Consider the following 57671-nt stretch of genomic DNA (forward strand, 5'->3'; position numbering starts at 1 on the left):
CTTGGGGCGTATAAACGACATCCTTGCTCCGCCATTCGGGCAACTCCATATTTTGTAGCGTAAACACTGAATCAAATAGCGGATTCCGCCCGTATTCCCGTTTCACATTTGCTAGCTCGGCTATTTCTTCATAAGGCACATCCCCGTTGCCGATAGCCGCCAGCGCCTCCCCATTGACCTGCTTCAACCATTGATCGAAGGGCAAATCGTTTTGTCCGCGCAGGCGGATCGGAACCATGTTGACAAACATCCCGACTATATTTTGCAGCTCCGGCCGCACACGTCGCGCGGCTGCCGTCCCGACTACGATGTCGGATTCGCCCGTATATTTCGCAAGCAGCGCATAATAAATCGAAAGCAGGACGGTGTATAATGTTACGCCCTCGCGTCTAGCCAATGCCCGCAGCGATCCGGCAAGCTCCGGCTCCAGCTCGAAGCGTTCAATTGCCCCGCGATAACTTGGCGTCTGCGGCCTTGGACGGGGGGACGGAAGCGCCGGAGACGGCACGCCATCCCGAAAGATTTCGCACCAATAAAGCTTCTGTCGCTCCAGCCAGCCGCCGCTTCGGCTCGCTTCCTCCCACAGCGCCAGATCCCCGCCATGAATGGACAACGGCTCCGGCTCGTTCCCCTCGTAAAACCTCGAAAGATCGGACATCAAAATGCCCATCGACGTTCCGTCCGTAATGATATGATGCATATCCAGCAGTAGCACACTTGACTCACGCTCCAGCAGCACAAGCTCCATGCGCAACAGCGGCGCTTGCTCCAGACGAAACGGCTGCAGGAAGCTACGCTGTCGCAACGTCAGCTCAGTCGCCGGCCAGCCGCTTCCGTCAACGACGGCAAGCGGCGGCTCGACCGCTTGTTCGATGCGCTGCATCACATTGCCTTCTTCCATATAAAAGGACGTCCGTAGCACCGGATGCCGCTCTATCAGCGCCCGCCACGCTGCGCGGAATCGTTCGATATCGAGCGGGCCCTTCACCTGGACCACAAACGGTAGATGATAGTTGAGCAGCCCCGGATTCAGCTCTTCCAAAATGAACAGCCGCTTTTGCGCCGAGGTCGCCGGATAAACCGTCCGCTCCTCCGCTTTGGCCACCGACGGCGCAACGGCAGCAGTTTCATCTCCCTCCTGCGCCTTTTGCTCCAGCAAAGCGGCCAGCAAACTCACCGTATCATGCAAAAATAGCTCGGTAAGCGTTAGCTCGACGCCAAACACCTCTTGCAGCCTGGCTGCGGCATAAGCCGCCTTGAGCGAATTGCCTCCTTGCTCAAGAAAGCCGTCCTTCCGGCCTATATAATCCTTTTTCAACACCTCGCACCAGATAGACATGATCCGTTGCTCCGTATCCGAGGCCGTCTCCAAGTCGATATCCCCGAGCAAGGCATCGCCGCCTTCCACATCACGTTGCTTAAGCGTGGCCGCCGCTTCTAGCTCCGCCAGCTCGGCAAGCGCTTCGGCAAACTCACCTTCGTGCAGCGCTTCTGCCAATACGTAGCGTTGAATTTTACCAGAGGTTGTTTTCGGAATTCGCCGAACGGGGACAACAAAAGCAACGTCCAGACCGGCCGATCCGTTCAGCAGCTTTTTCACCTCGGCCATCAGCGGTATAAATCCGTCGATCTTGCCGCGATGCTGAATAAAAACTGCGATCGCATCCCGTTTGGTCGTTGCATCCTGAACGGCGGCAACCGCCGTTTTCCCGATTTCGGCTCCTTTCAGGCCGCTGATCAACGTCTCCAGGTCATGTGGATACACATTTTGCCCGTTGACGAAAATGACGTCCTTCATGCGGCCGGTCACATATAAACGCCCTTCCAGTAAGAAACCTAAATCTCCCGTATCTAACCAGCCGTCCGGGGAAATCGTTTGCTTGTTTACATCGGGCCGCTTATAGTAGCCGCTTGTAACATTGCGGCCTTTAATATGAATCAAGCCTATGCTGCCTGCTGCCGAAGGGTTACCCGCTTCGTCGCAAATGCGCACCTCGCACTCTTGTACCGGAAAACCTAGCTCGACGATCTCGATCGCGGCATGATCCCCGAGCTCGGCCATTCGTACAGGCTGTCCGACAGCAAGCGATTGGCGCTCAAGCTTAATGGTATTCAGATGATCTTCCGTCCCCGGGAACGTCACGGCCAGACTCGCTTCCGCAAGCCCGTATACCGGGAAAATGCAATTTCCCTTTAACCCGTACGGCTTCATCGCCTCCAGAAAATCGCGGCAATGGGCGGCTGATATGGGTTCGGCCCCGTTAAAAATCAACCTGACGCAAGACAAATCCCATGCCGCCGCTCCTTCCGGTTTCCAATGCTGCAGAAAATGCACATAACCGAAATTCGGCGAAGAGAGGCATGTCACCCGATGCTTATGCGTAAGTTCCAGCCATTTCATCGGATGAAGCACAAACGTCGAGGTCGGCAAGTGCAACTGATTCATGCCGCAAAACAGCGGCGAAAGATGAAAACCGATGAGCCCCATATCATGCGTCAGCGGAAGCCAGCTTAGCGAAGAATCCCGCTCCGTCGACTGCGCCCCATGGATAATGGCGCATATGTTCGACAGAAGATTGCCATGCGTCAGCACAACCCCCTTCGGGTCTCCGGTAGAGCCAGATGTGAACTGGATGAATGCGATGTCTGTTTCGGCAGCGTCATACGGCTCAGCCTCGGGCCGGCCGGCATTCGCAGCCGCCGCAAGTACTTCCACAATCGGCACGCTACCGGACTCAAGCTGGGCCAGCGCCTCCGCCTCCCCGTGCTTTAAAGCGTAGCCTTGAATTCCTGGCAAAAGTTCTTCATCACAGAGCAATCTCGGCGCTTCCAACTGCTTGCATATCTGGATCAGCTTTTTGCGCCCTTCGTCCGTACGCGCCGCCGTCACAGGTACGGGAACAATGCCGCCGAGCACGCAGGCCCAGAACAGAAGGATGAACTGTTCGTTATCTTCCGTCTGCATGACGGCAAAGTCACCAGGCCCAAGCCCCCGCTCGCGTAGCAGATGGAGCGCCCTTCCGGCCAATGCAAGTAATTGGCCGTACGACAAGTAACGCTCCTGACCGCTTTCGCAAAATAAAATTCCCGCATCGTTTTCCTTGCGCGCCAGCAATACGCCAGACAAATTACGAATGGTTCTCATAATCGGCAGGCCTCCGTTCTGTTCTTTATCACAGCGTTGTGGAATGCAGTTCTTGATAATCCTCCGTTACGATGCGATTATGCTCGTCCATAATGACGACATGCGGACGATACGTGCGGGCTACCGATTCCTCCATCATCGCGTAAGAAATAATAATGACGCGGTCACCTGGCTGCACCAGCCTGGCAGCAGCGCCGTTCAGGCAAACCATACCCGAGCCTCTTGGACCGGTAATGACATACGTCTCCAGCCTTGCTCCGTTATTTATATTGACAACTTGCACTTTTTCGTTCTCCAGAATGTTTGATGCATCCAAAATATCCTGATCGATGGTTATGCTTCCTACGTAATTCAAATTGGCCTCCGTCACGACTGCACGGTGAATTTTGGACTTATGCATCTCTCTAAACATGAATACACTCACTCTCCTTGTGGGGTGATCTTTGGAAAAATAAAACTCAGCTAATTTCTTTTAACAAACGTTATTTCCCAAATATTCTTTTTAAGGAACATTCAGAGTGCAAACAAACCTACATTGTTTCTCAGTCTTAACGAAAAAGAACAAGTAGGAGCAATCAAGACGTTCAAAAAGGAATTCTGCGGCAAATTCGTGCCAATGTGGCTGTTCATACGGAATAAGCAAGTTCATGCTTATGTGTGGGATCAAGCTGAATGGAAATTTCATGCGATTGTGAGGAGGGCATGTTGACTGGCAAGCTAATGCTTTTTTTGTGGAATCTTGCTGGTTGGGCAAGCTCATGCTATTGGACGAGGTCATGCTAATTAGGCAGGTTTATGCTATTGTGCGGGTTTCAGTTAATTGAAATTGTGACAGTAGAAACAAAAAACATGGCTTGTACACCGTTGCAGTTCATCATACATGCGATTCAGTAATGCGCAGGGGGAAAACAACACCGTATAAGCCAGGTGTAGCGGTAACGAATTAAAGTATTGTAGCGCAATAAACACTTTTCTCATGAATAGGAAATTTCTTGCAACCTACCCTTATAGTAGTGCTAAACCTTCACTTGCGGTAGGGAGATAATCTTACAATAAAGGGGGAAATTCTTTTACTTTTTTGAGCAGTCCTACCAGAAATTAAGAGCCCTATGCAAAAAAGCATTTCCGCTCTTGCTTGAAAACAGCAGTTTGATAAACAAAAACAGATTAAAAATCGAAACTTTGTAACGAAGGGATTGGCGGCAATAGTGGAGCGCTTTTTTACGGTCGTAACGGTTCAAATAGCTGAGGGTATAATATTTGCTTGCAATGCCGTTATCAATGTAGGAGAACTGTTTCGCTTTATTACTGACGGAATCGGACTGCGCCACCAAATCCCGGACATGCTCGCGCACTTTGATAGATTTGAAGCTAAGCCCCTCAATTTTTTTATAGATTTCCTCGTTGAGATGAATCGTATCGGGATCAAGCTGCCAGCGGTCGCAGAAAAAGTAGAGGCTGTCGGGAGACTCCCGGTAGACGGAATGAGGTTTGGTTTGCAGCGCAATTCTGTAATTGTCGAAAAAACGGATTAGATAGGTTGTATCTTCCCCTAGATAAAAATGTTCGTTGATCAAGCCGACTTCGTCCAGCAGCTCCCGGCGGAATACCATCGTGTTCAGTTGAAAAAAATTGCGCGTATGCGACAAAAACGCCTCGAACAATCCCTTTTCGAATACAATCGTTTCTCCATCATTCCATGTTTCGAACCTTTTTCGCATCGAATGCAGCAAATACTGCTCAACTTTATTCTCGAAGTTGTAGGAGGTAATATCCCAGTGCCGTTCCATCCATAATGCAAAGCTGATATCCGCTTTCGTCAACGCATGCGTTCTCATGCTGTCGGTCAAATGGCAAGGATACCATTCGTCATCGGAATCAAGAAATGCCAAATATTCGCCTTGCGCCGCCAGCATCCCCGTGTTTCGCGCGCCACCCGGTCCTTTTTCCCGTTCATTGCGCACATAGCGGATTCGCGCATCTTTGCGCGTCCACTCGCGGATCGCCTCTTCCGTATGATCCGTGCTTCGGTCATCAACAACGATCAGCTCCCAGTTGGCGTAAGACTGCCGCAAGATGGACTCGATTGCGCCGGAAATGATCTGTGCCCGATTGTACGTTGGCATCACAATGCTTATCAGCTGCTCCATTCGCTTCACTCCAATCGTTACAAAATAAATGGCCTAAACCATCGTCAGTGTAAATGTGGAAGCGGGAAGCCGTCAAGTCCAAAACTCACGCGACGGATTAAGTGCACCCTGCTTATTAGTTAAAAAGTCCCTGATTATCTTAAAGACATGCAGCCAGCTAGCTTACCTCAACCTTCCCAACGCAAAAGCAAAAGACCTCAGCTTCACTTAAGCAGAGCGCCACAGTTCGCATTGGAAGCCATTTTGTTGTTAATTTCCCAGGCTCCCATTCATGATCTCCTTTAGTCTGGATAACTCGTTAATTCCATGGGTCCAAAAAATAATACCTTTTGAATCGAATACGACGTATAGACGTATATAGGCAACTTCTAAACTTCCAACGAATAGCTCACGCTTGTTCCCAAGACAAAAACACCTCCAAAGTTGTCCTCCACATCTTACGACATGGAAGCTTTCTCACGAAGGTGTTTTTATTTATCTCAGGCTATAGAGTCAGTTCCTATTCCTGTCTTTCATCTATTTACTTGTTCTCACAAGCTGCCGATCCATAAGAGCAGCAATAGTCGGTTACACTATGAATTTTCACCTTGAACGAGGAATGGGCAGGAACAGAAAACGTTCCCCGGCCGCTAATTTCTCGCCACAAAGTCTCTCCAGAGAGAAGGAACTCCATCTCACCGGAAATGACATCGATGACCTCCATAGAATTCGTATGGAATTCATATTCCCCGGGAAGCATGATGCCAAGCGTGATTTTACTGCCGTCATGAAGCCATGCGGTACGACTCGTTACCCGGCCGTCAAAGTAAATGTTGGCTGCCTTCTCAACTGTTACATTTCTCCACTCCTGCGTCACACTTCCCGCTCCTCTCACAGAACCTGCTGCTTGCTCTTTATTTCAATTGTTCCTTCACATGCTTCACTACGTTCTCTACCGTGTAGCCATACTCAGCCATAACCTTGTCGCCAGGCGCAGATGCACCAAAGGTATCAATGCCGATGATCGAGCCTTGCTCGCCTACATAACGTTCCCAACCGAATGGATGCGCCATTTCCACAGCGACGCGAGCCTTGACATCAGGCAGGATAACCGAGTCTTTATAAGCCTTGTCTTGCTTATCGAACAGATCCCAGCTTGGCAAGCTGATGACACGTACATGAATGCCTTCTTCCGCAAGTGCGGCTTGAGCTTTCACAGCCAGCTGTACTTCCGATCCTGTCGCGATAATTTGTGCTACTGGTTTGCCGTCCTTCGCATCGGATACGACATAACCACCGCGTTTGATGCCTTCACGAGCAAGCTCAGCACTCTTCTCCAGAATAGGCAGGTTCTGACGAGTCAGGACAAGTGCCACAGGGTTTTCTTTGTTCTCCAAAGCGTATGCCCAAGCAGCGGAGGTCTCATTACCGTCAGCCGGACGGATCACAGTTAGACCTGGAATGATACGCAAGGAAGCCAGTTGTTCAATCGGTTCATGCGTTGGTCCGTCTTCCCCAACCGCGATACTGTCATGAGTCAGTACGTATGTTACTGGCAATTTCATCAAGGCTGCTAGACGCACAGCTGGACGGAGATAATCCGTAAATACGAAGAAAGTACCGCCAAATACTTTCAATCCGCTATGCAGCATAATTCCGTTCATCGCTGCTGCCATACCGAACTCGCGTACGCCGAAATACAAATTGCGCCCGGCACGAGTGTCCGGTGTATACATATCAATGCCGTCCAAGTGAGTCATCGTCGAGCTCTCAAGGTCAGCAGAACCGCCAAGCAGTTGCGGTACACGATTTACAAGTCCATTCAGGGCTTTACCGGAAGCAACACGTGTAGAAATCGCTTTGTCCTCAGCACTATATTTAGGAAGGTCAGCATCCCAGTCCTCAGGCAAGTCTCCAGCTACAGCCTTTTCAAATTGGGCCGCCAATTCAGGATATTGCGCCTTGTATTTAGCAAAAGCTGCATCCCATGCTTTATTAACTTCAATTCCGTGCTCCTTCACTTTAGCGAAATGCTCGCGCACCTCTTCAGGAACATAGAAGTCCTCTTCATATACCCATTTATAGAATTCCTTAGTCAGTTTTGCTTCTTCAGTACCAAGCGGGGAACCATGTGTACCGCCGTGGCCGCCTTTACCTTGCTTGTTCGGGCTGCCGTAGCCGATGACCGTCTTCACTTCGATCAGGGTAGGACGCTCGGTATCTGCCTTTGCTTCTTCGATAGCTGCCGCCAGCGCATCAAGATCGTTGCCGTCTTTAACGAGCAGCGTCTGCCAGCCATAAGCTTCAAAGCGCTGTCTTACATTCTCAGAGAAGCTAAGGTTCAATTTGCCGTCCAGCGAAATATCGTTGGAATCGTACAGGAAGATCAGTTTGCCCAGCTTCAAATGACCTGCCAGGGAAGCAGCCTCACTAGCTACGCCTTCCATTAAGTCTCCATCGCCGCAGATGCCGTAAGTATAGTGATCGATAACTTTGAAGTCATCCTTGTTGTAGGTTCCAGCCAATTGAGTCTCAGCCATTGCCATGCCGACAGCCATCGAGATCCCTTGACCAAGCGGACCAGTTGTAGCATCAACACCAGCTGTATGTCCCCATTCCGGGTGACCAGGCGTCTTACTTCCCCATTGACGGAATTGCTTAAGATCCTCAAGTGAAAGATCGTATCCACTCAAATGAAGCAAGCTATAAAGCAGCATGGAGCCGTGACCTGCGGACAGCACAAAGCGGTCGCGGTTCACCCAAGTCGGGTTCTCCGGGTTATGATTCATCGTCTTCGCGAACAATTGATACCCCATTGGCGCGGAGCCCATTGGCATCCCCGGATGACCGGATTTTGCTTTTTCGATCGAATCGATCGCAAGCGTACGGATCGTCGTAATTGACAGATTTTCAATCGTATTGTTGTTGTCTGACACTGGCATTTTGTTTCCTCCTTAGTTAATGAAGAGATATAACTGACAGTTGGATGTACCTTTTCTCACAAAACATTCAATTTGAAAAAATCATTTTGACTTTATTCATTATATCACTTCCAGCACACCTTTTCCATACCATTATTGCCATTCCTTGTCCTAGGAATTACGCAAATTGCACAAGTACAAAAACCTGTGTTTTGCAAAACTTCCCGTGCACAAATCAAACTTTGCTTCGTATGTACTCAGCTATTATTAAGCAAGCTCCCACTAATCATGTCACTTCAAAGAAAAATAGCATCCGTATCAATACGAGGGGTAACTGCAACACAACGACACGGGTCAACGCTTCCTCGAGTTCCCGGATGTTTGTATCGATCTGGTTGGCGATATATACTTCATCTTGAAATAGTGGATATCCCTCTCTGCTCAATGAAACTGCTTCGGCATTCAGTAGCTAACGAAACTGCCAATCGTTATTTTAGGCAAAAAGCGTCCCTGCTAATTTTAACGAAACTGGGTATCGCTATTCGATCAGAAATAAGGCCAAACCGTTGATTTTTGCTCCAATAGCGATATGATGTTTCGTTAGAGTTATATTGCCCCCATTTTAAGCAATATAACGTTCCACAGTTTCGTTAGCGGACTTGGTCAGACAATACAAATTGTACCCAGTACTTCTTACCCAACATTACTTTCGTATTGTCTTGCTGTTTCTTAGTAGACTCTGAACAGTAGGGACCAGGATCTCTATTTGCTCCTATTTTTGCAGCAATAATCCCTCGCAACTTCTTTTTCAGAGGCTTTATGTACTTACGGTGACTAAAGATTGGTTCAATTAATCCTGCAAGGTTGTCCATGCGATAGTTTAATGGTTACGAATGATGTGCAACGGTATCTAAGGGTAATGGTAATCTCGGCGGTATGAAGCTAACGTTGTGTTAGTGTCCTATGAAGGAACGCAAAGGGTGTTCAAAAAAGGCAAACCGTAGGATTACAGAAACTGAAATAGGCATTTTTGTGATACCAGAACCAGTGGAGCTCGCAAAGCGCACGAGAAAAAACGGTCAGGATTGACCCCTAGCATAAGAATTTCAGCAAATGGGGGCGCAGACATCTGAAACTATTGTGATCGGACTTATCAAGCGGTCAAGAATGACCGTTAGAGCAAGAAAGAGGACAACTTCGCTCTTCCAACGGACACTTTTGACCATTAGAAGCAAAATTGCGGGTTTCCGCAACATATTCTCCTTGTAATGGACATCCTTGTCCGTTACAGGGGCAGAGTAACAAACAATCAACGCTAACGGTCAATAATGTCCGAGTGATTAGTCCAAACGCAAGTCAAACGCAAAAAGGGGCCTCTCCAAGTCGGAACATCGACTATTGAGACGGCCCCTTCTGTTGCCTGCTACGACTGTATACTCGCCGCAGCGCTAGCGCTTGCCGCGCTGCTTGGCTGCAAGCAGCCGGCCAAGCGCGTCCCCCGCTGGCGCGGCTTCGCCTGCGCCAGCCTGCGGCCTCCCGGCCTCCTCCTGCGGAGGAGAGGCCGGGACCTCCGCCCGCGGCGCCGGGCGCGCGGGCTCTTGCCCGCCCCGCTTCGCTTGGGGCGGGGCCGCGGGCGCGGCGGCGGGGCGATCCTGGCGATCGCCGCCGTCCGCGCCATAAAAGGCGGCTGCGCGCGACTTGCGCGCCGCCAGCCGGGCAAGCCCGGCATCCGGCACCGCCGCAGGCGGGCCGGACTGTGCCGCAGCCGCACTCGTTCCAGTGCGGCGCCTCCATGGCCGCAGGCGCTCCGCGATGCGGCCCCAGGGCAGCGACATCCGCCGCACGGCGATGTCGGCCAGCCAGAGCAGGAGCGCCGCAATCAGCAGCGGGCGCTCCCAATCATGCGGCTCGGCGTAGCCCGCCGCACGATAGTTCAGCGCTTCGCCAGGCTTATCCCAGCTCAGCACCCGCCCGCCGGACAACTCGGCCAGAGCGGCGAGCTTGTCCGGCGGGTTCCCTGATGCAAGCGAATATTCGGGAGAATACGGGACAACGAAGCCGCTCCCTGAACCATAGTTTGGCCGGAGCCCGTCCCCGTCCTCTTCCCCCTGTAGCTGCACTAGAAAAGAACCCGGATCGCTCACCTCTAACGAGCCTGTGTAAATCCCTGGAGAAGTCTGAAGGAGCGGCACCCGCTGTTCCGGTACGGTTTCCGAACTGATTACTGCATCGAGCTTCCCAGGCAGAGCTTCGTCGTCTGCATGAACTTCGAAACGGACCTCATTGCCTTCAACCGTTGTCTGCACAGCATAATCCGAAGCCGTGAACTGCGGTAACGTCCACTTCACCATCTCCGCAAAAATCTCGGCAAACCTCGACCAACCTACCCAATCTCGCGACCATTTGCCGGTCATATCGCTAGTCCAGGCTACAGTACGCCCTGAACCGTACTGCCAGCGCGCTAGCAATGGATCAGGTTCAGGGCTGGACAGAACCGTCTGCGCTGTTATTTTTGGTGTAGCGGCCACATAACCATAAATCTGCGGAAGCCCGTCAGCGAACAAAGACTGCCAATCACCAGGCTGTACTAACGCAGGAACGAACGGTTTGTTCACCACATACGTTCTGGATATCATCGCTGCCTCACGGCTAAAGATGGCCGGCAGTGTCGTTGCATCCTGAACATAATAGTAGCGCCCCTTGGCCCCCTCTGCCAGCGACTCCAGCAGCCGCACATCCGCGTCTTCGCCGACAGCCACGGTGGACATCGTAATTTTCTCCTCTAGCATCGTGTTCAGCAGATCGTTGTAACCGGAACTACCTGCCGATTGGCCGTCTGTTAGAAGAATAATATGCTTACGCTGTGCCTCGACATCAAGCATCTTCTTCGTCGCATCAGCAACCGCAGGATAAATATCCGTACCACCAGCGCTCGGAATGCTATTGATCTGAGACAGAACATATTCTTTATCGCTGAGAACCTGTGGCTCAACTACCCACCAGGGATGATCATCAAATGCCACTACGCCCACGGTATCCTTCGCCCTGAGCAGCTCAACCGTGCGCATCGCCGATTCCTTGGCCAGCTTGAGCTTATCTCCTTCCATGCTTCCGGAACGGTCAATCACCAGAATCAGACCGAGCGATGGAACCTCCCGCTTGCCCTCCAGCTCCATCGATACTGGCAGCAGCTTCTCAATCGGCGTCTTAAAATAACCGCCCATTCCAAAACTGTCTTCTCCGCCGATCATCACGAATCCGATGCCGTAAGAACGTACCGCTTGTTCAATCAGCTCCATCTGCTTGCCACCAACCTGCTCACCGGATACATTATTGAAAATTATACTGTCATATCCAGCATACTTCGCTAGCTCCAGCGGCAGCATCCCGGGGGCAGTGACCTCATAGTTGATCAAGCTGGATTTCAGCGAATTTTCCAAATTGGTGCTCGTACTCGCTTCTCCTTCTACGATCAGCACCTTAGGGCTCCCTGTTACTCTCGTAAAAGCGTAGGACACATTGTTCGCCGCCTGCTCGTCACCAGAGGCGAACACCTCGGCCCGATAGCGATGCATCCCGGTTTTTCGAGCCAGGCCCTGCAAAGCCACACGGTTCTCTCCGCGCTCCAGCGTCAGCTTAGTACGGCCAATCTCCTCATTATCTTCATAGAGCCTCAGCTCCCCTTCTCCGGCAAAAGTGCTCTGCACTGTAACCTCGAAGCTGAACGACTCAGCCTGATACAGCTTGTCCGGCATCTTGAGGGACTCTATCGCCACATCCTGAACCGGCTTACGCTCACTCGGCAGTACATCAAGCGTAACTCCACGTTCCCGCAACAACAGAGCAGCGGAGTGTACATCGCCTACATTCTCTTCCCCATCTGAAATGAGAACGATCCGTCCGCCCCCATGCCCACTGAACAAGCTGCCTGCTAATTGAAGCCCCTTTTCGAGATTTGTAAATTGCGGGTTTATCGCCGCTTTCGAGCCAGGATTTGCCGACCAGGAAGTATCAAGACTCTTCTCCACGACGGCATCAAGCCCCGACCCGACGATGCCCAGGTTGTCACGGGGATTTTTGTCCTGAACCGCTTCATTCATCCACCCCAATGCTGGCTCACCCTCCGGCATACTTGCCGAACGGTCGACGACAAACACCATTTCCTTGTCGTACACCATTCTGAATGTATGGAAGCCTGACATCACTAGGACAAGCAGTATCGCTATCGTGATTCTGAGGCCGATCGCCCACTTTCTCCTCGCTCCGCTTAAGCGGAAGTCACTGCGGAAGGCATAAACAGCAAAGACAGCAACCGCGATTAATAACAATAAGAACAAGGGATGCTCAAATTGAACGCCCACGCTGATACACCCCCCATTCGGCAAAAATAACGATAAAAGCGAGCAGCGCGATCAGGAAAGCAAGCGAGTGCCTGCTCGAAAAATCTCCGTGCCCTTCTCCCGCCCTAGCTGTCTGCCCGGACTCGCTTTCCTGTACTGCTGTGCTATTCCCTGCACCGTCAGCTACTTCAGTTCCAGACTGTTCCATCTGCTCGCCGCCCTGCGCTGCAGCAGCCGGCTGCAATGGCCACACTATTTGAGTGGACGATTCCAGCGGACTGGCCGTCGTCTGTAAATAGTAACTGGCCAACTCATTCCCATCCACATCTCGCTGCATGAACCGCCACAACCCAGGAATCGCCGGTGCTGTCTGCTCAGCCAATATGCTTCCGTCCTGTACTTCTGCTAGAATATCAGCAGCTTTGCTTAACAGCGCATACCCGCTGACCGGAGTCCATCCCCCCTGCTTGGCATCGGCACTCACTGGAATGGCGACCTTAGCTTCAACCATAGCCCTACCAAGGCCAGTCGCCCTTCCAGATTGCAGCCACTCCACCGCATTATGCACCAGTATCGGAAATTCGGGACGCAAAGGTAGATCACTATCCTCAAGTGCAAACAGAAATCCGAGTCTAGCCGTACCAGCTTCGCTTCCTGCATAGATCGCCGGCAATCCGTCGATTTTCATAATTGTCTTGGCCCATTCAGGTACCTGCGCTTGATGAAGGAAGCCTGTTGGTGAATCCTTTAACGAAAAATAACGGGTCAGAGGATGATCCTCTAATTTCAGTTCTCCGCTTGATAATTGGAGCTTGTCGCCCGTTCCTCCGATGGTCCAAAGCGGAGTACGGGATACCAGTTCCGCCCAAGCTCCTTGCTGCATGTAATTCGGCATAATGCCATCAGCAACAATGATATCCGGCGTTTGCTCCGGAAGCTTGGGCTCTGTCACCGCTCCATCTCCGTCCTCTTCAGCAGGAGTCATACGGATTACGCTCGCTCCGGCGAGCTGCAGCGCTTTTTCCAGGAATAGATTGCCACGAGAGACTAACAGCACATTAGGAGCGGCATGCTGTTCCTGAAATGCATAGGCCTCATTATCCAATAGATAAGGATCTCCTGGACTCAGCGCAAGCCGATAAACCTGCGCCGCAGGTAGCTCGGCAAATGATTCCGTGACAGCTTGTCCCGCGCTAATCACAACTTGTCGTGAAGCCAATAGCCTGTCGTCCCCGTATAGATCCAATTTGGCCTCAAGGTCATCGCTTCCATCATTGCGAACGATGCCAACCCCATCTACCGTCCCTGAAGTCTCCTTACTTCGTACCCCGAACTGTTCAATGGCAGCATTACCGGACTTCGCATCTCCAATCGTCATAATACTGACAGGAACATCGAATAGAATATCGTCAGACCGCTCCATCCAACGCCCATCGGTAAAAATAACGACCTGCGCCTCCGGATCATCCTTCGTCATGGCCGCAGCCAGGGACAGCGTCTCACGATACGCGGATACCCCATAGTCCACAGCTAACGCCGATATCGCTTGCTTCCATTTGCCGCGATCACTCTCCCGCGACAGAAGCACCTCCGGCTTACTGCCTAATTTAAGCAGCGTCAACTCGCTCTTCTTGCTCAGAGAAGCGGTAAACTCGCTTAGCTCACCTTTTAGCCGCTCCATTCGGCTAATCGTTCCGATCTGCCTTACGTCTTTTCCAGCCAAGCCGGTCGTCATGGTCTTTCCAGCTTGCTGTTGAACGAGTTCACTCCCGGTCTGCGTGCCCGGACTCCCTGCTTCCCGACCAAGCTTACCACTCTCGGCACCCGTATCGCCGGCCCGATCGGCCCCCTGCTCCGCATGCTCGTCCCAGATCGTACTCATGCTCGCCGAGGCATCAATAATCACTATCGTATGTTTACTGCCGCCCTGGACCCATAAATATGGTGCCATAAGCGCAAATACGAGCAGTGCAGCCGCAAGCAACTGCAGCCACAGCAGCAGACGGTTCTGCAGCTTCTGCCAAGGACGGTTCGCCTCAATGTTGCGGAGAACATGATTCCATAGCAGGTGGCTCGATACCGTCGTATCTATGTATTTTCGCTTGAACAGATACATGAGCAGAATGACCGGAATGGCCAAACCGAACCATAGGCCGGACCACAGCGCTATCCCCATGCTTCTCCCCTCCTTAAGGTAGTTCAACAAGTCCGCTTTTTTCACCCACAAAGCTAACTTGACGGATTAAAAAAACTGCAAATCTGCATCTTTTCATCCGCCAAATCCACTCTTTTTAAGAAAAAGAGGCAAAACTGCAAGCTTTTGTCCTCGTTTTCCGAGAATCAGGTCAAATCGTAAAGAAAAGCTGCACTTTTGCAGGTATTTTTCTCTTCAAGGGGATCTCACCGCAAAAAAGATGTATTTTTGCATGTATTTCCGCTCCACAGCAAACGAACACTCCTAGACCCCAATAGCCCCCGTCTTGCGCAGCGTTTCAAAAATTCCCGTCTCCAAAGGCTCGTCGCATGGGGCCATGACATAACGGATTCCACGTTCATAGCAGTAACGGGAGATTCCTTCTGTATACCGCTCCAGGGCCGCCATATATTTCTCGAGTACCTTGCCGGTGATAGCAACTTCTTTGCCTGTCCCTAGCTCAATATCGATCAGGCGCAGGTCCCCGCTGAGTCGTGGATTAAGTTCTTCTCTGGAAAGGATATGAACCAGTATGATCTCTTGTCTTGCCGCCTGCAACATTTCCAAGCTCTGCCTCAGCTCCTCAAGTCCACCCTCCAGCCATAGATCCGAGAAAATCCAGGCCATTCCTGGCTGCCGGGGCATGAACTGCGCGCTGCCCAGCGCCGAAGCCATATTTCCCGCCCCGCCTGCATTCACCGACTGTATAAATGAAAACAACTTCACCGCTGCTGCCTTGCTGCGCAACGGAGGAAGCGAGGCTTCCACCTTGGAGTTGAATAGATAGGCCTGCACCCGGTCTGAGCCAGCCAAGGCAATATAACCGACAGCGGCTGCCAACTGCTTGGCATAGTACAGCTTCGAATCTCCACTAACGCCTCGTTCTTGCGAGACGATCCCGCCGAGCGAACTCCCATTCGTCGAACCCTCAGCTGTCGACGTTTCACGATGCAATCCCGCAGCCTGTCCAGATGTCGTAGCTCCTCCTGCTCCGCGGTAATCCATTGAGGCGGACACGTCTAGATACAGGCTGATGGGAAGCTCCTGCTCATCCCAATATTGCCTTACGAATGGACGTCCCGTCCGGGAGTAGACGCTCCAATCGAAGCGGCGGATATCGTCGCCGGGAGAATATTGCCTATAATCGGCGAACTCCAGCGACGCCCCGAAGCTGCCGGAACGGCGTTTGCCCTGTGCTGTCCCCCGGACTCGTCTACCGGACATCAGCGACAGCCTTTCCAGTCGCGGCAATAGAGCCGGAGGTAGTAAAGGGGCTGTCATCGTGAACTCTCCAGCTTCGCGATAATCTCTTCAATCAGTGTATCGGTCGATATGCCCATCGCCTGGCCTTCGAAATTCAAGAATAAGCGATGGCGCAGGGTTGGAACAGCAACTGCAGCCAGATCTCCCGTCGAGACATGCCAGCGTCCCTTGCAGAGCGCTCTTACCTTAGCGATCGCGACCATGGACTGAATTCCGCGTGGACCCGAACCGAAGCTAACGTATTTACGGACCGACTCCGGAGCTGATGCTTCCTGGGGATGGGTCATCATCAATAGAGAGATTCCATAGTCCAGCACTTCATCGGCTAACAGAATTTCTTTGGTGGCCTGCCGGATCTCCAGCAATTGCTCCGCGGTCGCCTGACGAACCACATGCGGCTGCTCCGCCGCTGTCGTTCTGTGCACAATCTGCTTCAACTCATCCGGCGTAGGATAATTGACATTGATCTTCAACATGAAGCGATCAAGCTGAGCCTCAGGCAACGGATACGTCCCTTCGTTCTCCAACGGATTTTGCGTTGCCAGCACGAAGAAGGGCTGCGGCAGACGCCGGGTCTCTCCGCTGACGGTAACCGTCTGCTCCTGCATCGCCTCAAGCATGGCGCTCTGCGTCTTTGGAGTAGCCCGGTTAATCTCATCCGCGAGCACAATCTGGCTGAACACCGGCCCCGACTGGAACACCATCTCATTCGTCCCCTGCGGGCCGAAGCGAATGACATTCGTTCCGGTAATATCGCTCGGCATTAAATCCGGCGTAAATTGGATTCGTGAGAAGGACAATTCTAGCGTATCCGCGATCGTACGGACGAGCATCGTCTTTCCAAGCCCAGGAATCCCCTCCAGCAGGGCATGTCCCCCGGCAAAAATACACCACAGCAGTTGTTCGACGACCTCCTCCTGACCGACAATCACCTTGCCGATTTCCTCCCTTATAGTAGAGATCGTCTCTCTCCAGACCGTAGCCTGCTCCTTCGTATCCGGCATGATTTATTCCTCCCTCTCACTCATTTAACTGCCCGGATCTATCTCCATGAAATAACGCTCTACAAGTCCCTGCATGCTCTGCGGCAATTCACTCCGCTCCAGCGAGCGCTTGGCCTCAGAGGCGTAATCACTATATACCTCATCATATGGGCGGCTAGTTCCGTCAAAAACGGGCGATTTCCCACCTTTTTGCACCTGACCGCCTGTAGTCGGACCTCCATCGTTCTGAACATTTCCACTGCCTTTATAATCGCGGGGCACGGTGATCAGATTGCGACCTCCACTACCTAGCCCTGCTCCAGAGCCTCCACTACCAGCTCCGTTTCCACCGCTGCCAGTCCCGCTTCCGCTTCCTGCACCATTGCCATTCCCGCTCCCAGTCCCCGCACCGCTTGAACCACTGCCTGCGGAGGAACCATTCCCTTGAGCGGGGCCAGTTCCGCCAGATCCACTTCCCGATTGGGAACCGGAGGAGCCAGCCGAAGCTGAATCACTGCCAGCAGAACCGTCTGAACCAGTCTCTCCACCAGCACTGCCAGTTCCTGCAGAAGCTAACTGCTCAGCAAGGCCACCCATACTCCAGCTATCAGCGACCGCCATCCCAGAGGCAGACATATCCTGAGCCAGACCGAGTCCTTGCTGGGCCAAGGCCGAAGCTAGCTCGGAGGCCTCCGCAAGCTGCTGGGCACGGGATGCAGCAGCCCCAGCATTCTCTTGAACTAGCTGCTTTAATTGCTCCATCGCCAGCTCCACCTCTTGCGCATTGCCCTCGCCTAGCGCCGCAGCCGCTTTGCTTAGTGCTTCAGCCAGCCGTTTCGCTTCCTCATCATGCTGCGGTGCTTCCGCGGATAGCCCCCGCAACTCGTCCGCCAGCTTCTTCTGCTCCGCTGGTGACAGCTTAGGCAGATCTGACTTTAGCTTGTCCATCTCTTTCCCTGCTTGCTCTTGGTCATTCTGCTGCAATCCGTTAGCAAGCTCTCCTGTAGATGGATTTGCCTTCCATTTATCTAACCATATGCTTCTCTCCTGCTGTTGAAGCTCGAGCCGATCAGACATCTCCTGCAATTTCTTCATCGTATTCTCAAGTGCTTCAAGAGACTGCTCCCCAGCACGGCTCTCCTTCAGTGACTGCCGCAATGTCTGCAACTCTTCATCAAGGGCCTGCTTGACCAATGGGTCCAATGACTTACTCTCAAGCTGCTCGATCATTTGATCCGCCTCTTTCACCTGCGCTTTGACCCATTGCCGCTCCTGTTTATGCTTATCGATCACGTCATTCATCGGATTCGGCATTATAATAAACGCAGCAGCTACGGCAAACCCTAACCCTACAAATATCCACCATTTTGGTTTACGTGTGAGAGGAAGATTGCTCTTCAGCCTGGAAATAAACGCTGCGCCATATTCCTCGGCCTGCAATCGCTGCTGCCTAGCCAGCTGGCTATCTGATTCCGCAAACGCTAGTGCTGTAACCATTAAGTCCTCGGCTTCACCGCGTTGGTTCAAGCGATCCATCGTCTTGGCAGACAATTTGTTGGGTACATGAGCAAACCAGCCCCAGAGTCCACCTACAATTGGTACAAGCAGCAGGCAGGCCGCAGCATACGCCCATATCGCTTCAATCGGCCACAGCCGCCCGGCAATGAGACAGACCAAGGCACAGGCAATGCCGATCAATAGACCCATCCTTGCTTGATCTAATGCGCGCAGCCATTTCAGGCGCTGGCGTACGATCTCCAGCTGGTGGTATATCGTCTCCAAGCCAATCCCCCTCTCCATTTGAGGTAATTCAAAAAGTCCCCCTTTGATCACGAAGGAACATTGAAAGTCGATTCGACATCGAATCTTGAATTCACCCGGGCCCTCCGGTGCTCACGTACAAACTACGTACGCTCCGCTCCTCAGGCCCTAGCTTCATCCAACCTTCTCGGTGCTGAAATTTGAACTTTTTGAATACGCAATATTATGAATCTGAACAATGCTATTTTTTTATCCAATACTCTTCAAGACTTCTCCTATTGTTGAGGCTCTATTTTCCCTTCATTGCCACTATCTTCACTCGGGAAGTTTTGTTCCATCATATCGAAGTCCTTGCTGCGCCGTCTAACTGGACGGATATAGCGGATGGCTAGCCACAACATCAACACGATAACTACGCTGTAGACGATTATAAATTCCAGCCACAGCTCAATCGGTGCACTCGTCCCCATATTACCTCCGCGGGAAATGAAGGCTGTCTTGGAGAAAGAGGGTTCAAAAATACTGATCAGCGCTCCACCTGGATTTAATCCAAGAATATAACCGATCCAGGAAAACTCCGGTGGGTTTATAGAATTATAATTCACTTGCGTCATGGCCATGGCGAACAGATAGATGAGTCCGGTACCCAGAAAAATCACTAAGCCAACACCGTAGGTCACAATGACTGCAATGATTGTCCGTTTGAACAAGGTAGAGAAGAAAATACCGATGGAGCCTAGCAGCAGCATAATGAACAAATAGAATAGAAAAACAACTACAAGCTGCTTTGGCGATACTCCACCATATATGAAAACAATGCAATATACCGGCATAGTCGCCACAATTAACAGGGTCATGAAGCTGAGCGATGACAGCAATTTGCTCAGTATAATCGTTGCTGAGCTCTGCTGTGTCGTTAGCAGCATACTAAGCGTCTGCTTCTCACGCTCTCCACTAATTACGCCTGCCGTTAACGCCGGTGTCATGAACGCAATCATGATCAACTGAGCGAAGCTCAGCGCATAGAAGATGATCCGGCTAACCATAGGATCAAAGCTGCCTGACCTGCCCATTCCGCCGGATGTTGACACATAGATGATGCCCATCGCAATCAGCCCCATCACCAGCACATAAGCAAGCAATGAAATCGCCGAGCGAGGAGTCCTCATTCTGAGCCGAAATTCTTTGTCCAGCACGGGATTAATCAATATGCTTCGCCAATTCATTCGCCGCTTCCCCCTTTCGTAATCTCCAAGAATACATCTTCAAGATTCGTCTGCGCCTCATTGAAGGAGATAAGCTTGAAGCCGGCTGAGACCATTCTGGCTAGCAGCTCGGACTGCTCCAGATCACCGCCATTGAAATGGATATGAACACCAGTCGCATCAACGAACACCTGACTGACATAAGCCTCATCCCGCAGCCAACTGCCTAGATTGTCCGCTTGACCCAGCGTGCGGATATGAAGAACTCTTTTGACTCTTAAGCGATTCTGGATCTCGGCGACCTTCCCTTGGGCAACCATCCTGCCATGCTCGATCACACCAATCTCATCGACCATCTCCGCCAGTTCCGGCAAAATATGTGAAGAAATGATGATCGTCTTGCCCATCAGCTTCAATTCCTTAATGATCTCCCGCATCTCGATGCGCGCCCGAGGATCAAGCCCAGAGGCCGGTTCATCGAGAATCAGCACCTCGGGATCATGCACGAGACAGCGTGCCAGGCAGAGGCGTTGCTTCATCCCCCGGGACAAGCTGTCCACATAGCTATCCTTCTTATCGCTCAGATTCACCAGTTCCAGAAGCTGCGGAATGAGCTTATCCCGCTCCCCTCTCGGAATACCATAACTGGCACCATAAAAATGCAGATACTCTGTCGTTTTAAACTGGTCATATACACCGAAGAAATCTGGCATATACCCAATTCTTTTACGTACTTCATGCGGATGCTGGACAACGTCATAGCCGCCTACCTTGGCTGTCCCTGAAGTGGGGAGCAGCAGCGTAGCCAGAATGGACATCGTGGTCGTCTTGCCAGCCCCGTTAGGGCCAACAAAACCGAATACAGTCCCCTTATCAATATTTATATTGACAGATTCCAAAGCATGGAAGCTTCCATATTCCTTCGTCAAATTATTAATTTCGATCATGGGCTCACCTGGCCTTTCAACGAGATCTTCGGAATGTCAAAGCTGGCCCACTCATCAGCATTCACAGCGATCCTAACCACTGCGCCGTTCAGTACATAATTGGAGACGGGCTCGGATACTTGTGCTTCTCCATTGTTCCAAGTCAGATCTTCCCACTTGGCTTCAGTGAAATTCCAGATCATTGTCTTCGTTCGCTGGCCAGGATCATTTTGCTGCAGCTTCAGTGAAGTGTAATCGATCTTGTCCGACATCGGCAGAGCAAATTCGAACTGCATTTCACCCTTATCCATATTCACTCTGTCTGAGCCGTAGTCCGTCCCCCAGCCCGTCGTGGATACACTTGTGATTTGAGCAGGGATATAGCCATATGGCACATCGATTTCATTCGCCTTGGATGGCTTGAACTGCACTGTCACAGGCTGCACCCACATGTTAAGCTGGTCTGCAGCGGGGTTTTTCCCATTCACGGTATATCCGCCAAATGAATCCTTGCTCCACGCGATCAAAATATTGCTCATTAAGCCGATGTTCTGCTCAAATAAGCTGTTCATCATGCCACGTTCTCTATTCTTCTCATCCGATGGACCGCTAGGGTAAGGGAACAATATCGAACTGTAGCTGCCATATGTGCTAGAGGTATAATTCGCCGGAATCTGCACCGTTTGATCCTTTGCAAGCTCCCCTAAGACGAAAATATTTCCGCCCAAAATTAACGCCGCATCACTAAGATTACGATTCAAGCGGTTGGTTACAGTCCCTTGCGGGACTCCTTTTGCATCCAGTGCAACCTCAATCTCCAGCGAGCCAAAGCTTCCTGTCTGCTGCTCAATCCACAGCTTTGCCATCGAGCGGTGGGTCATATCCTTGAGATGGACTGACGTGTTGCCATCCTGTTCACGGATCATTTGACGGCTGATTCCTTCCTCTCCTCCTCCAGAAATATAACCGTCCTCTCTTTTACTCGTTACGTGAGTTGCCCCTGGAATTTCAAACTCGTAATTCCCGCCGCGGGGAACGAACAAAGCCGAGGCTGTCAATTGCGTGCCTTGCCCTTGACCATCCAGCTCCACGACATTCAGCGTATGAGCCTGCAGAGAGGATTTCCCAGAAGTACCTGTCACATAGATGCTTATGCTAGTAATAATAGCAATCAGTGGAATCAGGAACCAAGCCCACTCGCGCCGATCAAATCTTTTAAGTACATAATAGAGCACCGGGGCAACGAGCACAGCATAACCGATCAACAACCAGAAGAAGAGAGAGAAAGGCGGTAGAGCAAGCGATGGAAAATAGTTCAGATAATTATCCAGACTAATTTTCATTCCTTGGGTACCGTTGTTCCTATCCATAATTGAACCGGACACTTTGCTCTGGAGCAGACTATTCCAAAAATCAGCATGACCGCTCCAGCTGTGAACTGGCTCAGCTGCCAGATCATAAGCGGCATAGATCACCTTTCCTTTGCCCAGCGGCCAGGAAGCAATTAACGGCTGGTCCTGAACGTTAACGACACTGTCCGCTCCATCCTTCAACTGCGCCGTTGATATAGAAATTGCGTGATCCAGCTTCAACTCCTTGTTCGCAAGCTTCTCCATCCCAGGCAGTGAGCTGGCTTCCTTGGTTCCTGTATATTCAACTGGCGACAAAGCTTCTAGACCTTTGACCGTCTTCGGATAGCTTGGCCCGCCCGCTAATACAAGGGTTCCGCCCTGATGCACCCAGGTTGAAATAGCCTGCTTCTTCCCTTCCTCCATCGTATCGGAGGCAAAATTGTTAAGAAACAGAACATCAAAAGAAGACAGCATAGCTGCATCCTCAGATATTTGCTCCGAAGCTAATACGAGAACGTTAATCGGGCTATTTTGATTGTTCAACAATTTCATGAAATTCAGGCTGTCCGGATCGGTAGCAAGTTGCCCAATAAATGCTCCGTTTCTCTGATTCGATTGCAGATAGGCTTGTCCAGAGGTAAAAGCTATATTTTTTCCTGATTCTGCCGAATCCTTATAGAAGCGAATAGAACTGTTATTCTTGTTAAATGTGTTGCCTATAATGCCAAAAGTGATCTGCTTGGCAGTTCCTGCTGGTAGATCAACCTTCTTCACATAAGACTGGCTGCTGCCTGAATAGGGAACCTCGACCTGGACGACAACTTCCCCGCTAATATCTTCATCACTTTTTAAAGTAATCGTCAAAGGCGCCCATTTGTTCATTTTATAGCTTCCGTGATAGCCAACTTCACTCTCTACGCTAATACTCGGACCTGCTGCATAAACTGGCTGCGTACTCCCCCCGACAACAGCGGCAATGACGAGCAGACATATGATTAGCGCGTACATTCCACGCTTCACCGAAATATACAAATGATTCTCCCCTCTCAACCTTCAAATCATCTTTCTATCCATGACCATTCAATATATTAACGCGATGCCAAAACATAAAGTTACTTAACAACCTTAGCAGGAAATATAAACCTCTCTTCTTCTCAAAAAAACAACCGCCATGCAAGTCGATAAGGTTGCCATGGCGATTGTTATAGAAAAAAATTAATTGAATACAACTGTTTTGTTCTGATGAACCAGAATACGATCCTCGATATGCCATTTTACAGCTCTAGCCAGTACGACACGTTCGATGGTGCGTCCGATTCGCTTCAGTTCCGCCACATCATCGCGGTGGCTGACGCGCTGTACGTCCTGCTCAATGATAGGTCCACCGTCCAATTCTTCGGTCACATAGTGAGCCGTCGCCCCGATGATCTTAACGCCACGATCATAAGCCTGGGCATAAGGCTTCCCACCCACGAAGGCTGGAAGGAAGGAGTGATGGATATTGATAATCCGGTTACGGTAAGGCTGAATCAGGGCCGGCGATACGATCTGCATATATCTGGCCAAGACGATTAAGTCCACCTTCCCGTTCACAATCTCTAACTGCTTCTGCTCCGCTTCGCGCTTCGTATCCGGGGTAACCGGAATGTGATAATAAGGGATTCCGAAGGATTCCACATATTCTTTCATATCCGGATGGTTGCTAACGACCATAGAGATATCCGCATCCAGATCACCGGCTTGCCACTGCCACAGCAATTCCACAAGGCAATGATCTTCCTTGGATACGAAGATAGCCAGCTTCTTCTTATGGCTCAGTTGGAAAATATTCCACTCCATCTGGAACTTATCAGCAATCTCGGCAAAATCCCGCTTCAAGCTGTCTATGCGGTCCTCAAGCTGATCCAGATCGAACTCGATCCGCATGAAGAACATTCCGCCTTCTGGATCCATCGTATACTGGTCTGATTGCACGATATTCGCTCCATGCTCATACAGAAAGCGGGATACTGTTGCCACAATCCCAGGGCCATCCGGGCAAGAGATCAGCATTCGAGCCCGATGGTGCTCATACGGTTTGACTTGTCCACTTATTTTTGCATGTTTATCCATTGATTTCTCATATCCCCCTGGCGCACTAGTATTCTATGTTGAAACCTAATAGAGGTCGTTCAAAAATATCCGCTTTTGATCGCGTTTAGTTTCTTCCCGCGAGCCAAGCGATCAAGCGATGATTGATTTGCTCTTCCGAATAATCCGGGAACACATTCGCGGCAATCACCATATCGTACAAACGCTCCAGCGGTTCGCGAGGATCCGCCTTCTTCGCCTTCGCATCATTCTTCAACAAATTCCAAGTGTCGAGAACGAAGGAACGATAATGAACATCCTGCTTGTTGAAGAAGTCATGCAGCCCTGCCACATCGGCAAGGAAATCCGCACCGAAGCGCTGCTCCACGTCCCCGCGCAGCAAGGCGATTTCCACTTCATACATTGGACGCTGAGTCTTGGCATCCTTACCTACCCAAGGCGTCTCCAGAATGAAAGGCCTGCCCTGCAGTGCCTCATGATGAACAACACGATGGATCGCTTCAAAGCCGATCCAGCCTGTACCGATAGGCGTATGACGGTCCTTGCCGGCGCCAACCGGATTTTTGCTATCGTTAATGTGTACAATTGCGATACGATCAAGACCAATTGTCTGATCGAATTTCTGTAGTACACCATCAAGGTCATTGACAATGTCATAGCCTGCATCGTGAATATGGCAAGTATCGAGGCAGATGGTCAGCCGTTCATTATGCTCGACCTTATCGATAATCGCTGCAATCTCTTCGAAGCTGCGTCCAACCTCGGTTCCCTTGCCAGCCATGGTCTCCAGAGCGATATTCACTTCAGTCTCGTCCGTTCCATTTAACACTTCATTCAAGCCTTCCGCGATCCGCGCTACACCGTATTCGGCATCCTTGTCCGTAAACGCGCCGGGATGAAGTACGATATTACGCACCCCGATCGCATGAGTACGGCGAATTTCTTCCTGTAAGAAATCGACAGCCAACTGATACGTATTGGATTTATAGGAACCTAGATTAATAATGTATGGCGCATGTACGACGATCTCCTCAATCCCTGCCGCCTTCATCGCTTCTTTGCCTTCCGGCAAATACATCGCATCCATCGGTTTGCGCCGCGTATTCTGTGGAGCACCGGTATATATCATGAATGAGCTTGAGCCATAGGACACAGCTTCCCCTGTTGCACTTAATAGACCTTTATCTGAGAACGACACATGTGAACCTATTTTCAGCATTAAAATTCCCCCTTTTAGGCAGTAAACCGCTAAACTTCCCTTATTTTAGCTTGATTGCGCAAATAAATAAAGTCGTACGGACAAAATACAGAAATAATCACTATAATGTCACCTTCTTCGACAACGTCAATTCGAATCGGGTGATCCCCTCCCCCTCGCCCGTCTCCAACGTGAGCCGTCCATCGTGTATTTCTGTAATATGCCTGGCAATCGTCAGACCAAGTCCTGATAGCCGTCGAGCTCCGTCATCATAATATCAATAACGGCTAAATCTATCGAATGTATCGAGAAATGCTAGGTAGCTTCTATACCGTTATTTGCTTCGAGTACGTCGTAATCTTTTTCTTAAAAGAGCTTGAGCAGTTCTATAATATCTGGATCATCGTCCATGAGCAGTATCGTTTTACGCATCGAAATTCCCCCTCCGCACGTCATTGTTCTTGCTTCCCGTCCAATATCCTGCCTTGTAAGGTTAATTTAAGAATCGTGCAAATTCAGAGACAGAATGATAATTTATACTTAACCCCGTAACATCTTCCAACCATTTATAGATCAAAAAGAAAGAGGAGTTTCTATGGCAAATCCAGTAATTCAAGAAAAGAAAAAGCCCAGATCCAGATTAACGCATGTCGCCCGTTTCCTGAAACGACCGGCACCGCTTTCCCCCGGATGGAAAGGGGCATCACTTGCGCTGGGGGCTACAGCTCTGGGCCTCTATCTTGCGCAAGGTTACACCATGATTGGAGCACGGGGAGCCATCCCTTACCTCGCCGGGATTATCTTGTTCCTGCTCGCGATTATATTGCTGACTGGCATCATTGCCCTGCTGCTTCATTGGACAAAGAAAATGCCCACCCGTTACATTTGGCTTGTACTCGCTTCATTCTGCCTATTGGTTATCAGCTTTATCGGCCCTTTGCAGTTAATGTTTATTATTACCTCTTTATCCATCATCATGTCCTTCTCCTTACTGGGGATGTGGATGTACCGCTGGATCACCGGCAGATATCGCGAGGCAAAAAAGATATCCAAGCTTCTCACCGGCATAGCGGCGGGGGCTGTACTTGCCTATATTCTCTTGGGCGGCTATTGGCTGCTGGACCGCGGAAATAGCGATTTGCCGAAGCCATACCGGCTGCAAGCCATCAAGACCGCCGAACGTTATCCCGCGTTAATGGCAAACCCGGGCGAACCAGGTTCTTATCACGTCAAAACATTGACATACGGGAGTGCAGACAGCTACCGCAAGGAATTTAATGCCGAGGATTCATTAATAACCAATCAGGTGGACGGATCGGCATTTGTGGAAAGTTGGTCCACAATCCGCACGAAAACTTTCAGATTCGGGCCAGATAAGATGGCGCTTAACGGGCTGGTCTGGTACCCCGAGGGCGATGGCCCATTTCCATTAGTCATCGCTGTTCATGGCAACCATCTCGCTACCGATTATTCCGATCCGGGGTATGCTTATTTGGGCAATCTGCTTGCCAGCAAAGGCTATATTTTTGTTTCCATCGATGAGAACTTCCTAAATACTTCACCCTATAACGACTTGTTCATGCTGAGTGCACTGAAAAATGAAAATCCAGCTCGCGGCTGGCTCATCCTGGAGCATCTAAAGGTATGGGAAGAATGGAACAGCACGAAGGGAAATCCGTTCTTCAACAAAGCGGATATGAGCCGAATATCGCTGATTGGCCACTCCCGAGGTGGTGAGGCAGTAGCTGTAGCAGCAGCCTATAACAAGCTGCCGGCAGCTCCCGAGCATGGCAATATAACATTCGATTATAACTTTGGCATTCGCTCCATTATTTCCATTGCCGGTACCGACGGCCAATACAAGCCATCCGGTCAGCCGATCCCCTTAAAGGATGTCAGCTACCTGGCGATTCATGGCTCACACGATATGGACGTCATCTCATTTGCTGGCGCAAGCCAATACAGCCGAATCGGCTTTTCAGATAAAAATCATCACTATAAGGCATCAGTCTATGTTTATGGAGCAAATCATGGACAGTTTAATACCGAATGGGGAAGAGTGGACAGTATCGGTTTTGGCAACAAGTTCTATAATACAGCCCAGCTTCTGCCCCAGGAGGATCAATTGCGGGTGGCAAAGGTACTCATCTCTTCCTTTCTGGATGCCACGCTGCAAGAGCAAGAGCAGTACCGCAGCGTCTTTAAAGACCTTGGTTATGCCAAGGAATGGCTTCCAGACACGATGTACATCAGCAACTATTGGGATGCCGACACAACGCTTATCAGCAGCTTTGATGAGGATATCGATCTATCTACGACGACAATTAACGGCGGACGACTCATTGGAAAAGCATTGAAGGAATGGAAGGAAGAAAAAGTCAAGACGAAATATGCTACTGACTTGTACAGCGCAGTTCAACTTGGCTGGGATCGCAGAGCGGCCGTCGATCTCCCTAGCTATACGGTGGTTTTACCTGACACCGGGATTACCGCTAAACCGGGCAGTTCCATCGTCTTCGCCATGGCCGACTGCGACGATAAGAAACTGACGGACATGCAGGGAGCACTTATCGATTTGACCGTCCAGGTGGCAGATAAGAACGGCAATATCGCTTCGATACCGCTCAGCAGCGTTGCCAGTTTGCTGCCGATGCTCGAAGGCGACATCGTAAAATGGCCGTTTACAACACTGTTGCCAACAAAAGAGCCCGTGTTCCAAAACTTTGCCTTCCAGCTTGCCGACTTCCAACAAGCGAATCCGGCCTTCCAGCCCGAACAGCTCAGCCGAATCAGCTTCATATTCGATAAGACAGACAAAGGCGCGATCTATTTGCGCGATATCGGCATTCGCAACGATGCTGCCATCAGCAGTCATGAATGATCGTTTCTGCGGACAGCACTGTTTGAGGCATTTATGGATCGGTATTTCGGGAAAGTAACCGTGAAGGCTCGGCATTCTGTCAATCTCTAGTTAACGGATTGAAGAAAAATGTTCTTGTATAATACACTACGAAAAAGGAGCTACGCTCTCGAAAAAAATTGGAAAATAAGTTATACTTCATGTCAAGACAAACATAAATTGGTGACAAAATAGACAATTCTTCAGCGAAATTTATTAGTTTTATCATATCAAGTCGTTTGTATAGCAAGGAGCTTACCTATGAACATACGTAAAGCGACGATCGATGAAGCAGGTTATTTAAGCGAGCTTTCATTTCGTTCAAAGGCCTACTGGGGTTACAGCGAAGCCTTTATGGAAGCCTGTCGCGAGGATTTAACCATCTTGCCTGAGGATATCTTAGCTTCTATTATTTTTGTTCTGGAGGATGAGAAGGTCATCAAGGGTTTTGTAGGGCTGGAGATCGAAGACGATTCCTGTTTGTTAAGTAATTTATTTATTGATCCAAATGAGATAGGAAAAGGATACGGAAGACAGCTATGGCAGCATATGCTCGAGGTCGCAAAAGGACTAAACGCGCACTCCATTTTAATCCATAGCGATCCATATGCGGAGGATTTTTATCTGGCGATGGGAGCAAGACGAATTGGAGAAATCGAATCAACTGTTTTTGAAGGAAGAAAGCTCCCGCTGTTGGAGATACCTATCTGAAAGTAATGCAATAATATGCTAAATGAAAGAATATATTGCAAAATGAGGTGATCATTCAAATGGTACATACATCGTTTCTATTTCTCGCAGCAACCCAGCCCAATCGCTGGTTCATGAATTCTATCGCGCTATGGGGATTCATATTGCTAGGAATGATGTGCATCGGCGGATTTTTCATGTTCCGCAAGTTCCTGAAAGTACTGCCTAAGGCAGACGGCAAGTCCAAGCTGGACTGGCAGAACCATTGGGTGGAGACGAGCCGCCATCTATGGAATGAAGACAGCAAGGCCTTCCTGGATATGCTGGTTCAACCAGTTCCAGGCCCGTTCCGCGACATCGCCAAGCATTCCATCGCTGCGGAAATCGGTAGAATTGCCTTGGAAGAGCATGCCAATGCCGTTACGCAGGAGCATTGCATCAAAGGCTATATTTCTGCGACGCCGAAGCGAGACAATAAGTTTCTCATTACTTTTCTGGAGAAGAATCAAATTGATTATAAGCCCTATCAACATTTAATGAATAAATAATGTCTATAGAGAATTCAAATTACAGCACCCCTTAGCTATGCATCGAGCTTACCGGGATGCTGTTTTCATTATTTATAGAAAAGGAGGAAGTTAGTTGAGATATGCAATCCTTGGCGGAAGTGGATTTATTGGCAGCGCTCTGACCGAATATTGGCTTAGCAAAGGGCATGAGATCATAATCGTCACCCGTCGTAATTCGCATCAACAAGCTCCTCGCAACGAATCCACTTCGCGGCAGTTATCCTACTATACGTGGAACGATATAAATCAGGACCCGCTCCTGCTTCGGGGGCTAGATGGCCTCGTTAATCTGGCTGGCGCGACAATTAGTCAGCGCTGGACCCGGAGAGCGAAGCAGCAGATCATGGATTCACGCTTGCAAACAACCCAGGCTCTGGGGCGCTGGATCAATATGCTAGGAAATGAGGCTCCGAGAGTCATTGTACAAGGCTCTGCAGTCGGTATATACGGCACTTCGCTTACCGAGGAATTCACGGAGCATTCTCCTAACTCTGCTAGGGATTTCCTTGCCAGAGTTACAACCTCCTGGGAAGAGACGGCCCTACAAGGCATTCTGCAATCTTTCAGCGACCAATATGCAGAACTCGGTCATGAGGGGAAGTTAGCGAATGTTACAGGGCCTCGTCTTGTTCTACTACGCACCGGTGTAGTGCTGGGAAATCAGGGCGGTGCATACCCGATGATGCGGCTCCCTTTCCTGCTTGGAGCAGGAGGCCGAATCGGCACAGGCAAGCAATGGGTTCCTTGGATTCATATCGATGACCTTGTCTCGCTTATCGATTACTGTGTAACCTGTTCAGAAATATTGGGTCCCGTTAATGCGGTCAGTCCAAATCCGGTGACGAATGAACAATTCGGACGCGCTATCGCCCGTGTCCATCATCGCCCTTTCTGGCTCCCACTCCCCACCTTTGCACTTAGATCAGTACTCGGAGAAATGTCCCTACTGCTGCTCGAAGGACAACGAGTCATACCACAGGCAGCTTCTTCGTCCGGCTTCATATTTACTTTCCCTCATTTGGAAGCGGCCCTTACTGATCTCAAACAGAGGAACTAGAGTTGCGAAGTCGAAATCTACACAACGCAAAGACCTGCTCGCTACAAAATTCATCCCCGGTTGATCCTGATCGGATCAGACCGGGGATGAATTCAAGATTTTGTGCCAAACCCGCTTCCCGATCTACTTCGTAATTATCAGCGGACATTTGAGAGGTTCTTACGTTGCGTTTCCCATGCATAACTTGTAGGTGCTATCAGCAATCAGAAAGATATCCCCCGGTTCCAATGGGTATTCCTTATACGGGGCAATAAGCTCTCCCTTAAGCAATGTGCCGTTGCGGGAGCCAAGATCCTTAATACTACAGCCCTCTTTGCGCAACATCAGTTCGACATGCGCTCGCGATACACCTACCGCCCGCTCGATATACCCGGCGACCTCCTCAGAACGGCCAATCACGAGGCTACCTAGCTTCAAAGTGATAATTTCTGGCCTATACGCCTGCTCTCCCTCCGCGCCATATCTCTCGAGACGATAAGATTCTGTTGGAGATGGTATTTTGGGTGGAGCATCCATACGACTTAGCAGCACTGTTGCAGGCTGGGGTATCGGTTCTTCTGTTACAGGAGGCGAGTTAGATGCGCCCGTAGTCATTCCACTTTGTTCCATGGATCGACTCTGGACCTGTGCTAAGGATCTTGAATTCGGTATGACCAAAGAAGATTCCGACTCATCCCTTTGTTGCCCAAGGTTCATAACCTCCGGCCATACAGGCATCTGTCTATATGTATCCTGATTAGTATCTTGCTTCCGCGTGCTGCCTCCAACTGCTCTGTCCTGCCTCCCCCATCCTCCGTTCCAAGGCTCCTTCCAGTTTTCAGGTTCATCCTCATCTGCTGCTTCGTCTCCGGAAGAACGCCGGCTTAAGCGACTAATGACTTCAGATACACTTCCAGTCATCGGATCGAACCGACCCTTGCGTAAGAGCAGCAATATGACAATTAGAATAAGCGTAATGCCAATACAAGTATAGAGTCCCCATGAGCTTGGAGCATCTAGATAGATAAATTTCCAACAGAACGCTACAGACAGCAAGGTACCCAGCAAATAATATGTAAATTTGCTGCTTTTTTTAATCGGCTCACTCTCGTCATCATCCGTATCCATTGTAGGAGTACTCCACATTCCTGCGAATGACGGCTTTAGATCGAGATCCGTCCGATCTTTATCATTCCCCCTGCGGTTCATCCCCCCAGCCTTTGCAGGCTCATGTTGCTGTACAGGATTTTGTCTGTCATGAGGCTTCATCTGCGCGGAACGTTCCGGTGACTGAACGTATTCTTTAATCATGAACGACGAATCTGTGCGCCCCCGTCTGGTGTCATCCCCACTGATCATGTCTACATCCATAGCCTCTGATCTATGTCCGCCCAACAGATCAAGCAGCATCGTTTTCAGCGATGATGTAGAGAATAGTTCATCCCCGCAGAAGCTGACAATTCTCTGAATTCCGCTGCCTTCAACAGCGGTTACGCTGCTCAAAATACGGGTAATCAAGGTTAGCAGTGAAAGTCCTAGCCGCTCCTGACCAGCCGTCGATTCATATCTTGGAACATAGGTTAGGTACAACATCGCCGAAGCGAGTGGCTCTTCAACGAATATATAATCCTCATCTATGATGAAATTGGAGGGAGACAGCATATATTGATGGCTATCGTCCAAGATCGCGACAATTTGCAGCAGTAGACTATAGAACTCCTGTGCGCTCAGCTTGTCATTCTTCAAGCATTGGGACAGCATACGCTTACCGGTAATCTCATAATGAAGATTAACCTCAAAATCAATCTCACGAAGGTCAACCGGAAGCAAGCCAGGAATCTCCACTGAGGCCAGCATTGTATGCTGAACTCGATTAATATCCTTGGATTTCAGCCCGCCCTCTGCCTTCAAAATCATGTAGGTACCGCCATTCCTCATAAAATCAACTTTATACGCCGGCATCCAAGCCTCCCTCCTTCCCTAAGAAAAAGTCAAAATCGCATACACAGCCCCCGGGAGAACCGCTAGCATAAACGGCATCTGCAATTGCTTCTTAGCCCCAGCTTGGACTGGACCTAAGCTGTGCAGAATCAGAATTCCGAACAAGCTATGCATGACATTGCGAATTCGCATAATTAACTCCCTCCGGAGGAGCAATATGACCATCCCGAGCACACCCGCAGCTAGAATAGAATACATAAGGATGGATAAAGTCAAGCTAACACCGAGCCACGCCCCAATTGCACCAAATAACTTGACATCGCCTCCTCCTACAGCCCTGAACAAATACATGATGAACATCAGTCCAAAGCCAGCTGCAGCCCCTTTCATCGCAAATAGAATTCCTTCAATTCCCCCGGTTACAGCATGATACGCCAGACCGATAATGAACCCGCTAAGCGTGATCTTATTGGGTATCTTCATCGACCTAACATCTGTAATGAATGCCGTAATCAACATAGCCATACAACCCCAATACTCCAATGTCATAGCCGTATGTCCCCCTCGTTCAAATCTTGATTATCAGTCCGCATTCCAGCCAGCATATGGCCTGGTTTACGTATTATTTGCGTGGGCTCTCAACATCGAACTGAGCTGTTGTCTTCAGCCCGTCCTCAGTCTCGATGATAAAAGTCCATGTGCCGGGTGTTGTGTTCCCACCTACCAACCAACTCCATTCCACTCTGCCGTTCTCATCCGCAGTCGCATCCCCTAAATATTTGGCCTGACTTACACCGCTCTTGTAGTACACAGTGAGTTTAGCTGTTGTTCCCGGTTTAATCAGGGCTGCAACGAGGGCTCGATGCCCGGCGTAGGCTGGCTCCGGCTTGGACAGAATTACTGCAGGCTGGCCTTCACCGTCCTCTCCATCCCCACCTCCCTGATCAAGCTCATTCGTATCTCCGATCCATAAGCGCTCCATAGCCTTCGCTTGTAGCCTGATCGGTTTCTGGGTGAATGGCATTCGGATCGGTAATTCATAGCTGATCTCCAGGCCGAAATAAGGTGTTCGTCCGCTTTTGAAATCAGGAACTATTACACGATTCACGTGTAGCCTGTCCTCATTTAGTTTCGTATCTGCCACAAAAGGATGAAGCAGAGGCTTGATCACGGGATCCAGAACAGCTTCCAGAACATTATTTTTCAGATTTTGCAAAGGCTCGTCCCCTTTTCGGGCTGCGGCCCTGATCCAATCTGAGAGTGGTTCTGGTAGAGCATCGGCATACTGACCCGCCCATTCCTCCAGCGACAGGCTCGGCATCCTCCAGCCCGATCCCGACTCGCTTTTCGCTGCGTCGCCCTCTTCATCGCTCGAAATAGCAGAGACCGCCAATGCAACCGGATATATATGAGAGGACACCTGTTTCACTGCATTTGATGCTACTATCTGCATCTGACTAGAGATCACTGTCATCTGAATCATGTAAATAAAGAAAAATATAACGATAATAAATACCGGCATGACCATAGCAGCTTCAAGGACAATGCTGCCTTGAGAATCCCTGCGCCGAATCGGAGGAGGTTCTATCGAATCAATAGGAGAAGTCCGTTTGTTTATCGACATAATATCGACTTCCTTCCACTCTTCCTTTCAAGGCCCCGGAAGCTCCCAATGTCCTCGCTACTCCTGGCAGGAACCATAGTGGCATCGAGATACTTACTCCTCCTTTTAAATAAGTTGCGCGCTGTTCTACTGGAACTCCGGTATTCATCCGAATCAACCCCAGCATCCGTGACAGCCTCCGCTCACTCGGGCCATGCATCAGCAGAAAGATTCGCAAATGATCCCTATAGGTCAGCTTCACCTTCATAAAATCACTAAGCTGAATACTCCCTTCTTTGGTTAGCATCAGCATATCTTTTACAGCATGTTCGATCCCATACAGTAAGGCAGCCGCAAGAATTAATAGCGGATTACCTTTGTTCAAATTTTTCAGCAATCCTTCCATCGTCCGAATTGCCAGTCGTAGCGCGAAGATCTCCCCATAGGCAGCGGCGATATTCCCCGTCGGATTATGGAATCCGTACAATATGTATTCAACCTCCTGCTTCCCGGGCATGAACGAATCTCCTATAGTGTCAATCGCCCCTGACCCTTCACTACCTATCAATTCGTCTAACGTGCTGATATCGAGTAGCGGAAAGTAATGTACAACATACTCTCCCTGAAAAGCTGCATCGGTCATGGATTGAAGTACGAGAGATAATCCGCCAAAGAAGACATCCATACCGCCCATCGCTTCAGCACCGGCATCGGCCGGGTCGTCCCCTGGACCCATCAACGCTTCCTCTCCCGATGAGAGAGATTGATTAAACTCTAGATTGTCGTTATAGAAGGTCTGCAGCTCATCAAATTGCTTCTGTGCATCTTTGAATTTATCCTTGAGTGCGGAAATTTTGCCGATCAATCCCTTGGCATCCTGTAGTGCTGTCTCAGCTTGATGCTCGATCGTCTTACGTTCCTGATCAGAAGAACGGTGCTGCTCGAGCCGTCTTTTGTTATCCTCAAGAACATTGCTGCTGCCTGAGTCCACATATTTACGTAAATAAGCGCCTGTCGAGCGGTCAAGGCTATCTACGGCTGAGTACAATGACGAATCTGAGATTGAAGCTGACAGGACCGAGCTTTCTATGCCTAGAAAGGAACCTACCCCGGCATAAAACGAAGTAAAGTCAGCCTCTTGTTGACCGATATCCCCCTCCAGATCTGCCAGCAGTTCAGCAGATAGAAGAAGCGAACCGCTCTGTTTGCGAATAGCGGCGATCTCATCATCGGCTGCTACTGTCTCGTTATTGCCGAGACCTTCATGCGCTGCCACCTCATTGTAGCCATCAAGCACGGGACGTTGTTCCGCCTCTTCAATTGTCCTCTTCATCTGATCATTTATTACGATAACTTCTTGGAGCAGCTTCTTCGCTTCAGGAAGCAGCACTGCATGCCGCTCTGAAGATTTCTGTCCACTGCGCCCCAAGCTGTTGAATACCCCCGAAGCCATCGATTGGTACATTTGAATTTCATACGAGTATTGCCGCTCCTCGGGTTCCCTTAACATATCTTCGTTATACTTAGCCGCAAAGTCTGCATATTCTCCGGCTACAGATGAAGCTGTTGCACCAGCGCCATTCGATCCCCCAGAAGCACTCGAACGAGGGATAAACGCTGCAATTTCCGTCACAGTCAGTGCCGCAGCACGCTGTTTCTCCAGCATTTCATCCAGCTTAGCTTCCCGCTGATCATACAACTTCTGTAGTTTGCTTAGCAGGTCGACGGTACTCGAAGCCTCTTTCATTACTTTCGACATTGGCTTGAAGCGATTTATGATCTCTATCGAAAAATCTATCGGTGCTTTATACTTCATTTCTTCGCGAATCTGTTGTTCGAAAACTTCATAGGTTCCTAACGGCCGCAGCAGTTCAACGGTCGATGAATCCAGCCTCGCGTTCATCAGCGGAATATCATCGCTCCGCTTCGATATATCCATCTGATCCTGCAACACCTTGGACATAATATAGTTCGCATCAGTATCCCCGAATGCAAATAAACCGTACTGCTCTACCAGCTGCGGGTCATAGGAAGACAGGACCGACCTTGATGCAGAATGAGCCAACATCTCCGTCTTAGTCTGCAGCGCTGCCATTCTCGCAAAATCTATAAATATCGAGACAAATGCAAATACCGAGGCAAAAATAACAACCAGAAACACGGTAACTGCTCCGCTCTCCGCCCGATGTCGCTGCTTTTTATACACCTGCTTCCCCTCTTTCGGAAATGTAATCACTCGGTCTTCTCCTCATTCTTCATCAGTTGGTCGATCACTGCCCATTTCTTAGCTCCCCCAAGCTAAGGCCGTTCCCCCTATTTGCCGAATAACGTCAACGCTTTGCCCGCTTCCTCTTGATCCATCTTTTCCCCACCGCTGCCTTTGAATTTAGCCCCGTAGTATCTCGCCAAATCCACTGTCCGGATCCATTCCACCGGTTCGACTACATAAGAGACGGCCTGCCCAGATTGCGTCATATCACCGATGACTCGTTCCAAAGGAACAAGCGGGATGAGTCTGTCCAATCCTACCTTGACTTTGCGAAGCAGTAGCTTGTTCTCATATTGCATTCTGCCATGAATCGCAGCCGGAATTGCCGTACCGGTTCTCGCAAGCTTCTTCAGTGGCAAAGATCCGCCTCCATCTTGCATCTGCTCGGTGGGAAGAGACAATTCCGAAGTGGGCAAATCACTAGACCAGCCGAATATCGCCTGCAGCATGCCATCATCCTTAAGCCGCCAATAGAGCGAATCATACTTTCCGGTCTCGTAGGTGCCCGTTAGAGGCTTACGATAGCTGTTATCCCAGGAATACGCACTCCGTTCAGCCGCGACCACTGCAACTTGTCCAAGCGCCGCATTCTGATATAAATACAGACAGAAGAACAACAGGATTAAAATCGCTACAAATATGGAGGGGAATACGAGTGAAGACTCGAGAATAAAACTCCCCTTCTGATCACGTATCAACCTTTTCATAGACTCTTAAGGCCCATCGTCCATAAATTTCTCGGTTTTGCTCTTCGCTTTGCCGAGCAGACTCTCCAAAAGCTCTTTTAATTGCTTACGGAAGATAATCGCCAAAATAACGATGACAGCAATGATCAAAATCATCTCCAACATTCCCAAGCCATCCTCATCTTGAGAGAATGTCTTGATCCTATGTGCGAATGTACTCAACATCATATAACCCTCCTAATTTTTATTGTTTATAAGGTTCAAGATGACCGGTTTTCAGCACTACCGCTATAGCTCCATAATCATTAGTGCGGGAGCCCCCACCATAACCACGATAATTAAAAACAACATCAGCATAGGAAATACAAGTTTCGACGAAGCCTGTTCCCCTAGCGTCTTGCTGACGGCTTTGCGGCGTTCCCACAGTGTATGAGACAAATCCATCAATGCCAGCACAAAGTCATTACCGCCGCGGCGATAATTAAGCAATACGGAGGTTACAAAAGCGGACACCTCCTGAACACCCAATCGCTTGCTTACCCCCTCCATCGCTTGATGGAAGGAGTATCCACTCTCCCATTCCCGCTGCATTCTGAACAATTCACGATAGAGCGGGTGCTGTTCCGCTCCTGCCTTACGCTCCAGACACCGCTTAATAGCCTGCTGCACAGTTAAGCCCGCCCCAACCAGTAACACTATCTTATTAAGTAGCTCCGGTAGCTCTAGAATAATCTCCCGCTCTCGCTTGACCACTTTCTGATGTAAATCCCTGGCGAGGGCAATTGGAATGAGAACGGCCAGAAAGGCACCAAATATCATTACCGTGGGATCTTCGCCGAGAAGCAGAGAGAACAAACTGCCAGCAATCAGAATTAGCCAGCCATACGAGAGCATTTCAGCCAGAAACAGCAAAGTATACTCGCCACCCCGCTTATCTCCGCTAATCTTCTGCACGGAACGCTGTATTTTGAAGAAAAAAATGGGGGACCTTTGCGATACTCTCAGTTTCTCCAGTAGTAACAGCATTGGAGGCGCTATGAGCTGTAATCTGAGGCCATCCATCTTCATCTCCCGGCAGCCCTGATATTTAGTGCGCGAATTCCGATACAGTAGCAACCAGGCTAATACCAATACTGCGATCACTGCGACACTATAAACCTTCATCCTTGCCTCCTAGACCCGGATATCCATAATTTTGAGCATCAGCCAGAAGCATAACGCGAATATGATCAATGCAAAGAATGAGATGACGAGGCCTATACCGTTATGCATCGGCAGCATATAATCCGGTGAAGAGAATTCCATAAATACGAGAAAAAATATCGGTGCGGCGGACATCGCTTTCGCTTCGAACCGTTTCTGAGCAATCATAACGCCGATCTCCTGACTAATCTCCAGCTTCTCGCTAATAATCGTAGACGTGCGCCGAATCACTTCAACCAAATCCCCTCCCGAACGCTTGCAAACCGTGAAGACGTCAGCAAAGTTGCTGATATCCTCCTGCCCTGCCCGCTCACTGAAATCAAGCAGTGCTTCTTCAATCGGCTGACCGTACTCCATACGGGTGCAGATAATACCAAGCTCGATGATCATATCGCTAGAATTACCGGGATAGAGCAGCTGAAGATCTTCAATCGCTTCACGAAATCCATTCTCTACCGAGCGACCTGCCGCTAAGGAAGAGGAGAGTGAATAGAGCGCTTGTTTGAAGTGAAGTCCAAGCGTCTCTCTTCGCTTACGAAGAAGATAACCGCTCCAATACTTTGGCGCAAAAGCAGCTCCGCAGGCCGGAACCAGACTAATCAGCCATGAATGGAAGAAGATATACCCTATTAAGAAGAGACCAACCCCGCCGATCAGCCATGCTGATAGCTTTTGTCTCGAAGATAGTACATAGCTGCGATAATCCGTCAATTGGGATGATTGTTGGACATTATTCTTCACTACTCCCATCGCCGCATCGGATCGCTCCAATCCGTTCATCGATTCGAGTCCTCCTCTCATAAGTTCATTCCTTCTACAGAGATGCCGGCCATATCCAGCTTGTCCGTATGCACTAACCGCTGTGGAGCCCGTTTCAAACTACCGATCACTTTCCCGTTCTTCTCCGCTTCTTCCTCAAACACATAGAGCGGATGCAGCACCACCTCCCCATCTCTCATCCCGCATACTTCGGATATTTCCAGAACCCGCCGTGAACGATCACGAAGTCGGCTTAAATGAACGATGATATCGATCGCCGAGGCGATCTGCTGTCTGACTACCCCCAGCGGCAAATCGGCACCGCTCAGCACCATCGTCTCCAGTCGGCTGATCATATCAGTAGAGGAATTCGCATGCCCTGTAGACAGGCTTCCATCATGTCCAGTATTCATCGCCTGCAGCATATCCAGCGCCTCCCGGCCCCGAACCTCTCCGACAACAATCCGGTCCGGCCGCATCCGCAGCGAGGAACGGATCAGATCGCGGATCGAGATCTCACCCTTGCCTTCGGTATTCGCATTGCGAGTCTCCAGGGATACTAGATTGGGTAAAGTCACAATCTGCAATTCTGCCGAATCCTCAATCGTAATGACCCGTTCATCTGCGGGAATGTATCTTGATAGGGCATTCAGGAAGGTTGTCTTGCCGGAACCTGTTCCACCGCTAATAAAAATATTGTATTTACTGCGAACCAAGGTCTGTAGAAAACGGGCTGCTTCCTCGCTTAGTGATTCCTTCTCAATCAACTGCTCCATCGTAAGTGGATGCTCAGGGAATTTGCGGATCGTCATCGTCGGTCCCTTCAAGGCGATCGGAGGCAGCACGATATTGACTCGGGAACCATCCTTCAGTCTCGCATCCACGATCGGCGATGATTCGTTCACGACCCGATTGACTCCGGATACGATGGTCTGGATAATATCCTCCAGCCTCTCCTGAGATTCAAAATGGAGCGCAAGCTTGCGAACCCTGCCATTCTGCTCAACGAAGACCTCCTTATGACTGTTGATCATAATCTCCGATACAGAGCGATCATCGACCAGCGGCTGTAGCACATCCAGGCCGCGAAACGAATCATATAGTCTCCGTACCCACCTCCTCTTCTCCGATGAAGTGAGGTTGGCCAACCGATTATCCTCAAGCACTCGCCGTTCGATGTATTCCATCAGTTGCCCGTCTTGAAGCGTCAACGTAACATCAAGTCCGGAACGGATCTCCGCTCGTAGCTGAGTGAACATCTCCTCCGTCATCGCTGTCCGCTTCCCCCCCTCAATACTTTGGCATTGCCGTACAGCTTGCGGCAGAGTTGCTGTACATCGCGCTGATAGAGTGGGGAATGCATTGCAGTAGCCTGCCGTATCCCATTCTTCCAAGCAGAGATGTACGAGAGCATCGCTTCAAATACGATTTCGCTCCCCGGTAGGGAGGTAACCACTTCTCCTGTATACCGGTTCACAGCAAACAGAGATTTGCACAAAATATGACTATGCATAGCCGGACGTGATTGCTCCAAATGATTAAACCACAGAGTAGTCTTGCGCATGACATTATCATCATCGGTTACAAGCCATACTAGCTTATCCGCCCGTTCCAACACCGCCTCAGTTCTTTCATTCGGGTAAGAGTCGGTATCGATCACGACAGCATCGTATAATCCGCTCGCCGCGATGAATTCGATCAGATCGACAGTCTCCTTGCGCTGCAACTCCAGCATCTCATTCAAATTATCAAGCGGAGCAAATATGTCCCCCTGAAGCAGTGGATGTCTGCAAGCATAGGCCGATATGGGGAACTTCAGCTCCTGCTGCCCTTCTTCCGCAGACTTCAAATCATAAAGTAAGCGGGCTAAGCCACCCTGCTGTCCTTCACGAACATTCTGACCTTCAAAGATTAGTCTGTTATTCACCGTCTCGAGATTCAAATAAAATACTTTAGCTCCTTCGGAAGCGAGCTGCTTCGCGATATTCCATGATACGGTGCTCTTTCCCAGACCGCCGACAATCGAATGCACACCGATCACAACTGTACCGACTTCCGTATCCGCCTGTTTCCTCCTATCCCCTCGGACCATATTCATGAGGGAGAACAGCAATTGATGCAAGGGTTGATATTTATCCAGACTCAAACCTGAAGCAGATTCTCCTCTCTCACATAAAGAGACCACGGTCAGGCGCCCCGAATTCAATCCTTGCCAAGCTTCAAGAAATGTCGGTTCAGCTAGCACGATATCCACCAGTTCCCCGGAGTCTTTCATATACATCTCAAAGGCATCCTGCCGGCTGAAACCCGTTACGATGATACGCCGGTCGAACTCACTGCAGTGGAGGTACTGCATAAATGGCTCTATATACAGTTCATCCTGTACAGCCAGAACCAATCTGACGGGAATCAAACCTTCACCTTCCTTCTTACCCGGAACACAAAAAAGCACCGCCCAAATACCGAATTATCGGTTCATTTGGACGGTGCTCCCGTTCACGAGTTCCTAATATTTACAGTCAGAATATCATAGATCATTTTCTCAGGCAAGTCCCAAAAATATATTTTGAACTTCCTCTATAAATCTAAGAAGCGTTCTTTGATAGCTTTGTTAGGCAACATGCATGCATCGGATTGGCCGAACCAGCGATACCTGTTATTCGCAACCCATCGGTAAACTGTATCGCGTAATCCCTGGGGAACGATGATGAATGCATATAATAATGGCCAGGGAAACTTAAGTCTTTTGGTAATTCTAAGCGCCGCGGTCGAACGAGAGTACAGTGTTCCCTGCTCCAGCAGGAACATCGTATTCATCGGCCCGTCTGCAGTTCCTCCATACTGTTGAAGCAGCTCCCTACCAACATCGGATTGCAGTGACGCGAACCTGAAATTGGCACCAGGATCATGCCTGATGATCCATTTTACGGCGCCCTGACACAAAAGACACACTCCATCAAACAACACAACTGCAGTCTGACCGATATCCTTGTCTGACATCCGCAAAACCTCCCTGCTAAATCCATTATATCCGTCTTATAATATAGGTTCAAAAGCAGATTGTTCTGCACTAAGAAGGTGGATGAAAGGTTCTCGAATTTTATCTAATAAAAAAAGAATACGAAGGAGCCGATCCCCTCCGTACTCTTCATTCCGTTAGACTTACTCTGCCAGTAGCTTCTCGATCCATTGGTCCTCTACAAGCTGGCTGTGGAAATCTTCCGTAAAGCTCTCCATGCAATTGCAAATGTAGTCTTTACGGCATACCGGACATGGCGTCTTCTGCAGTCGATTGATATTAGCGAGGCGCCATTCTGGAAAACGGTGATAAAATACTCGGCACTGCGTTCCATCGGCCAATTTAACGGCAAATTCGTATAATCCTTCCTTTTCGTTGCTTCCGGCTATGGACACGTTCTGAATACTTGGTCTGTAAGACATCTTCATCACCCGTTTTTTTAAAATAGAAAGCTGTTCAAGCGGAAGTTCAAAAAATCATCTTTCAAAGTAAAGCTTGACTTTTGGAACTCTCACTTTTAGTACTAAGACATATTAAATAATTTTTTATTACATGTCAACTTTAATCCCGGCGCTGAACCTCTGTAAATCCACAGAATTCAAAAAAATAATAAATTCAAGCGTTTACATAAGCAAAAATAGAACATCACATTGTATTATATTGTCCAAAAAATAAAAAAAGATCCTTACCAGAAGTAAGGATCTTTTCACTGTTCTTCGTAATGCGGTAGAGAGGACTCGAACCTCCACGGGCGTACGCCCACTACCCCCTCAAGATAGCGTGTCTGCCATTCCACCACTACCGCATATTATTAACTTTTTCAGCAACTCTTTTATTATACACTGAAGATATTGAAAAGTAAATAGAAATTTTATTTAAGGCTTATTGCGCAAGCCCGTTCATCCAAAAGGATTTACAGGCCTGCAATGTCTTGCTCGGCGCATTAGAAAAGCTAAATACGTTTATTTATCACAAGACTGGCTTTTTCGGTAACGTGTGAAATCGATGTACTCCTTGATAAACTCTTTTTCTTTCTCAGACAGCACAAGATCGTTGCCTAATTCATCCCATGTATATGTTGCCGCATTTTCCTTGAAGTACAATTGATTCGTTTCCTTGCCCAATATGAGCCAATCCAGGCTAACATCGAAGAACCCAGCAACCTCAACCAGTTTATTGGTGCTTGGTGTCGATTTCCCTCTTTTCCAATCTCCTAGATTCCCCGTACTGATGCCAAGCTCCTCGCAGAATGATTTCTTGGTCATTCCCCTCATTTTAATTAAAAATTCGATTCGATCGTAAATGGATTGCATATACAACCGCCTTCCAAATATTCGTCTTAAGACGCATTTCAGTAATTTTATTCTTGCGATATAACGTAAAAACGTATATACTTTTCTTTATGCAACGGCAATTATAGCATAATGGTAATTGTACCATTAATTCCATGCCATTTACTATGGACTCCTCATGAATACACACCGACGGATAGTTATGCCCTCCAGATCCAACTTAAGCAAACCAATACCCCCCTAGAGTTCAACAGAAGCAGTCCCATCTTAAATAGAGGGAGCGACTTTATTTTGCATAACTCAGGCATCCACTTTATAGAAATTATCAATTTGCTGAGACAGGATATCGCGATTATCGATCCCCAAGGCTTCATCGTATCCGTCAATCGTGCCTGGTATCTGCATTCGCTCGAAATAGGCGTCCCTGAATCCTTCGAATGGACCGGGGTTAATTTCGCGCAGATTTACAATGCTCTCGCTGGGGATGAGGGGCATCCTCCCCATGAGCTTGAAGCCGTGCTGGATGGCACGAACCCATTCCTCTGCAAGGAATTCAAGTCCTCGTCCCGTCTTGAGACGAAATGCTTCACATTAGAGGCTTCAACAATCTACTCTCCTGACGGAAATTCCGTTAAAGGGGTCCTCGTCTGTCTTACTGATATTACACAGAGCAAATTACTCGAGCAAAATCATCTAAAGGCGCTAGCGCAAATCTGTACACTACACGGTCTACTTCCCATATGTGCGGTATGCAAGAAAATTCGTGATGAGCATGATATCTGGAACTCCATCGAGAGCTTCCTAGAGAAGCATACAAAAGTCGAATTCACCCACGACATCTGCCCGGAATGTATTCGGCGCCTATACCCTGAATACTCCTCTCTGCTGGATAAGTCCTCCTGTTCTTGATCTCGATAAATGAAAGGGCTGTCACTGACAGCATCAAAAAAGCGCCCCATGCCAATTAGCATGAAGCGCTTTTCATCATTTTAACTTGTCACACGGCGCAGCATCGGGCTGAATAGTGAAGGCAGCAATGATACATGTCCCTCATCAGGAACTTCAGTCATCGTGACGAACTTCGGACTATAGTCATCTGTCGTCAAGAGTTGGTACAGCTTATTAGCATCACTAACCATATTGGTCTTCTCCTGACTGCCAACACTCAAATGTAGCTCAATCTCCGTCTCATGAAGTGTCAAATGCTCCTTATTATTCTCCCATAACTGAAGCAGGATATGATTCTTCCACCAAATCGATGGACTGGCAGCAAAATAACGGCTGAATGAACCCGGACGCGTAAATAGCGTATATAGAGCCAAGAATCCCCCTAGCGAATGACCGAATAAGGACTGCCTGGAATGGTCAATCGGAAATTCCTCCTCGATTAGCGGTTTAAGCTCATATTCGATAAAATCGAGGAATGCCTCAGCTCCGCCCGTGAGCGGCCAGGCAGATCCATCAGGCCTTGCTGGTAGCTCACTGCTATCAGCAAAGACCGTGTAATCATAGAAACGTTCTTGAGTCACGATTGGGTCGTTAGAGTGATACCCTATACCTACGATCACAAATGGATCTATTCCGTGCGGGCCTCTAGTCTGCAATCTGGCCGCTTCCGCCAGTGAACCGAAGTTGGCATTGGCATCCAGTGTATAGAGCACAGGATAACCCCCGACAGGCGGTGGGCTCATCGGCTCGGCGATAAAGATGCGATAATCTCGGTCAGCCACCCCGGAATGGAAGTTCCATACCTGCGTACCGGGCATTTGCATCTTCCCCCCAAGCATTTGCTTGGACGGGAAGTCCCTCTCTGGATTACCGAAGAGCCACTTCAGGCTCTCTGGGAATTGCCTCATCATGAACAGATCGTCATGCGTACCTTCCGGTTCCACCTCCAGCTTCAGCTGAGTTACGCCCATTCCTTTAACATACCACAGCTGGTAGGCCTCCATGGTGTATTTAACCATATGTCTCTGCCGCGTCTTTTTATAAACCCCTTCCTTATCTCCAACCGACATATACACGCGCTGATGATCTTCAAAGCCGTCATGCTCCCGGATGAAATCGAGCACTCCTTCATACCAGAAGGAGGCCGATAGAAGACCGAGCCGTCCGAAAGTATCCGGACGCCAGCAACCGGCGAAGAGGGAGATTAGTCCGCCAAGCGAACCGCCGATGATCGCCGTATCCTCCGCCTGTCTTTTTGTCGGGTAATGACTATCGATATAGGGTTTGATTACATCTGCAACCTCATTTACATAGTCCTGTCCCCGGCCAGCGAATGGCGAGAAACGATCTATCAGCGCAGCCGCAGGCCACGGTGTATACTCGTCATTGCGCGAATGCGGCTCAATACCTATCAGAATAACTTCAGCCAACTGGCTGGATAAATATAAGTGATCCAAATAGCTAAGGCAACCGCTGAATAGCTCGCCTCCGTCCTGGACATACACCACCGGATAGCGGCGCCCTGTTGTCGCATAGGATGGCGGCAAATAAAGGACAAGCTTCCAGTCTCCAACATTAAGCTGTTGATATCGTTCCATACTCTCCTCCCATGTCCTTATCCCCTAGTACGAAGCAATAAATAAACGAAATACGGTACACCGATGATAGACACGACAATACCAACTGATAGTTCTGCCGGAGCAAATACAGTTTTGCCGATAAAATCACCGATCAGCACCATAATCATGCCCACCAACCCGCTAACCGGGATGATACGCGTATGTCGCAGACCTACAAGCTGCCGGGCCAGGTGGGGCGCAATCAAGCCGATAAAAGCGATACTGCCCGATACAGCAACACTTGCACTGACAAGTCCGATGCTACAGAGCAGAAATATGTTTTTCTCCCGCTCAACATGCAGCCCCACGCTCTTCTGACTATCCTCACTAAGCTGGAACAGATCAAGCTTATGCGACCGTAGACAAATCACCGGCAGAAGCAGCAGCCACGGGAGCATCGTAACGACGAACTTCCAGTTCGCATTATGAAGGCTCCCCGCAAGCCATACGACAGCCATCTCATAATCATTCGGATTCATCTTCAGGGATATATACATCGTGAGCGCCCCGAAACCGGATGCAACGGCGATACCGACCAGAATCAGCCGCTGCGGATCGAGTCTGCCCTTCTCTTTAGCGAACATATATATCGCCGTGGTAGCCAGCAAACCGCCTGCGATGCCAAACATCGGCATCAACATGACTCCAAGCCAACCTGTCGCCGTAATAACTCCCTGGAACAGGAACATGAACAATACAACGGCCAAGCCAGCTCCGGCATTAATCCCTAATATCCCCGGATCGGCAAGTCCATTCCTCGTCACCCCTTGAATGATCGATCCAGCGGTGCCAAGTGCGAACCCAACGAGCGCTCCCAATACAATCCGCGGCAACCTGAACTCGAACACCACGAGGTTATGTTCTGGTCGAGGGTTTATCCCTAGCAGGGTCTTGAAAACATCCAACACCGACATGTCGAATGTACCGTTAGTCAAGCTGAGATAAGCGGCCGCAACGGCAATTAGAATACCGACGGCCAATACTGTCCAGAATCTTCGCTCCGTTACACTACTCACGGTGGGCACCTCCCCTTGTCTTGATCAGATAGAGGAAGAATGGCACACCAATCAAAGAAGTGACTACTCCCACCGGAGTTTCAAACGGATAGTTAATGAAACGGGCTACAATATCACATGCCGCTAGGAAAATGCCGCCAAGCACTCCGGAGACCGGAATAATCCAGCGATAATCAACACCCGAGAGGAAACGTGCGATATGAGGAATAATCAGGCCCACGAAGGCGATTTTCCCGGCAAGAGCAACGGATACTCCGGTCAACAGCACAGTCGCAAGAATTGCCAAAGCCTTGATGACCCAAGTACGGATGCCCAGTCCCTGGGCTACCTCTTCTCCCAGAGAAAGGGCCGAGATATACCTGGAGATTAGCAACGCCAACGTCAAGCCGATCAGTGCGAATGGGATGCTAAGTCGAATCAACTCCGGGTCCATTTGATGCAATCTGGCGTTATACCAGAAGCTGATATTTTGCGAGACCTGGAAGTAAGTCGACATCGCATGAGCTGTTCCGCTAAGAAAGGTTCCGATGATAGAACCGAGAATGGCCAGTTTGACTGGGCTAAGCCCGTTAGGAATAAGCCAGGCTAACCCAAAGACAATGGCGGTTCCCAAGGCAGAGCCAATCAGGGAACTGGTGATATATAAATTGGGGCTGGCATTCGGCAAAAATACCATGCACAGCGTAACCGCAAATACGGAGCCGTCCGATACCCCCATGATCGAGGGCGATGCGAGATAATTCCGGGTCATGCCCTGCATGAGAGCTCCGGAGACAGCAAGGAATGTTCCAATCAGGATCGACCCGACGACACGCGGAAGACGGGAACTAATAATTATCTGGTGATCAACATTGTCCGGATCAAAAGCAACAATCGCGTTCCATACCTCCACTGCCGTAATGTTCTTGGCCCCATATAAAATTGAAGCAAGGATCAATAATACAATGGCTGCCGGAGCCATTCCAAGAATGACCACCGGCAGCGTTCGTTTTAACTGCATCGTCAACACGCCTTATATTGAACTGTAGTATTTTACTTGGTAAGATTGGCAACCGCTGCTTTCAGGAACTCAATCTTGCTATAAGCCGTTCCCCCTTGGGCAAGCGGATCGACGATGTTCACGAATACCTTATCGTTTTTGAACGCATTCAAACTTTTCATGATTGGATCCTGCTGGAACTCATCCAATGCTTTTGGCGTATCCATGTTCTCATCCGGCGAGAATTGAATAAACAGATAATCCGGATTCATCTCTGCGAGCTTCTCCTTCGAGATCAGCTCCTGAGCCTTGGCAGCTTCTACTTCTGCAGGAACGGCCAGACCGAGATCCTCATACAATACTGGGTTGAAGAATACCGCTGCCGGATAAATGTACACTTCTCCGCCGCGGATTCGTACCGCCACGACCTCCTTGTCCTTCAGACTATCTCCGATTAGCGACTTGGCCGCATCCAGATCGGCCTTATATTTTGTTATTTCCTGCTCTGCCTTCTCCTCTTTGCCACTGAGCTCTCCGAGCAGTCTCAGATTTGCTTCCCAATTCGTAGATATGTGGGAATACGGGATGGTTGGAGCAATTTTCTCCAGCTTCTCATTGACTTCCGGTTTGAACTTGGTTGAAGTCAGGATGACATCTGGCTGAAGAGATAGAATTGTCTCAAAGTTTGGCTCCATTTTCTCGCCGACGGACTTCGCTTCTGTAGTGATTGACTCGAACAATGGAGGGAACTTGCCTGAGAATGAAATGGCACCTATCGGCTTCACATCAAGCACGATTGAATCCTCCATCGCTTCAACGGCACCGGTAATAACGATCCGTTCAACTTTGGACGGAAGTGTATACTCCTGGTCCAGATATTTAATAACTCTTGTATCCGATGATGCCGGTTGCTCTGCTGCTTCCGCAGGCTGCTCCGCGGCGGTTTGGTTAGAATTTTGCGCTGCTGGAGATTCCGAGGACGAATTCTCCTTGCCGCAGGCCGACAGGACTACGGTTAACGCCAGAATTACCCCTAATAACATATTGAATCTTTTCATATTCTCTCTAACTTCTCCCTTCGACGACTCTCGCCTTAATTGATAATGATTATCATTATTGATAGTAAAGGAGGAGTGTCGAATGTACCATGGACAAATTCCCGAATTAGCATGGACTTTTTCCAGTTAACAGCTCTGTTGCAGCTTCTGCCATTTGCTCCATCGCAGCCGGAGAATGTTCCCGCCACGGATAAGAGTTAATAAGATGCATCTTCCCCTCTCTAACCGCCTGAATGGACATCCATGCCGCCGAGGACGATAGCTCCTTCCAATAGGCCAGTGTCTCCGAGTCTTGTCGGACTAGGACGAAAATATGCTTTGCCTTGATCATCGCCAATTGATCCACAGTCAGCGATGCAATGGGTTGTGCCTCTTGGAGATTAGGGGGTGTTTCGCAGCCCAGCAGCTTGTAGAGCACTTCATGCACAGCTCGACTGTTATTTAATGCAAGCTGATCATGAAAAACGCGCACCACTACCGCTGCCGGAGGCTGCATATACTGAATGATCCGAAGCCGCAGCCGAATAATATTTCGTTCAAAGGATTGCAGCCATTGCTCTGCCTCCGCCTTCCTGTCTAACAGCGTGGCCAGTGTCATTAGCTCTCCCTTCCAATCCCCTGTCTCCAATGACAGTTCATGGATCGGGGCAATCTGCTCTAATCTCCGTTTCTCCCAAGGCTCCACCCCTTGGATGCATATAATTCGCTCCGGCTTGGCCGCCGCAAGCTTCTCAAGATTAGCCTCTTTATTATGATTTTGCCGATAGGCATCCAGATGAACAGGGATGTCCGGGCCAAGGGTATGATACTGCTCGGATGACCATTTAGGATGCAATGGAGCCGCATAGGGAATAATCTGCAGCGGAGTCAGATATCCGAGCAGCGAGGTAGAGCCGTATAAGGCGATCCTGTTGCTCCGCTCCTTCATGTATGCCGAAGGGGACAAGCCCATCTCTTTTTTAAATTTTCGGCTAAAATAGAATTCGTCCTTGTACCCCACCAACGGAGCAATCTCCTTCAACAATGCGTCAGAACCGAGCATTAGCTGCTTCGCCTTTGCCATCCTTACCTGTGTTACATAATCCATGACGCTGTGTCCATATGCCTTCTTGAACATATCTGCAAAATATTTCGGACTGAACTCTGCGACCTCAGCCAGTCGTTGTATCGTCAATTCCTCGCCATAATGCTCCTCGACATACGTTCTAGCCATTTCAAGCGCTTGCGCTTTATCGATTCCACCCGCATTCCCACTCCCGGCCACCAGTTCGTACAGCAGCTCCTGGAAATCAAGTTGGGCCCGCCACTGCTTATGCGACTGACTATGATGAAAATTCCTATACACTTTACGGCTTATCGCCTTCAGGTTCTCTATCGAACATACAGTCATATTGTCCTCCCAGAGTGTACAAGATCCCAAATCTGTAATCTCTTTTATAGATTCCTTATATGAAGCATCCGCATGATAGAGACTAAAATGGAATACGGCTGCCGTCACGAGATCGCAACTACCGCTCTTCGCTCCAAAGGTTCTTCCGCAAGGACATAGCTGAACACCGCCCTCACTAAGATGAACAGCCCGCCCCTCCAACTCGAGATTGAGCTCGCCCTTTAACACTATAATTAACGCATTTTGCATAGCCAGCTGCTGCTCCAGATTCAATCCGATCTGGTTATAAAAGTCCGCATGCCACAGTCTGATCATCATAGCCTGAAGATCTGCTCGTTTATGGTTTGCATTGATCATCATTTATGTACCGCCTTTATCAATTGAGAATGGTTATCATTATCATGTGGATATCATACCATAAACGCTAGTCTGCGATAAGGACTTTCCATACGACTCCCTTTATTCCTATAAAATAAAAAAACAACCCCACTCCTTCTAAGGAATCAGGTTGTTCATAGATAATAGAAGAAGCACTCGCCTCAGCGAGTGCTTCTTGTCTGTATGCGGTAGAGAGGACTCGAACCTCCACGGGCGTACGCCCACTACCCCCTCAAGATAGCGTGTCTGCCATTCCACCACTACCGCATATAACATGGTGACCCGTAGGGGATTCGAACCCCTGTTACCTCCGTGAAAGGGAGGTGTCTTAACCCCTTGACCAACGGGCCTTATTTAATTAGGTTCCAAAAGCAGCGACAAGAAAGATTATAGCAAGAACTATTAAACATGGCAAGATGTTTTTTAAATATTTTTTCACCCTCACTCCAGAAATAAAAAACTCCCGGCACTGTTATACAGCGCGGAAGCTTCAACTCTGACGAACCCTTCTTATGAGGATTCTCATGACTTGCAGATGAAGTTATTCAGAACGGAGAGAGAGGGATTCGAACCCTCGCACCGCTTACGCAGTCTAACCCCTTAGCAGAGGGTCCCCTTATAGCCACTTGGGTATCTCTCCAAAGAAATGGCTCCCCGAACAGGACTCGAACCTGTGACAACTCGATTAACAGTCGAGTGCTCTACCGACTGAGCTATCAGGGAACATTGAACAACTATCAGAATAAATCCAATTTTATTACGCTTTCATCAGAAAGTCAAGATAGTGTGACAGACTTTTGCTAGATCACACAATAAGCAATAAGAGGACAAGCTAAGCCAAAAAAAGTTTAAAATTGTTCTCATCCCCCCTTGCTAAATTCCAAATGGTGGATATAATAAAGTCAACGTTAAAATAATTTTAATGTCAAATAAAATTGAACAAGTTAAATATTTTATCGAGAGGAAGATATTTATGCCTGAAGCTGTTTTGATGAAGGAAAAGAAACTCTCCGGCTTGCTTGCTCATAAAGAATTTACGCTTTATCTTCTTGCCAGAGTTATCTCACACTTTGGCGATTCCATCGACTCGATCGCTTATAGCTGGATGGTCTACATGCTCACAGGATCGAAAATCATGATGGGTACTCTGTTCGCTCTTAATTTCGTACCCGGCATCCTGTTCAATTTCTTCACTGGAGCCCTAGTGGATCGCTGGTCGAAGCGCAAAGTCATTGTCATCACCTATTCTTGTCGCGGTCTGCTTGTCATTTTTACAGCACTACTGTATTGGCAAGGATGGCTACAACCCTGGCATCTGTATGTATTGACCTTTACAATCTCCACCATCGAATGCTTCTCGTATCCCGCGGAAATGGCGATCGTACCTTCTTTGCTTCCAAAACATAAGCTATTAAGTGCCAACTCTATCTCTACCTCCGCCACAAGAACTGCCGAATTAGCCGGTCTTGCCATTACTGGCGGTATGATCGCCTTCTTAGGTATTTCCGGAGCAATCTTGCTGGATGGAATCACCTTCTTCACAGCCGCTACGCTAATAGCCTTTATCCGTGTCAACGAAGAAACTGGAGAAGAAACATCTCAAACTTCAGATGCGAAGACCTCTTTTATTCAGGAAATTAAGTTTGGACTCAAGTTCCTCTTCTCGAATCGAATGATCGTCACCATTGTCATCTGCGCTGCTTATGTTAACCTATGTCTTGCTCCCTATAATGTATTGACTCCGGTCTATGTAGCAGAAGTTCTCAAATCCGGACCCCAAGGGCTAAGTATACTCGGAATCGGCATGATTAGCGGAATGATCGTAAGCGCGCTGTGGATTAGCCGCAAGGGCATACGGTTCAAGAAAAGCCAGCTTATCATTCTGGGTTATTTGATGCTCGGTCTAAGCTATTCTCTGTTGTATCTGCCTACCTTCTTTCAGGTTCAGTCACTTTATTTTGCCGTCGTTATCACTTTTTGCATGGGGATATCAGTCTCACTCATCAGCACGCCGGCCACTACTTATTTTATGGAGACAGTACCGAAGGAACTGCTAGGCAGAGTCGGAGCTATTTATAGCATGATCTGTACGATGGCAATACCGATTGGCAGCTCTCTGGCCGGAATTTTAGGGGAATGGATGAAAGTCAATCTTTTATTTCTCATCTTTGGTCTATTGATGATCGTTCCGTTCTTCTATTTACTCAGTCGGCGTAGCTTCCGTGAGATCTGACGGCGGCTACCCAGCCGCTTCTATCTTGTACTTTCCCTTGCATGAGTTATACTAAAATGAAGCAGTTATATGAACTTATTAGATTCCAGGGGGAACATCGTGAAAAAGGAACTCAAAACTTTAGAAGAAATCCGTATATACTCCGATCCCTACCGCATTCAGATTCTGAATGAATTTATAAGCTTCAACAGACCCGCAACGGTAAAAGAAGTGGCCGACGCTCTTCATGAAGTGCCTGCCAAGGTGTATTATCATGCCAAGAAGCTGGAGAGCATCGGGATGCTTGAATTGGTAGATACCAAGCTGGTGAACGGAATTACAGCCAAATATTATGAACCTTATAAAGGCCAGGTCATCATTAGCAAAAGTGATGTTGATGATACGATCAAGCAGGTCTTCCAATCGGAGGCCGAGAAGTTGGTCTCGAACTTCTATGATGAGAACAAGAAGCGTTTCCTGCAGAATTACAGTGGGAGCAAATCAAAAGGAAACTTAATTAATAATAGTAGCATCTATTTAACAGAGCAGGAAGCCGAGCAGTTGTTCTCGATGATTAATGAATTTTGTGAGCAGCATGGCCACCCTTCCCCGGAAGAGGGGCGCGTGCGGTACGAGATGTTCTTTACTCTATTTCACAATCCAGATATCAAATCCAAATAAAAAGAACCATCGTCTCCATTGTAGGAATGATGGTTCTTATGCTTATTCCTATTCAATTGCTCCAGCTTGCTCTTCGTCTGTCTTGTTCTCATATCCGCGAAAGCGAACTGGCTTCGTCCATCCTCGGGGTTGCGCTTGCCTTCCCTGACGCATTTTTGCCGAAATTTCTTCGCCTTTGATACTGCCATATACATATCACTCCTCATCTGTTAATAGCTCTAGTATAGCATAAAATCGCATCCCTATATTGTATGCAGCTTCAATACGCCTGAACAACGGCCGCAGCGGTACCGTGCAGGATCTACCTTACGTTTGCGCTTATACTCCATTCCACAGCGGACACATATTAACTTATAGCGATAGGGCAAGGTCCGGCGTTTAGCAGCTCCCGGCAGCGACTGGCAATAACGGCTTCCATCTACCTTTTGCAGCAGTGCCTTGAATTCAGGGTCTCGGTGTTTGTATCCTTTGCCCGATAAATGAAGATGATAGTGGCACAGTTCATGCTTAATTATCTTCTCCACCTCATCCAGGCCATAGGTCTGAAGCTGCGCAGGGTTAATCTCAATATTATGATTTTTTAGAAAATATCTTCCCCCGGTCGTCCTTAAGCGCCTGTTAAATGAAGCTTGGTGGAGAAAAGGTACACCGAAACTGCGCTGTGAGATTTCCTCGACCCATTCCTGAAGCTGTTTGTCGTCCATAGTTGTGGCTTCTCCTCTTGGTATAGTAACTTGTTCTACTTTATCATAACACGCCGGTCATCATGCTGATTTTACTTGAATTTTAACTTCCTCTTAGGCTACACTGTCAAGTAGTAATGACAGAATAAAGGAGATTATTCGTGATGCCTTCAATGAGATACGTCATTTTGCAGCAAAATAATGATCTGAAATTTGTAGAAATGCCGGAAGAATATGCCTATCAGCTAAGTGCACTTAATCTGCGACTGAACAAGGAGATCGCCAAGTTAACTGCCGCCAATGTGCCAAGCCTGCCGCTGGCTGTTGCTGAGTGCGACCGTCTTGACCTGCTGCAGCCATCCTTGCAAATTGCGAGCGGAATCAATTATATCAACGAGTTGGAGTCCGCCTTCGCTTCCATCCAGGAGGAGAATTACCCGCTCATCTCCCTGCTAACCGAGATTCGCGCATTGCAAGCCCAACTCGAACAGTGGTACGAAGAAGAGGAACTTATTTAACTTTTATACAAGTGTAACAAGGCTGCTTTTCAGCTCCGAAGCTTATCCTTCCGATATGCGTTTTTTCAAAACGCTTCAGTTGGATGAAGATAGGGACGAAAGGAGCGCAGTGTACGTAGTTTGTACGTGAGCACCGGAGGGCCCGGCTGAATTCAAGATTCGATGTCGAATATACTTTCAGTGTAACTTCGAGATCAAAAGCGGCCTTTTTGACTTCCTTATTTTAATAGATGTTCAAAAAGGCCGCTTTTCAGCTCCGAGAAGGTTGGATGAAGATAGGGACTGAGGAGCGCAGCGTACGTAGTGGGTACGTGAGCACCGGAGGGCCCGGCTGAATTCAAGATTCGATGCCGGATAAGCTTTCAGTGTAACTTCGAGATCAAAAGCGGCCTTTTTGACTTCCTCTATTGTGGCGGACCTGCACTTTTTCCGGCATTCCCCCATATGCTAAACGTACTAAGCATGCCGGAGGAGGAGATATCCTTGCCAATTTGGCTAAGTAATCAAATTATGCGAGCCTTTAATAAGCGGGATCGCCGTCAGATACGATTACTCAATGATTGCTGGTTCTTCTACTATAACCGTCAATGGACCAATGGGACCTCAAGTCAACTGCCCCGTTCCAAATCATAGCCTAATAACCGTCCAATATAGACGAAAGCCCGCCATCATCCGGCGGGCTTCTTTCATTATCACTATTGCGGACCGTTGGCAGAATCGTTAGGTTTACGCATTGTCAAGCCGACTCTTCCCTTCTTCAGATCAACATTCAGGACCCAGACGGTCACATTATCTCCTACCGAGACGACATCCATCGGATGCTTCACGAAGCGATCGCTAAGCTGGGAAATATGCACAAGACCATCATTCTTGATTCCGATATCGACAAAGGCGCCAAAATCGATCACATTGCGCACCGTACCTTGCAGTTCCATACCTGGCGTCAGATCCTCGATCTTAAGCACATCAGTGCGGAAGATTGGGAGAGGTAGTTCTTCGCGCGGATCACGGCCCGGACGCTGCAGGCTGTCGATAATATCGCGTAGTGTCGGCACGCCGACTTCCAATTGCGCAGCAACCGCCTCTGGCTGTACAGTGGCCAACTTGCTATTTAATTCTTTCGAGCCAAGCTGTTTCATCTCTACACTCAGCTCAGCAAATAACCGCTCCACCACTTCATAGGATTCCGGATGGATTGGCGTACGATCCAACTCGAAGCTGCCGTCGTTAATACGCAGGAAGCCGATACACTGCTCATAGGTTTTGGCACCCAGCCGCGGCACCTTCTGGAGTGCCCTACGGCTCTTGAACTTGCCGTTCTCATCTCTATATTTCACGATATTCTTCGCAATTGTTGCATTTACGCCAGATACATAAGACAGCAAGGAAGATGAAGCCGTATTAACATCCACACCAACATGGTTAACAGCGGATTCCACGACATTCTTCAGGCTCTCATCGAGATGCTTCTGGGATACATCATGCTGATACTGCCCAACACCAATCGCTTTTGGCTCGATCTTAACCAATTCAGCAAGCGGATCCTGCAGACGCCGCGCAATCGAAGCTGCGCTGCGCTCTGCCACGTCCAGATCTGGGAACTCCTCCTGAGCGAGCTTGGAAGCAGAGTATACACTGGCACCCGCTTCGTTGACGATCAAATAAGCAAGCTCCTTGTCCTTGTTATTTCTGCCCGCGATCACGTCAGCTACGAATTGCTCCGTCTCCCGTGATGCTGTTCCGTTGCCAATGACGATCAACGATATCCCATATCTGTCGATCAACTGGTTGAATATCTCCTCAGCTTCCCGCTTCTTGTTGTTTGGCGGCGTCGGGTAAGTAACAGCAACCTCCAATAGCTTGCCAGTCTCGTCAACGACAGCGAGCTTGCATCCTGTACGGTAGGCAGGGTCGACACCAAGTACCCGCTGATCGCGTACTGGAGGTTGAAGGAGAAGATTACGCAAATTACCGGCAAAGATAGCAATCGCCTGGCCCTCAGCCTTCTCCGTCAATTCAGCGCGTACTTCCCGCTCAATCGAAGGGGCGATCAGCCGCTTGTAAGCATCCTCAATGACGGAATGAAGTACGGCCTCTACCACTGAGTTGCCCTTGATCCAGCGTCCGGCAATATGACGATGAATCGCTTCTATCTCCACTTCCAGCGTCACCTTTAGCACATTCTCACGCTCGCCGCGATTCATAGCCAAGATACGGTGGGAAGGCATCTTCTTCGCCGCTTCCCGGTAGTTATAATACATCTCATACACCGACTCTTCTTCCGGCGTCTTCGCTTCTGATACCATAAATCCGTGATCCATCGTATAACGACGGACCCATGTCCGGGTTGACGCTTCGTCGGAGATCTCTTCCGCGATGATATCCATCGCCCCCTGAACAGCTTCCTCCGCAGTCTCAACGCCCTTCTCAGCATCGATATACTGAGCCGCCTCCTGAAGCAGGTTTCCTTGCTTCGGCTGAGCAAGTATCCACTTGGCCAGCGGTTCTAGCCCCTTCTCCTTGGCGACACTTGCCCGCGTCTTGCGCTTCTGCTTATACGGACGATACAAATCCTCGACTTCCTGAAGCTTCACTGCTTGTCCAATCGCCGCAGCCAGTTCATCGGTCAGCTTCCCCTGCTCATCGATGATCCGCAACACCTCACGCTTGCGTTCACCCAGGTTGCGTAAATATTGCATCCGATCGGCGATATCC

The 57671-nt window shown here is 49.2% G+C and carries 45 protein-coding genes and 5 tRNA genes (2 of these 50 only partly in view); 9 read left to right on the forward strand and 41 right to left on the reverse strand.

Annotation, left to right across the window (positions count from 1 at the left end; genetic code table 11):
- From EI981_RS21790 to EI981_RS21860, 15 genes are all read right to left on the reverse strand, one after another.
- Positions 1-3145, reverse strand: the 5' portion of a protein-coding gene (locus EI981_RS21790) for a non-ribosomal peptide synthetase (RefSeq protein ID WP_127001828.1). It extends 9002 nt beyond the left edge of the window; only the first 3145 of its 12147 coding nucleotides appear in the window; it begins with the start codon at positions 3143-3145; its stop codon lies off the left edge, out of view.
- 28 nt (positions 3146-3173) lie between these two features.
- Positions 3174-3557 (reverse strand): aspartate 1-decarboxylase, encoded by a 384-nt coding sequence (panD, locus tag EI981_RS21795; RefSeq protein WP_127001830.1) that lies wholly within the window; start codon positions 3555-3557, stop codon positions 3174-3176.
- 676 nt (positions 3558-4233) lie between these two features.
- Positions 4234-5295 (reverse strand): glycosyltransferase family 2 protein, encoded by a 1062-nt coding sequence (locus EI981_RS21800; RefSeq protein ID WP_127001832.1) that lies wholly within the window; start codon positions 5293-5295, stop codon positions 4234-4236.
- Between the two features lie 520 nt (positions 5296-5815).
- Positions 5816-6151 carry a pyrimidine/purine nucleoside phosphorylase gene (ppnP, locus tag EI981_RS21805; protein ID WP_127001834.1) on the reverse strand — a complete coding sequence of 112 codons (336 nt, stop codon included), beginning with the start codon at positions 6149-6151 and terminating at the stop codon, positions 5816-5818.
- Positions 6152-6188: 37 nt separating this feature from the next.
- Positions 6189-8216, reverse strand: coding sequence for a transketolase (gene tkt / locus EI981_RS21810; RefSeq protein ID WP_127001836.1), 2028 nt, complete (start codon positions 8214-8216; stop codon positions 6189-6191).
- Positions 8217-9643: 1427 nt separating this feature from the next.
- The gene (locus EI981_RS21815; RefSeq protein WP_127001838.1) at positions 9644-12556 is read right to left on the reverse strand and encodes a VWA domain-containing protein; all 2913 of its coding nucleotides are present in this window, start codon (positions 12554-12556) and stop codon (positions 9644-9646) included.
- Positions 12540-14711: a vWA domain-containing protein gene (locus EI981_RS21820; RefSeq protein WP_127001840.1), complete on the reverse strand. Its 2172-nt coding sequence runs from the start codon at positions 14709-14711 to the stop codon at positions 12540-12542. The genes EI981_RS21815 and EI981_RS21820 overlap by 17 nt, the downstream gene beginning before the upstream one ends.
- Positions 14712-14993: 282 nt before the next feature.
- Entirely contained in the window at positions 14994-16010 is a 1017-nt protein-coding gene (locus tag EI981_RS21825) for a DUF58 domain-containing protein (RefSeq protein WP_127001842.1), read from the reverse strand.
- Positions 16007-16996, reverse strand: coding sequence for an AAA family ATPase (locus EI981_RS21830; protein WP_127001844.1), 990 nt, complete (start codon positions 16994-16996; stop codon positions 16007-16009). The genes EI981_RS21825 and EI981_RS21830 overlap by 4 nt, the downstream gene beginning before the upstream one ends.
- 24 nt (positions 16997-17020) lie before the next feature.
- Complete coding sequence (locus tag EI981_RS21835) at positions 17021-18775, reverse strand: AAA family ATPase (protein ID WP_162616243.1); 1755 nt, start codon at positions 18773-18775, stop codon at positions 17021-17023.
- Positions 18776-19011: 236 nt separating this feature from the next.
- Positions 19012-19962: an ABC transporter permease gene (locus EI981_RS21840; RefSeq protein ID WP_127001848.1), complete on the reverse strand. Its 951-nt coding sequence runs from the start codon at positions 19960-19962 to the stop codon at positions 19012-19014.
- Complete coding sequence (locus tag EI981_RS21845; protein WP_127001850.1) at positions 19959-20888, reverse strand: ABC transporter ATP-binding protein; 930 nt, start codon at positions 20886-20888, stop codon at positions 19959-19961. Before EI981_RS21845 ends, EI981_RS21840 begins: the two co-directional genes overlap by 4 nt.
- Complete coding sequence (locus tag EI981_RS21850; protein WP_127001852.1) at positions 20885-23251, reverse strand: DUF7408 domain-containing protein; 2367 nt, start codon at positions 23249-23251, stop codon at positions 20885-20887. The genes EI981_RS21845 and EI981_RS21850 overlap by 4 nt, the downstream gene beginning before the upstream one ends.
- Before the next feature lie 183 nt (positions 23252-23434).
- Complete coding sequence (gene purU, locus EI981_RS21855) at positions 23435-24331, reverse strand: formyltetrahydrofolate deformylase (RefSeq protein ID WP_127001854.1); 897 nt, start codon at positions 24329-24331, stop codon at positions 23435-23437.
- A gap of 85 nt (positions 24332-24416) precedes the next feature.
- Complete coding sequence (locus EI981_RS21860) at positions 24417-25529, reverse strand: deoxyribonuclease IV (RefSeq protein WP_127001856.1); 1113 nt, start codon at positions 25527-25529, stop codon at positions 24417-24419.
- A 574-nt stretch (positions 25530-26103) separates the two neighbouring features.
- Here EI981_RS21860 and EI981_RS21870 point away from each other — a divergent pair.
- The 4 genes from EI981_RS21870 to EI981_RS21885 all read left to right on the forward strand — a co-directional run bounded on the left by EI981_RS21870 (position 26104) and on the right by EI981_RS21885 (position 30723).
- Positions 26104-28389 (forward strand): MFS transporter, encoded by a 2286-nt coding sequence (locus EI981_RS21870; protein WP_127001858.1) that lies wholly within the window; start codon positions 26104-26106, stop codon positions 28387-28389.
- Positions 28390-28668: 279 nt separating this feature from the next.
- Positions 28669-29118: a GNAT family N-acetyltransferase gene (locus tag EI981_RS21875; RefSeq protein WP_127001860.1), complete on the forward strand. Its 450-nt coding sequence runs from the start codon at positions 28669-28671 to the stop codon at positions 29116-29118.
- A 59-nt stretch (positions 29119-29177) separates the two neighbouring features.
- Complete coding sequence (locus EI981_RS21880; RefSeq protein WP_127001862.1) at positions 29178-29645, forward strand: DUF2621 domain-containing protein; 468 nt, start codon at positions 29178-29180, stop codon at positions 29643-29645.
- Positions 29646-29739: 94 nt separating this feature from the next.
- Positions 29740-30723, forward strand: a complete 984-nt coding sequence (locus EI981_RS21885) for a TIGR01777 family oxidoreductase (RefSeq protein WP_127001864.1) — start codon at positions 29740-29742, stop codon at positions 30721-30723.
- A gap of 159 nt (positions 30724-30882) precedes the next feature.
- On the opposite strand, the gene EI981_RS21890 is transcribed toward EI981_RS21885, so the two are convergent.
- From EI981_RS21890 to EI981_RS21955, 14 genes are all read right to left on the reverse strand, one after another.
- Positions 30883-32664 carry a DUF6382 and FHA domain-containing protein gene (locus EI981_RS21890; RefSeq protein WP_127001866.1) on the reverse strand — a complete coding sequence of 594 codons (1782 nt, stop codon included), beginning with the start codon at positions 32662-32664 and terminating at the stop codon, positions 30883-30885.
- Positions 32665-32682: 18 nt separating this feature from the next.
- Positions 32683-33192: an A24 family peptidase gene (locus EI981_RS21895; RefSeq protein ID WP_127001868.1), complete on the reverse strand. Its 510-nt coding sequence runs from the start codon at positions 33190-33192 to the stop codon at positions 32683-32685.
- Between the two features lie 73 nt (positions 33193-33265).
- Positions 33266-34267 (reverse strand): pilus assembly protein, encoded by a 1002-nt coding sequence (locus EI981_RS21900; protein ID WP_127001870.1) that lies wholly within the window; start codon positions 34265-34267, stop codon positions 33266-33268.
- Positions 34236-36482, reverse strand: coding sequence for a TadE/TadG family type IV pilus assembly protein (locus EI981_RS21905; RefSeq protein WP_227011529.1), 2247 nt, complete (start codon positions 36480-36482; stop codon positions 34236-34238). Before EI981_RS21905 ends, EI981_RS21900 begins: the two co-directional genes overlap by 32 nt.
- Positions 36483-36559: 77 nt before the next feature.
- Entirely contained in the window at positions 36560-37222 is a 663-nt protein-coding gene (locus tag EI981_RS21910; protein ID WP_127001872.1) for a TadE/TadG family type IV pilus assembly protein, read from the reverse strand.
- Positions 37223-37228: 6 nt separating this feature from the next.
- Positions 37229-37426, reverse strand: a complete 198-nt coding sequence (locus EI981_RS21915) for a Flp1 family type IVb pilin (RefSeq protein WP_227011530.1) — start codon at positions 37424-37426, stop codon at positions 37229-37231.
- A 63-nt stretch (positions 37427-37489) separates the two neighbouring features.
- Positions 37490-38365 (reverse strand): type II secretion system F family protein, encoded by an 876-nt coding sequence (locus tag EI981_RS21920; RefSeq protein ID WP_127001876.1) that lies wholly within the window; start codon positions 38363-38365, stop codon positions 37490-37492.
- Between the two features lie 9 nt (positions 38366-38374).
- Positions 38375-39184 (reverse strand): type II secretion system F family protein, encoded by an 810-nt coding sequence (locus EI981_RS21925; RefSeq protein ID WP_227011531.1) that lies wholly within the window; start codon positions 39182-39184, stop codon positions 38375-38377.
- Between the two features lie 17 nt (positions 39185-39201).
- Positions 39202-40434: a TadA family conjugal transfer-associated ATPase gene (locus EI981_RS21930; RefSeq protein ID WP_127001878.1), complete on the reverse strand. Its 1233-nt coding sequence runs from the start codon at positions 40432-40434 to the stop codon at positions 39202-39204.
- A complete protein-coding gene (locus tag EI981_RS21935; RefSeq protein ID WP_227011532.1) occupies positions 40431-41576 on the reverse strand; it encodes a P-loop NTPase family protein in 1146 nt (381 codons plus the stop codon). Before EI981_RS21935 ends, EI981_RS21930 begins: the two co-directional genes overlap by 4 nt.
- A gap of 164 nt (positions 41577-41740) precedes the next feature.
- Entirely contained in the window at positions 41741-42163 is a 423-nt protein-coding gene (locus EI981_RS21940) for a thiol-disulfide oxidoreductase DCC family protein (protein ID WP_127001882.1), read from the reverse strand.
- A gap of 162 nt (positions 42164-42325) precedes the next feature.
- On the reverse strand, positions 42326-42604 hold the full coding sequence (locus EI981_RS21945; protein WP_127001884.1) for a hypothetical protein: 279 nt from the start codon (positions 42602-42604) through the stop codon (positions 42326-42328).
- Positions 42605-42904: 300 nt separating this feature from the next.
- Positions 42905-42987: transfer RNA gene (locus EI981_RS21950), tRNA-Leu, on the reverse strand.
- A gap of 157 nt (positions 42988-43144) precedes the next feature.
- Entirely contained in the window at positions 43145-43495 is a 351-nt protein-coding gene (locus EI981_RS21955; protein ID WP_127001886.1) for a helix-turn-helix domain-containing protein, read from the reverse strand.
- Between the two features lie 270 nt (positions 43496-43765).
- Here EI981_RS21955 and EI981_RS21960 point away from each other — a divergent pair, with 270 nt between their 5' ends.
- Positions 43766-44383, forward strand: a complete 618-nt coding sequence (locus EI981_RS21960; protein WP_162616244.1) for a PAS domain-containing protein — start codon at positions 43766-43768, stop codon at positions 44381-44383.
- An 80-nt stretch (positions 44384-44463) separates the two neighbouring features.
- Here EI981_RS21960 and EI981_RS21965 read toward each other — a convergent pair whose 3' ends face one another.
- The 9 genes from EI981_RS21965 to EI981_RS22005 all read right to left on the reverse strand — a co-directional run bounded on the left by EI981_RS21965 (position 44464) and on the right by EI981_RS22005 (position 51585).
- Positions 44464-46020, reverse strand: a complete 1557-nt coding sequence (locus tag EI981_RS21965; RefSeq protein ID WP_127001890.1) for an alpha/beta hydrolase — start codon at positions 46018-46020, stop codon at positions 44464-44466.
- A 17-nt stretch (positions 46021-46037) separates the two neighbouring features.
- Positions 46038-47057 (reverse strand): FecCD family ABC transporter permease, encoded by a 1020-nt coding sequence (locus EI981_RS21970; RefSeq protein WP_227011533.1) that lies wholly within the window; start codon positions 47055-47057, stop codon positions 46038-46040.
- Entirely contained in the window at positions 47050-48057 is a 1008-nt protein-coding gene (locus EI981_RS21975; RefSeq protein WP_127001894.1) for a FecCD family ABC transporter permease, read from the reverse strand. Before EI981_RS21975 ends, EI981_RS21970 begins: the two co-directional genes overlap by 8 nt.
- A 32-nt stretch (positions 48058-48089) precedes the next feature.
- Complete coding sequence (locus EI981_RS21980; protein ID WP_127001896.1) at positions 48090-49094, reverse strand: iron-hydroxamate ABC transporter substrate-binding protein; 1005 nt, start codon at positions 49092-49094, stop codon at positions 48090-48092.
- Positions 49095-49200: 106 nt separating this feature from the next.
- Positions 49201-50844 (reverse strand): helix-turn-helix domain-containing protein, encoded by a 1644-nt coding sequence (locus tag EI981_RS21985; RefSeq protein ID WP_127001898.1) that lies wholly within the window; start codon positions 50842-50844, stop codon positions 49201-49203.
- A 202-nt stretch (positions 50845-51046) separates the two neighbouring features.
- Positions 51047-51129, reverse strand: a tRNA-Leu gene (locus tag EI981_RS21990).
- Positions 51130-51137: 8 nt separating this feature from the next.
- Positions 51138-51212 (reverse strand) — tRNA-Glu (locus tag EI981_RS21995).
- A 201-nt stretch (positions 51213-51413) separates the two neighbouring features.
- Positions 51414-51502 (reverse strand) — tRNA-Ser (locus tag EI981_RS22000).
- A gap of 7 nt (positions 51503-51509) precedes the next feature.
- Positions 51510-51585: transfer RNA gene (locus tag EI981_RS22005), tRNA-Asn, on the reverse strand.
- A gap of 268 nt (positions 51586-51853) precedes the next feature.
- Between EI981_RS22005 and EI981_RS22010 the strand changes: the two genes are divergently transcribed.
- Both EI981_RS22010 and EI981_RS22015 read left to right on the forward strand, forming a co-directional pair.
- Positions 51854-53095: an MFS transporter gene (locus tag EI981_RS22010; RefSeq protein ID WP_227011534.1), complete on the forward strand. Its 1242-nt coding sequence runs from the start codon at positions 51854-51856 to the stop codon at positions 53093-53095.
- A gap of 99 nt (positions 53096-53194) precedes the next feature.
- Entirely contained in the window at positions 53195-53755 is a 561-nt protein-coding gene (locus EI981_RS22015) for an ArsR/SmtB family transcription factor (protein ID WP_227011535.1), read from the forward strand.
- Here EI981_RS22015 and EI981_RS22020 read toward each other — a convergent pair.
- Both EI981_RS22020 and EI981_RS22025 read right to left on the reverse strand, forming a co-directional pair.
- Complete coding sequence (locus EI981_RS22020; protein WP_127001904.1) at positions 53728-53943, reverse strand: hypothetical protein; 216 nt, start codon at positions 53941-53943, stop codon at positions 53728-53730. The two genes, EI981_RS22015 and EI981_RS22020, sit on opposite strands and share 28 nt — an antisense overlap.
- A 54-nt stretch (positions 53944-53997) precedes the next feature.
- Positions 53998-54459: a SprT family protein gene (locus tag EI981_RS22025; RefSeq protein ID WP_127001906.1), complete on the reverse strand. Its 462-nt coding sequence runs from the start codon at positions 54457-54459 to the stop codon at positions 53998-54000.
- A gap of 143 nt (positions 54460-54602) precedes the next feature.
- Here EI981_RS22025 and EI981_RS22030 point away from each other — a divergent pair, with 143 nt between their 5' ends.
- Both EI981_RS22030 and cmpA read left to right on the forward strand, forming a co-directional pair.
- A complete protein-coding gene (locus EI981_RS22030; RefSeq protein WP_127001908.1) occupies positions 54603-54956 on the forward strand; it encodes a hydrolase/acyltransferase in 354 nt (117 codons plus the stop codon).
- 483 nt (positions 54957-55439) lie between these two features.
- Positions 55440-55589, forward strand: a complete 150-nt coding sequence (cmpA, locus tag EI981_RS22035) for a cortex morphogenetic protein CmpA (RefSeq protein WP_127001910.1) — start codon at positions 55440-55442, stop codon at positions 55587-55589.
- 62 nt (positions 55590-55651) lie between these two features.
- Here cmpA and EI981_RS22040 read toward each other — a convergent pair whose 3' ends face one another.
- Positions 55652-57671: the 3' portion of a Tex family protein gene (locus EI981_RS22040; protein WP_227011935.1), read on the reverse strand. The gene runs 134 nt beyond the window's last position; 2020 of the gene's 2154 nt are visible here — the last part of the coding sequence; its start codon lies off the right edge, out of view; its stop codon occupies positions 55652-55654.

The organism is Paenibacillus lutimineralis, assembly GCF_003991425.1.
Classification (GTDB): domain Bacteria; phylum Bacillota; class Bacilli; order Paenibacillales; family Paenibacillaceae; genus Fontibacillus; species Fontibacillus lutimineralis.

Bases quoted from the DNA above. Each gene is read 5' to 3' on its own strand.
- panD (WP_127001830.1), bottom strand. From the start codon at position 3,557: ATGTTTAGAGAGATGCATAAGTCCAAAATTCACCGTGCAGTCGTGACG.
- EI981_RS21800 (WP_127001832.1), bottom strand. From the start codon at position 5,295: ATGGAGCAGCTGATAAGCATTGTGATGCCAACGTACAATCGGGCACAG.
- tkt (WP_127001836.1), bottom strand. From the start codon at position 8,216: ATGCCAGTGTCAGACAACAACAATACGATTGAAAATCTGTCAATTACG.
- EI981_RS21820 (WP_127001840.1), bottom strand. From the start codon at position 14,711: ATGGGGATAGCGCTGTGGTCCGGCCTATGGTTCGGTTTGGCCATTCCG.
- EI981_RS21825 (WP_127001842.1), bottom strand. From the start codon at position 16,010: ATGACAGCCCCTTTACTACCTCCGGCTCTATTGCCGCGACTGGAAAGG.
- EI981_RS21830 (WP_127001844.1), bottom strand. From the start codon at position 16,996: ATGCCGGATACGAAGGAGCAGGCTACGGTCTGGAGAGAGACGATCTCT.
- EI981_RS21835 (WP_162616243.1), bottom strand. From the start codon at position 18,775: ATGGAGAGGGGGATTGGCTTGGAGACGATATACCACCAGCTGGAGATC.
- EI981_RS21840 (WP_127001848.1), bottom strand. From the start codon at position 19,962: ATGAATTGGCGAAGCATATTGATTAATCCCGTGCTGGACAAAGAATTT.
- EI981_RS21845 (WP_127001850.1), bottom strand. From the start codon at position 20,888: ATGATCGAAATTAATAATTTGACGAAGGAATATGGAAGCTTCCATGCT.
- purU (WP_127001854.1), bottom strand. From the start codon at position 24,331: ATGGATAAACATGCAAAAATAAGTGGACAAGTCAAACCGTATGAGCAC.
- EI981_RS21860 (WP_127001856.1), bottom strand. From the start codon at position 25,529: ATGCTGAAAATAGGTTCACATGTGTCGTTCTCAGATAAAGGTCTATTA.
- EI981_RS21870 (WP_127001858.1), top strand. From the start codon at position 26,104: ATGGCAAATCCAGTAATTCAAGAAAAGAAAAAGCCCAGATCCAGATTA.
- EI981_RS21875 (WP_127001860.1), top strand. From the start codon at position 28,669: ATGAACATACGTAAAGCGACGATCGATGAAGCAGGTTATTTAAGCGAG.
- EI981_RS21880 (WP_127001862.1), top strand. From the start codon at position 29,178: ATGGTACATACATCGTTTCTATTTCTCGCAGCAACCCAGCCCAATCGC.
- EI981_RS21890 (WP_127001866.1), bottom strand. From the start codon at position 32,664: ATGCCGGCGTATAAAGTTGATTTTATGAGGAATGGCGGTACCTACATG.
- EI981_RS21895 (WP_127001868.1), bottom strand. From the start codon at position 33,192: ATGACATTGGAGTATTGGGGTTGTATGGCTATGTTGATTACGGCATTC.
- EI981_RS21900 (WP_127001870.1), bottom strand. From the start codon at position 34,267: ATGTCGATAAACAAACGGACTTCTCCTATTGATTCGATAGAACCTCCT.
- EI981_RS21910 (WP_127001872.1), bottom strand. From the start codon at position 37,222: ATGAAAAGGTTGATACGTGATCAGAAGGGGAGTTTTATTCTCGAGTCT.
- EI981_RS21915 (WP_227011530.1), bottom strand. From the start codon at position 37,426: ATGTTGAGTACATTCGCACATAGGATCAAGACATTCTCTCAAGATGAG.
- EI981_RS21920 (WP_127001876.1), bottom strand. From the start codon at position 38,365: ATGAAGGTTTATAGTGTCGCAGTGATCGCAGTATTGGTATTAGCCTGG.
- EI981_RS21925 (WP_227011531.1), bottom strand. From the start codon at position 39,184: ATGAACGGATTGGAGCGATCCGATGCGGCGATGGGAGTAGTGAAGAAT.
- EI981_RS21930 (WP_127001878.1), bottom strand. From the start codon at position 40,434: ATGACGGAGGAGATGTTCACTCAGCTACGAGCGGAGATCCGTTCCGGA.
- EI981_RS21940 (WP_127001882.1), bottom strand. From the start codon at position 42,163: ATGTCAGACAAGGATATCGGTCAGACTGCAGTTGTGTTGTTTGATGGA.
- EI981_RS21945 (WP_127001884.1), bottom strand. From the start codon at position 42,604: ATGTCTTACAGACCAAGTATTCAGAACGTGTCCATAGCCGGAAGCAAC.
- EI981_RS21955 (WP_127001886.1), bottom strand. From the start codon at position 43,495: ATGCAATCCATTTACGATCGAATCGAATTTTTAATTAAAATGAGGGGA.
- EI981_RS21965 (WP_127001890.1), bottom strand. From the start codon at position 46,020: ATGGAACGATATCAACAGCTTAATGTTGGAGACTGGAAGCTTGTCCTT.
- EI981_RS21975 (WP_127001894.1), bottom strand. From the start codon at position 48,057: ATGCAGTTAAAACGAACGCTGCCGGTGGTCATTCTTGGAATGGCTCCG.
- EI981_RS21980 (WP_127001896.1), bottom strand. From the start codon at position 49,094: ATGAAAAGATTCAATATGTTATTAGGGGTAATTCTGGCGTTAACCGTA.
- EI981_RS21985 (WP_127001898.1), bottom strand. From the start codon at position 50,844: ATGATGATCAATGCAAACCATAAACGAGCAGATCTTCAGGCTATGATG.
- EI981_RS22010 (WP_227011534.1), top strand. From the start codon at position 51,854: ATGAAGGAAAAGAAACTCTCCGGCTTGCTTGCTCATAAAGAATTTACG.
- EI981_RS22020 (WP_127001904.1), bottom strand. From the start codon at position 53,943: ATGGCAGTATCAAAGGCGAAGAAATTTCGGCAAAAATGCGTCAGGGAA.
- EI981_RS22025 (WP_127001906.1), bottom strand. From the start codon at position 54,459: ATGGACGACAAACAGCTTCAGGAATGGGTCGAGGAAATCTCACAGCGC.
- EI981_RS22030 (WP_127001908.1), top strand. From the start codon at position 54,603: ATGCCTTCAATGAGATACGTCATTTTGCAGCAAAATAATGATCTGAAA.